Source organism: Sphingomonas taxi, assembly GCF_000764535.1.
Classification (GTDB): domain Bacteria; phylum Pseudomonadota; class Alphaproteobacteria; order Sphingomonadales; family Sphingomonadaceae; genus Sphingomonas; species Sphingomonas taxi.
Genome location: NZ_CP009571.1, coordinates 3465409 through 3523079 on the forward strand (window position 1 = coordinate 3465409; position 57671 = coordinate 3523079).

General features: G+C 67.0%; 46 protein-coding genes and 1 riboswitch (1 of these 47 running past the window's edge). Of the genes, 21 read left to right on the forward strand and 25 right to left on the reverse strand.

The window, feature by feature from the left end:
• The 9 genes from MC45_RS18640 to MC45_RS15920 form a co-directional block, all read right to left on the reverse strand.
• Positions 1-768: the beginning of an AAA family ATPase gene (locus tag MC45_RS18640; protein WP_052075713.1), read on the reverse strand. It extends 1659 nt beyond the left edge of the window; only the first 768 of its 2427 coding nucleotides appear in the window; its start codon is at positions 766-768; the stop codon falls past the left edge of the window.
• Positions 765-1067: a hypothetical protein gene (locus MC45_RS19615; RefSeq protein WP_169742555.1), complete on the reverse strand. Its 303-nt coding sequence runs from the start codon at positions 1065-1067 to the stop codon at positions 765-767. The genes MC45_RS18640 and MC45_RS19615 overlap by 4 nt, the downstream gene beginning before the upstream one ends.
• 44 nt (positions 1068-1111) lie before the next feature.
• A complete protein-coding gene (locus MC45_RS19385) occupies positions 1112-1450 on the reverse strand; it encodes a hypothetical protein (RefSeq protein ID WP_156143856.1) in 339 nt (112 codons plus the stop codon).
• Between the two features lie 110 nt (positions 1451-1560).
• Positions 1561-1746: a helix-turn-helix transcriptional regulator gene (locus MC45_RS15900; protein ID WP_156143857.1), complete on the reverse strand. Its 186-nt coding sequence runs from the start codon at positions 1744-1746 to the stop codon at positions 1561-1563.
• 447 nt (positions 1747-2193) lie between these two features.
• Entirely contained in the window at positions 2194-2898 is a 705-nt protein-coding gene (locus MC45_RS19390) for a hypothetical protein (protein WP_156143858.1), read from the reverse strand.
• A 140-nt stretch (positions 2899-3038) separates the two neighbouring features.
• On the reverse strand, positions 3039-3647 hold the full coding sequence (locus MC45_RS18645; RefSeq protein ID WP_052075714.1) for a hypothetical protein: 609 nt from the start codon (positions 3645-3647) through the stop codon (positions 3039-3041).
• Positions 3648-3650: 3 nt separating this feature from the next.
• A riboswitch (SAM-I-IV-variant riboswitch) is annotated at positions 3651-3757 on the reverse strand.
• Between the two features lie 48 nt (positions 3758-3805).
• The gene (locus MC45_RS19395; RefSeq protein ID WP_156143859.1) at positions 3806-4828 is read right to left on the reverse strand and encodes a hypothetical protein; all 1023 of its coding nucleotides are present in this window, start codon (positions 4826-4828) and stop codon (positions 3806-3808) included.
• Positions 4829-4884: 56 nt separating this feature from the next.
• Positions 4885-6102: a tyrosine-type recombinase/integrase gene (locus MC45_RS15915; protein ID WP_038665246.1), complete on the reverse strand. Its 1218-nt coding sequence runs from the start codon at positions 6100-6102 to the stop codon at positions 4885-4887.
• A gap of 309 nt (positions 6103-6411) precedes the next feature.
• A complete protein-coding gene (locus MC45_RS15920) occupies positions 6412-8790 on the reverse strand; it encodes a TonB-dependent receptor (protein WP_038665247.1) in 2379 nt (792 codons plus the stop codon).
• 171 nt (positions 8791-8961) lie between these two features.
• Here MC45_RS15920 and MC45_RS15925 point away from each other — a divergent pair, with 171 nt between their 5' ends.
• Both MC45_RS15925 and MC45_RS15930 read left to right on the forward strand, forming a co-directional pair.
• Positions 8962-10749, forward strand: coding sequence for an arylsulfatase (locus tag MC45_RS15925; protein WP_038665248.1), 1788 nt, complete (start codon positions 8962-8964; stop codon positions 10747-10749).
• Positions 10746-11603, forward strand: coding sequence for an SUMF1/EgtB/PvdO family nonheme iron enzyme (locus MC45_RS15930; protein ID WP_038665250.1), 858 nt, complete (start codon positions 10746-10748; stop codon positions 11601-11603). Before MC45_RS15925 ends, MC45_RS15930 begins: the two co-directional genes overlap by 4 nt.
• 54 nt (positions 11604-11657) lie before the next feature.
• On the opposite strand, the gene MC45_RS15935 is transcribed toward MC45_RS15930, so the two are convergent.
• Positions 11658-14174: a hybrid sensor histidine kinase/response regulator gene (locus MC45_RS15935; RefSeq protein WP_052075715.1), complete on the reverse strand. Its 2517-nt coding sequence runs from the start codon at positions 14172-14174 to the stop codon at positions 11658-11660.
• Between the two features lie 143 nt (positions 14175-14317).
• On the opposite strand from MC45_RS15935, the gene MC45_RS15940 reads away from it, so the two are divergent.
• Together MC45_RS15940 and MC45_RS15945 are read left to right on the forward strand one after the other, a co-directional pair.
• Complete coding sequence (locus MC45_RS15940) at positions 14318-14686, forward strand: response regulator (RefSeq protein WP_038665254.1); 369 nt, start codon at positions 14318-14320, stop codon at positions 14684-14686.
• 196 nt (positions 14687-14882) lie between these two features.
• Positions 14883-18014: a PAS domain-containing protein gene (locus MC45_RS15945; RefSeq protein ID WP_081974475.1), complete on the forward strand. Its 3132-nt coding sequence runs from the start codon at positions 14883-14885 to the stop codon at positions 18012-18014.
• 109 nt (positions 18015-18123) lie between these two features.
• On the opposite strand, the gene MC45_RS19400 is transcribed toward MC45_RS15945, so the two are convergent.
• From MC45_RS19400 to MC45_RS15965, 5 genes are all read right to left on the reverse strand, one after another.
• Positions 18124-18402, reverse strand: coding sequence for a hypothetical protein (locus tag MC45_RS19400; RefSeq protein ID WP_156143860.1), 279 nt, complete (start codon positions 18400-18402; stop codon positions 18124-18126).
• Positions 18403-18592: 190 nt separating this feature from the next.
• Positions 18593-21826: an efflux RND transporter permease subunit gene (locus MC45_RS15950; protein ID WP_052075716.1), complete on the reverse strand. Its 3234-nt coding sequence runs from the start codon at positions 21824-21826 to the stop codon at positions 18593-18595.
• A gap of 3 nt (positions 21827-21829) precedes the next feature.
• The gene (locus MC45_RS15955; RefSeq protein WP_038665257.1) at positions 21830-22978 is read right to left on the reverse strand and encodes an efflux RND transporter periplasmic adaptor subunit; all 1149 of its coding nucleotides are present in this window, start codon (positions 22976-22978) and stop codon (positions 21830-21832) included.
• On the reverse strand, positions 22975-24237 hold the full coding sequence (locus MC45_RS15960) for a TolC family protein (RefSeq protein WP_038665260.1): 1263 nt from the start codon (positions 24235-24237) through the stop codon (positions 22975-22977). The genes MC45_RS15955 and MC45_RS15960 overlap by 4 nt, the downstream gene beginning before the upstream one ends.
• A gap of 57 nt (positions 24238-24294) precedes the next feature.
• On the reverse strand, positions 24295-24624 hold the full coding sequence (locus MC45_RS15965; protein ID WP_038665263.1) for a hypothetical protein: 330 nt from the start codon (positions 24622-24624) through the stop codon (positions 24295-24297).
• Between the two features lie 158 nt (positions 24625-24782).
• On the opposite strand from MC45_RS15965, the gene MC45_RS15970 reads away from it, so the two are divergent.
• Together MC45_RS15970 and MC45_RS15975 are read left to right on the forward strand one after the other, a co-directional pair.
• Positions 24783-25133, forward strand: a complete 351-nt coding sequence (locus tag MC45_RS15970; RefSeq protein ID WP_038665266.1) for a DUF3147 family protein — start codon at positions 24783-24785, stop codon at positions 25131-25133.
• Positions 25134-25138: 5 nt separating this feature from the next.
• Positions 25139-25561, forward strand: coding sequence for a MerR family transcriptional regulator (locus MC45_RS15975; protein WP_218916675.1), 423 nt, complete (start codon positions 25139-25141; stop codon positions 25559-25561).
• 50 nt (positions 25562-25611) lie between these two features.
• Here the strand turns inward: MC45_RS15975 and MC45_RS15980 are convergent, their stop codons facing one another.
• A complete protein-coding gene (locus MC45_RS15980; protein ID WP_038665272.1) occupies positions 25612-26634 on the reverse strand; it encodes a LacI family DNA-binding transcriptional regulator in 1023 nt (340 codons plus the stop codon).
• 231 nt (positions 26635-26865) lie between these two features.
• Here MC45_RS15980 and MC45_RS15985 point away from each other — a divergent pair, with 231 nt between their 5' ends.
• The 5 genes from MC45_RS15985 to MC45_RS16005 all read left to right on the forward strand — a co-directional run bounded on the left by MC45_RS15985 (position 26866) and on the right by MC45_RS16005 (position 34328).
• The gene (locus MC45_RS15985; protein WP_038665275.1) at positions 26866-27561 is read left to right on the forward strand and encodes a DUF6445 family protein; all 696 of its coding nucleotides are present in this window, start codon (positions 26866-26868) and stop codon (positions 27559-27561) included.
• Between the two features lie 182 nt (positions 27562-27743).
• On the forward strand, positions 27744-30956 hold the full coding sequence (locus tag MC45_RS15990; RefSeq protein WP_038665278.1) for a TonB-dependent receptor: 3213 nt from the start codon (positions 27744-27746) through the stop codon (positions 30954-30956).
• Positions 30957-31087: 131 nt separating this feature from the next.
• Positions 31088-31816, forward strand: a complete 729-nt coding sequence (locus tag MC45_RS15995; RefSeq protein WP_038665281.1) for a SapC family protein — start codon at positions 31088-31090, stop codon at positions 31814-31816.
• The gene (locus tag MC45_RS16000; RefSeq protein WP_156143861.1) at positions 31813-32841 is read left to right on the forward strand and encodes a cupin-like domain-containing protein; all 1029 of its coding nucleotides are present in this window, start codon (positions 31813-31815) and stop codon (positions 32839-32841) included. Before MC45_RS15995 ends, MC45_RS16000 begins: the two co-directional genes overlap by 4 nt.
• Positions 32838-34328, forward strand: a complete 1491-nt coding sequence (locus tag MC45_RS16005; RefSeq protein ID WP_038665284.1) for a tryptophan halogenase family protein — start codon at positions 32838-32840, stop codon at positions 34326-34328. Before MC45_RS16000 ends, MC45_RS16005 begins: the two co-directional genes overlap by 4 nt.
• A gap of 135 nt (positions 34329-34463) precedes the next feature.
• Here MC45_RS16005 and MC45_RS16010 read toward each other — a convergent pair whose 3' ends face one another.
• Complete coding sequence (locus MC45_RS16010; protein WP_038665288.1) at positions 34464-35639, reverse strand: zinc-dependent alcohol dehydrogenase; 1176 nt, start codon at positions 35637-35639, stop codon at positions 34464-34466.
• Between the two features lie 587 nt (positions 35640-36226).
• Here MC45_RS16010 and MC45_RS16015 point away from each other — a divergent pair.
• Positions 36227-37810: a Na+/H+ antiporter gene (locus tag MC45_RS16015; protein WP_038665290.1), complete on the forward strand. Its 1584-nt coding sequence runs from the start codon at positions 36227-36229 to the stop codon at positions 37808-37810.
• 49 nt (positions 37811-37859) lie between these two features.
• On the opposite strand, the gene MC45_RS19960 is transcribed toward MC45_RS16015, so the two are convergent.
• Entirely contained in the window at positions 37860-37985 is a 126-nt protein-coding gene (locus MC45_RS19960; RefSeq protein WP_257015405.1) for a hypothetical protein, read from the reverse strand.
• Between the two features lie 138 nt (positions 37986-38123).
• Between MC45_RS19960 and MC45_RS16020 the strand changes: the two genes are divergently transcribed.
• The 5 genes from MC45_RS16020 to MC45_RS16040 all read left to right on the forward strand — a co-directional run bounded on the left by MC45_RS16020 (position 38124) and on the right by MC45_RS16040 (position 42894).
• Positions 38124-38345: a hypothetical protein gene (locus MC45_RS16020; RefSeq protein WP_038665293.1), complete on the forward strand. Its 222-nt coding sequence runs from the start codon at positions 38124-38126 to the stop codon at positions 38343-38345.
• Between the two features lie 47 nt (positions 38346-38392).
• The gene (locus MC45_RS16025) at positions 38393-38641 is read left to right on the forward strand and encodes a hypothetical protein (RefSeq protein ID WP_038665296.1); all 249 of its coding nucleotides are present in this window, start codon (positions 38393-38395) and stop codon (positions 38639-38641) included.
• Between the two features lie 1204 nt (positions 38642-39845).
• Positions 39846-40169, forward strand: coding sequence for a hypothetical protein (locus tag MC45_RS16030; protein WP_179944548.1), 324 nt, complete (start codon positions 39846-39848; stop codon positions 40167-40169).
• A gap of 31 nt (positions 40170-40200) precedes the next feature.
• Positions 40201-40413: a hypothetical protein gene (locus MC45_RS16035; protein WP_038665299.1), complete on the forward strand. Its 213-nt coding sequence runs from the start codon at positions 40201-40203 to the stop codon at positions 40411-40413.
• Positions 40414-40692: 279 nt separating this feature from the next.
• Entirely contained in the window at positions 40693-42894 is a 2202-nt protein-coding gene (locus MC45_RS16040) for a glycoside hydrolase family 3 N-terminal domain-containing protein (protein WP_245640749.1), read from the forward strand.
• A 44-nt stretch (positions 42895-42938) separates the two neighbouring features.
• Here the strand turns inward: MC45_RS16040 and MC45_RS16045 are convergent, their stop codons facing one another.
• From MC45_RS16045 to MC45_RS16065, 5 genes are all read right to left on the reverse strand, one after another.
• Entirely contained in the window at positions 42939-43997 is a 1059-nt protein-coding gene (locus tag MC45_RS16045; RefSeq protein WP_179944549.1) for a LacI family DNA-binding transcriptional regulator, read from the reverse strand.
• Complete coding sequence (locus tag MC45_RS16050; protein WP_038665308.1) at positions 43997-45484, reverse strand: tryptophan halogenase family protein; 1488 nt, start codon at positions 45482-45484, stop codon at positions 43997-43999. The genes MC45_RS16045 and MC45_RS16050 overlap by 1 nt, the downstream gene beginning before the upstream one ends.
• Positions 45481-46491 carry a cupin-like domain-containing protein gene (locus tag MC45_RS16055; protein ID WP_038665311.1) on the reverse strand — a complete coding sequence of 337 codons (1011 nt, stop codon included), beginning with the start codon at positions 46489-46491 and terminating at the stop codon, positions 45481-45483. The genes MC45_RS16050 and MC45_RS16055 overlap by 4 nt, the downstream gene beginning before the upstream one ends.
• Positions 46484-47185 carry a SapC family protein gene (locus MC45_RS16060; protein WP_038665314.1) on the reverse strand — a complete coding sequence of 234 codons (702 nt, stop codon included), beginning with the start codon at positions 47183-47185 and terminating at the stop codon, positions 46484-46486. The genes MC45_RS16055 and MC45_RS16060 overlap by 8 nt, the downstream gene beginning before the upstream one ends.
• A 136-nt stretch (positions 47186-47321) precedes the next feature.
• Positions 47322-50342: a TonB-dependent receptor gene (locus tag MC45_RS16065; protein ID WP_038665317.1), complete on the reverse strand. Its 3021-nt coding sequence runs from the start codon at positions 50340-50342 to the stop codon at positions 47322-47324.
• Positions 50343-50542: 200 nt separating this feature from the next.
• Here MC45_RS16065 and MC45_RS16070 point away from each other — a divergent pair, with 200 nt between their 5' ends.
• From MC45_RS16070 to MC45_RS16085, 4 genes are all read left to right on the forward strand, one after another.
• A complete protein-coding gene (locus MC45_RS16070; RefSeq protein WP_425423983.1) occupies positions 50543-52849 on the forward strand; it encodes a beta-glucosidase in 2307 nt (768 codons plus the stop codon).
• A 66-nt stretch (positions 52850-52915) separates the two neighbouring features.
• Entirely contained in the window at positions 52916-54109 is a 1194-nt protein-coding gene (locus MC45_RS16075) for an MFS transporter (protein WP_052075717.1), read from the forward strand.
• An 86-nt stretch (positions 54110-54195) separates the two neighbouring features.
• Positions 54196-54564, forward strand: a complete 369-nt coding sequence (locus MC45_RS16080; protein WP_156143862.1) for a hypothetical protein — start codon at positions 54196-54198, stop codon at positions 54562-54564.
• A 102-nt stretch (positions 54565-54666) separates the two neighbouring features.
• Positions 54667-55386 carry a hypothetical protein gene (locus MC45_RS16085; protein WP_156143863.1) on the forward strand — a complete coding sequence of 240 codons (720 nt, stop codon included), beginning with the start codon at positions 54667-54669 and terminating at the stop codon, positions 55384-55386.
• 12 nt (positions 55387-55398) lie between these two features.
• Here MC45_RS16085 and MC45_RS16090 read toward each other — a convergent pair whose 3' ends face one another.
• Positions 55399-55797 carry a hypothetical protein gene (locus MC45_RS16090; protein ID WP_038665324.1) on the reverse strand — a complete coding sequence of 133 codons (399 nt, stop codon included), beginning with the start codon at positions 55795-55797 and terminating at the stop codon, positions 55399-55401.
• A 44-nt stretch (positions 55798-55841) separates the two neighbouring features.
• Entirely contained in the window at positions 55842-57611 is a 1770-nt protein-coding gene (locus tag MC45_RS16095; protein WP_245640750.1) for a hypothetical protein, read from the reverse strand.
• Positions 57612-57671: the final 60 nt, after the last annotated feature.

A 57671-nucleotide genomic window follows, 5' to 3' on the forward strand; every position in this document is an offset into this window, starting at 1 on the left:
GTCGGCCGAACGGTCGTCGCCCGCCGGATTGGCAAGCAACTGCCGGAGTGGATCGGCCGCGCCGATGCCCAGGGCGTCGAACGAGGCCAGACCGCCGGCCAGGGCCGCCGGAGCCGGCCTATCAGCGTGTTCGGGCGGCGGGGTGGCTCCATAGGCCGCCGTCAGCTCCGCAGGAGTCGTACGGCCGTCGCTGACGCCCAGCACGGTGGCGGCGGCGGCAACGCGGCCGGAGCTGCGCTTTTTCGCATTGGGCAGATTGATCGTTCCGGCGACACGCAGGATGCGGTCGACGTTCCAGCACGCCGGGTCGCCGCCGAACTGGGCGATGAGCGACCGATTGATGGCCTCCACCGCCGGGGCGTCGAGGCCATCCACCCGCCACAGCGCCTGCACGCCGCCGCCGCTGTCGACGATGACGTGAGGCGGCAACTCCGCGTCGCGCAGCCTCGACACCGCCGCCGCCTTGTCGAAGTTGGCTTCACCCTTGGGGGGATCGATGTCGACCTGGGCATAGTGGATCGCGGTCACGTCCTCCTTGCTCGCCTTCTTGTTGAGGCCCGGACGGACTGCGTTGACGGAATAGTAGACGTTGGCACCGGCGACGTTGCGCTCGGCGGCCCAGACGGCTGCGCCGGCGGCGTCATCGCCAAACCAGCGCGTCTGAGAAGGGCCACCGGCTGCCGGGAACGTGACAAGTTGGATAGCCTCTCCGCCGACTTGGGCGAGGAACTGCTGGATCGCGGCGCGATCGGGTGTGAGGGCACTCATGCTGCCGCTCCTTTGCTTTTGGATTTCGCCCGCACGACTTCGCGCACGACGGCGCGGCGCAGGCATTGGTCGATTTCGGCGGCGGTAAGGTCGGCCCAGCCGGCGCGCGCGATGCATACCGCGGCACGAGCGCGTTGGTCATTGTCGAGCTGGGCCGCGGCATCCTGACCAGCGAAGCGGATCAGGCGGGTCGCCAACCGGAGGCTCGATCCAGCGATCGGCCGGACCCGGTCCCACAGCTCGAACCCCACACGCTCGTCTGCGTCGGGATTGGCGAGCGCGGCCGTGAGGTCACGCATGATCTGCGTCCGTGCGTCGCTCGGGGCGGGCGCTAGGAGCGCGGTCATGCTTGGCGTCCCTGGGCGTTCAGAAAGGCGTCGGGAGCCAAGCCTTCCGGAGCTGAAGGCATAAGCAGCAGTGCCTCTTCAAGAACGAGGGGCGGAACATCGAAGCCTAGTTCTTCAAAGCGAAGCCGCAGCCTTGCGCGCTCCCGATCGGTGACACGGCTGGCGCCCTCGGCGTTCCACCGGATGTGAGTGCCGTTGTGATGACCGTCTTCCCATAGTTCAGAGCATAGCCAAGCGCCCAAGCGGGTGAAGTCGGACAAGATAAGGACGGTTTGCGTCAGGGTGGCAGCGCACAAGCTTGCTTGCTGAACCGTCATATTTGGTGTATTAGTCATGGTGCTTTCTTTCGGAGAAGAGCAATCTACGGCCTCGCTGGGTGCCAGCCCTGCGGGGCCGTTTTGCGTTCAGGGCAATCGCGGAGACCTTGGCGGGCGGGCATCGCAGATCACGCCGCCACCGCACGACCGGCGATAGCGTGGATGCTCGATGCGCGAATGAGCCGGCGCTTGCCGAGCTTCACGCTTTCAAGATCGCCAGCGGATAGCATGGCATAGATGGTCGTCTTCCCGACGCCGCCTAGCATGGCGCGGGCGGTCTCGACTGAGACCAGGACAGGGTCGAACGCAGGCATAGTAACTTCCTTCGCCGGGGCGGAATTGCCCCAAGACCTGAAACTTAGCTGCGCCATTGGTCCTTATGGATACCGTGGAGGAACGCAGGCGAGTTCGCCGGGCCGATGGCGGTCGTACCGCCGCCCAACGGGCTCAAGGACGCCGCTCCTCCGCCGCGCGATCGGCAAGGCTCGGACCGCCCGTCGGTGGCGGCAGGATCAGAGGAGCGGCGGCGTTGCGACATGCGCTGGTCACGCCGTGCACAGGCCCAAGCCGCTTGGCCCTGCCGCTTGCGCCGCCGCCCTGCGCTAGTTTTCCGCTCCAGCGTTGCTGCCGGGCTATCATTGGCAGGCGTGAATGCTGACGCTAGCGCACACTTGCTGGCGATACTTGGTCAAGATCGATGTGCGGCGGCCCTTCGCCTTAGGCTGGGCATTGGTGAGCACTCAGACCCGCAACCGTGCTGCCTAAAGCTCCAGCCATCCAAAAGCGCGATCTCGCACGGGCCGGCTGCTTTTCACCGAGGAGGTCGGAACGACGTAAGTATCTGTGCGACCGGCAAGGATGGTGACTTCCTTTGACTGGGCCACCATCACCCCCGTCATCTGACCGATGGATAAGCGATAGTGGTAGCAATTACTTATGCACTGGGAGGAGAGAGCGGTATCAATTCGATAGGTTGCCCATTCTGCCGTGGAGCCACCGGCTATAATGCCAGCGGACAGCAGCACGCCTGTAAATTGTGCGAGATTTAACGAGCTGAGGGGGTGCCGCATTCTTATTCGAATGCTCCACGTCAGCTCCTCGCTCCGGTATTTTCCAGCAATGCGAGCAATTTCCTGCACCAGCCAAAGCCCGATCAATGCTCCTAGGAACGCCAGTACGAGAAAAGCAAACGGTAGATAGCCGAACGCAATATTATCCTGAACCGAGCTGTCAATTAAACCAGGGCGAAAGCCGAAATTGTGCAGTAAGACATACTTGTAAGAGTAGCCCGAGAGGTAACAAGTCGCAGAGACCATCACGGCGGCAGGGGCCGCGAGCTTTGTAAGCGCCTCCCAAATCGGGTTGTTATCCCTTGCTCGCTCTCTCACCACCGCAAGGGCGGTAGCATTTGGCTTTCGGGGACTGACGTTGATTTTCGGCCTGATAGGTTTCGTTCGCCGTGTCATTCAGTCGGCATGGGCGAGCTATTTCCGCAAAGCAATCAGACAGTTACGCCAATCGTGTCGATTTGGGAGGCGTCGCTGAAGTATGAGTGCAGCACATCGATAAGGGGTGGCTCGCTTAGGCTCGGGAGGGGACGGGTCGCCTATCCATGGGTGAGTGGTAGTCGTGTGGCAGCGTCGCGATATGCGGCGACCGCGGCTTGCCAGAGTTTCAAACCGCATGATCCTGCCGCCGCCTGTGGCGACTTGCCGACGCGCAAAGCTGCGGCCAGCTCGCGATCGGCGGCGGCCTTCACTGCCCAGGCAAGCCCGGCGGCGGCGTGGCGGGCGGCGTGCTGGGCTTGGCCGAAGCGCAGGGCCTCCGCGGCATCGGCGAGCGCACCACGAGCGCGCAGCTCGGCCTCTCCGCCGCCGCCGCCTGCCTCACGCTCAACGACGTTTACACACCACGCCAGCAGCGCGGCGGCGCGCTTCCGCTCCAGCCCAGTGGAGGTGATGCCGCAGCTATCCGATTGCGTATCGCGCGTCCCAACGAGCACTGGCACCAGGGGCAGTAGTAGGTCGGTGCGCCATCGGTCGGGCATGACATCGTTGAGGACCCGGCCGAACTCGATCAGCACTGGGCAGACGCAGGCAGGCCAGTCGCCGTGCCGCTCGCCGGCGAACAGCGCCACCGCCTCCATCAGGCAAAGGCCGTCACCTGGGCCGCTATGCTGGCCAGCGGTCAGCCGGATGTTGTGCCACTCGTGCATGTGTGTGCCTCGCTTCGTTGCCGGCTGCCCGGCCGCATCGCCTACGTGGCTCGCCACCTTGCCCGAGGGGGCAGGTTGGCCTGGGCAGTGGCCCAATCTGAATGCATGTCATATGCTTGCGGCGGGCAGGCGACAGGGTCAAGGGGCGGCCGTGAAAGCTACTGGGGGAGCTCGCCTACCTGATCTTCTAAGTATCGCCGCACGATCTGCCGAGAGAGAGTCGGAGCCTCAGAGCCCAAGCTGATGATCTCGCTCTGCGAGAGGCGACGAACTCCGTGGAACAGCGCGCTACGCAGTTTATATATGCGATCCCAATCGTCGTCACGGTCCGCCATACCCAAACGGGCCAGCATCTTTTTAACGCGATCCGAAATTCCCGTGTTGAACATGCCTGCGACAGCTTTTCTTAGGACAACTTTGTCAGCCTCATTTATAGAGTTGTCGGCTTCAAGGCTGTCACGAATTTTCTTGATCCATTCCTTTTGTTCCGGACTTCGTTTCTCGTTCACGGCCAGCAACTCTACGGCCGCTAATGAAAGAGTGGCAGCTGCCACGGGGTGGTTGCTCATAGTAGAAGCGTTTAATAGCTCACAAGACAGAGAACTTGCCTCGCTCAGTCTACTAATTTGTTTAGTAGATTGATTGATTGCGTCAACATATGGCTCTATCATGAATTTCGCTATCAGTGTTGCGCCCAAGGACACCGTTTGCGAAGTGACAAACGCCGGGTATACGTCCAGGCCGTGAACATCATCTCTTAACCAGACGCCTGTTTTCCGAAACATATCCTCCTTAATCTCATCAGACCACATGCCGGTCGGCTTATTGTCCCCGCCGACATCCACAGGCAGGCCACGAAGTGCACAGATGACGGACAGAGAACGTTGTAGGTCGTGCCCAAACTTCGCGGCTGCCTCAAGGCTGGGGAACCTGGTCGCCGAAAAGATTACCCATTCGTCGGACCCCAGTGTCAGCCCTTGCTGTCGTGGGCGCAGCAAGACTCGCCGGCCCTTGTATTTGAGCTTGATTACTGGGGCTTCAGTGTTGAGCTTGTTGCCGAAGCGGACGCGAAGTCGCATCTTATAGAAGGTGTTTTTGCTCGAAGCCGATGGCTCCGGCATCATCCGGTCAGCTATCCGCCGACGGGCTTCGATCAGTTTAGCGAGTTCGTTTTCTGCCATATCCCGCGCCCCTCGTCGCTGTGAGGAGCTTAGGGGTGCCGGATCGGCTCGCAATCTTAAATTCTGGTGAGATAGCATGCCCAGGCATCCATGAGGCCGCGCCGCTTCTCGAGATAGTTCGTGCGGCGGTAAGCGGCCTCGACCTTGTTGCCGATCGTATGGGCCAGAGCGGCCTCCACCACTTCGCCGGGGAATGCGGTCTGCTCGGCGGCCCAGTCGCGAAAGCTGGACCTCATGCCGTGCACCGTCGCGTCGTCTGCACCGGCCGTGCGCAGCACCTTCGTCAGCGTCATGTCGCTCATCGGGCGCTTGCCGGCGTCACGCGTCAGCGCCCCCGGCCGACCTTTGCCCAGGGTGTCGGCGTCGGTCGCGCGGCCGGTGATGCCGGGGAAGACCAGCTCATCCGACGCCACCTCGGCCATGCGCTTCAGAATGGCGAGGGCGGGCGCGGACAGCGGCACTAGGTGCTGCTTGCCCGCCTTCATGCGATCGGCCGGCACGGTCCACACCGCCGCCGCCATGTCGATCTCGCTCCAGCGCGCGCCGCGCACCTCGCCCGATCGCGCCGCCGTGAGGATCAGGAACTGGAGCGCGAGGCGGCCGATGCTCTCGGTCTCGCCGAGCGTGTGCATCAGCCCAGGCAGCTTGTCGTAGGGCAGCGCGGCGAAGTGGCCATCCTTCTTCGGCTGACGCGGCAGGCCCTTCGACAGAGAGCGCATCGGTGCTTCGTTGGCCCGATGCTCGTGAACATGAGCCCAGTCGAGCACCGCGCCGATGCGCTGGCGGACGCGTCGCGCTGTCTCCGGCTTGGTGAGCCAGATGGGCAGCAACACGCCGAGGATCATCTTGCTGTCGATTTGGTCGACCGTCACGTCGCCCATGCTGGGGAATGCGTAAGCCTCCAGTGACGACAGCCACTGCGCGCGGTGCTTCGGGTTGCGCCAACCGGCTTGCTGCTCGCCGTGCGCCAGCCGGGCCGCCTCACGGAAGGTGGGCACGGCCGCGATGATCTGCCGCGCGGCTCGCTTGGCCGCCACCGGGTCTTCGCCGGCCTTGAGCTGCTTGCGCGTGGCTGCGGCTTTCTCTCGCGCCTCCGACAGCCCCACGGCGGGGTAGGTGCCCAGGCCGATGTCGCGACGCTTGCCATCAGCCTGCCCGCGCCACAGCCACGACTTCGCCCCGCTCTCCCGCACAACGAGCAGCAGGCCGCCGCCGTCGGAGTACCGGCCAGGCTCCTTCGCCGCCTTCACCTGCAACACCGTCAGATTACCCATCAGCTTCCTAGCCCCACATCGCGCCCCACACTTTGTTGTGGTTCTAGCGGAACGTCAATGGTCGCCGGTGAACGCTAGATGTAAGGAAAACTGTACGTTATCAGCTGATCTGCGGTCTCAGATGGCCCTGGGCGGACCAGGGTTGTGCAGACTCCGTCTCCGCCAGCCGGTCTGCTCTGACAGCGATCGTATCGCCCTCCGGGCCGAGGCGTCTGATTTGCGGGCTATCTTCGGCAGCAGCGATAGCGTGATGCAGCGGATGCTTGCCCGACGCTGTTGTGGAGCGTGTGGGCTTTCAGCACGCCGGACCTACCATTTCGTCCGCAGCGTCAGCCCATAGGTGCGCGGGTCGCCCAGCGTGCCGGTGATCGCGCCGGTATTCGCCGCCGACCGCGACAGGAAATAGGCCGCGTCGGTGATGTTGCGGCCCCAGAGCTGGATGTCGAACCGGCCGTCGAGCGCGCGGATGCCGAAGCGGACGTTGACGAGACCATAGCTCGGGATGGCCGAATAGCGGCTGAGGCTCGCGCTGGTGTTGGTGCTGCTGCGATAGCTGTAATCCGATCCCAGATAGAGTTCGGTGTCATGGCCTTCGGTCGGTGCGATCGGCACCTTCACCTCGCCGCCCGTCGACGCCGCCCATTTCGAGACGCCGGGCAGGCGGCGGCCGCTGAGATCGCAGATCGTCTGGCCGGTGATCTCGATCGGGCAGGGCGCGTTGGCATAAGAGACATAGCGCGCATCGTCATAGGTGCCCGAAGCATAGGCCGACAGCCAGCGGGCAGGCGCGATGCGCACGTCGCCCTCGAAACCGCGGGTGCGGACCTTGGCGGCGTTGGTGAAGAAGCTGACGCCGTTGCGCTCGATGTCGACGATGGTCGTCTGATAATCCTTCACGTCGGTCCAGAAAGCGGCGGCATTGGCGGTGACGCGACCGCCCGCCCAACTCGTCTTCAGCCCGGCCTCGTAGCTGTCGATCGTCTCGGGGCGGATCACCGGATTGGCGGCGAACCGGCCGGTGGTGGTGATGTTCGCCAGATTGAGGCCGCCGAATTTGTTGCCGCGCGCATAGGTGACATAAGCGAGCACCGGGCTGGCGACCTTCCACGACAGCGTCGCCTGACCCGACAGACGCCCTGCCTCGGTCGATGCCGCATAGGCATTGGCGACGCCGTAGCGTGCGCGGATCGTCTGTGCCGCCGCCTGTTGCGCCGGCGTCAGCGCGGCCAGCGAGGCGCCGGTCGCGCGCTGGTCGAAATAACCCGACTTCGTCTCATAGGTGTAGCGCAGTCCGGTGGTCAGATCGACCGCGCCCGTGACGTGCCAGGTCGTCTGCGCGAACGCCGCATAGCTGTCGGTGACCGGTCGCGAGTGGCTGACGACGTCATAGCCGTTGAGCGCGGCGGCGCCGACCGCGGCATTGGTGGTCGGCGCGAGGAACCAGTCCGCCGCGCGGCTGCCGTACAGATTGACCGCCTCCGCTGCGATCGACTGATAGAGATAATAGAGACCCGCGACGTAATCGATCCGGCGGTCGCCGTTCGAGGCGATGCGTAATTCCTCGCTGACCTGCTTCTGGTTGTTGCTCTGATGGAAATCGGCGCCGGCGTCGAGCGACGTGCTGTCGCCGTCATTGTGCGGATACCAGTTCCAGGCGCGATATGCGGTGACCGAGGTCAGCGTCGCGTCGCCGAGATCGAAATCGGCGGTGACGTTGATGCCGTGCTGGTTCATCTTGTAACGCGGATCGGCATTGGCGTCGGTGGTGCGCGCCGCAATGTCGGTCGACACCGGCGAATAGCCGAGCCGGGCGGCGCGGTCGTAGTAATTGTTCGCAAAGACCGTGCCATTGTCATAGGTGCGGATCGCACCGAGCAGGATGCTGCCGGCGGTGAACGAGGATTGCCGTCCCCAATCGGCGATCAGGCGCAGCTTGACGCGGTCGGTCGGCTGGAACAGCAATTGACCGCGCAGATTGAGGTCGTGGAAGTCCTGGCCGTAGCGGCCGTCGAAGCGGTTGAAGGTGAACCCGTCGCGATCGGTCTTCGACAGGAACAGCCGCCCCGCCAGCGTATCGGTCAGAGGCCCTGCGATATAGGCGTGGACCTGGCGAAAGTCGTAATTGCCCAGCGATGCGTCGCCGCCGGCCTCGAGATCGAAGGTCGGCGCTTTGGTGGCGACGACGATCGCACCGGCCGACGTGTTCTTGCCGAACAACGTGCCCTGCGGGCCGCGCAACACCTCGATCCGATCGAGATCGGCAAGATCGAAGACGGTCTGCCCGGGCCGCGCGAGATAGACGCCGTCCAGATAGACGCCCACCGCCGGTTCGAGCCCGTCGTTATAGACCGCGACATTGTTGCCCAGCCCGCGGATGTTGATGCTGGTGTTGCGCGGATTGGTGTTGGTGACGACCAGACTGGGGGTGAGCTGCTGGAGGTCGCGCAAGTTGTAGGTGCGGGTCGCCTCGATCTGCGCGGCGCCGAACGCGTTGATGGCGATCGGCACGTCCTGGCTGCGTTCCGGTCGCCGGCGCGCGGTGACGAGGATGTCGCCGGTCGCACCGCTGTCCGCTTCGTCGTCCTGTCGTTCGGTGTCCGGTGTGGCGGCTTGCTGCTGCGCGAAGACGGGAGCGGCGGTCAGGACGGCACTGGCGAGAAGGAAGGACCGGACGAAGGGCGTGGACATGGGGCGGCTGTGCTTTCGTGGCGCTGGCGCGGCGGCTGCCGCATCCCCTTTGGGTAGAAAGATCACCGGCTGTAACGAAAAGCATGAATCCCCATCGGCTTGGTAGGAAATCTTTATTGAGGCTTCGGGGGCGGTGGCTATGCGTGCGTGGACCATCGCAAGGGAGCAAGCATGACCGTCAGACAGATCCTCGCAGCGACGTCGGCGTTGGTCGCAGTGGCGGGCGCCGCGCCCGGCGTTGCGGCCGGGCAGGCCACGTCCGCTGCCGTGTCGCCGGCCCCGGCGGCGCAGCGCCAGCCCAACTTCCTCGTCATCGTCGCGGATGATCTCGGCTGGTCGGATCTCGGCGCGTTCGGCGGCGAGATCCAGACGCCCAATCTCGATACATTGGCGCTGTCGGGCGTGCGCTTCACCGGCTTCCATACCGCACCGACCTGTTCGCCGACGCGATCGATGCTGATGAGCGGCGTCGACAATCACGAGGCGGGGCTCGGCACGATGGCGGAGTTGCTCGGCGATGCGACGCGCGGGCGGCCGGGATATGAAGGCTATCTCAACGACCGCGTCGCCTCGATCGCCGAATTGTTGCACGCCGGCGGCTATGCGACGGTGATGGCGGGGAAATGGCATCTCGGGCTGACCCCCGAGCGCGAACCCGCCGCGCGCGGATTCGAACATAGCTTCGCCCTGCTCCAGGGGCTGTCGAACCATTTCGGCGAGGATCAGAACGCCGCCTGGGCCGCCGCCGGCTATGCGCCGAGTTACCGCGACGACGGCAAGCCGGCGGCGCTGCCGAAGGGCAGCTATTCGGCGGATTATTTTGCGGATCGGTTGATCGGCTATCTCGACGGTGCGGCGCGGGCCGGCGATGCGCGCCCGTTCTTCGCCTATCTGCCGTTCACGACGCCGCACTGGCCGCTGCAGGCGCCGGCGGAGACGATCGCCAAATACAAGGGACGGTACGACGCGGGCTATGAGGCGTTGCGTGATGCGCGGCTCGCACGCCAGAAGCAGCTCGGCCTCGTGCCCGCCGATGCCGTCGCGCATGCGACGGAAAAGGTGCCCGCCTGGTCGTCGCTCAGCGCCGAGGGGAAGGCGATCGAGGCGCGGAAGATGGAAGTCTATGCGGCGATGGTCGACCGGATGGATCAGAACGTCGGCCGGGTGATCGCTGCGCTCAAGCGGCTCGGCCGCTATGACGATACGATCATCCTGTTCTTCGCCGACAATGGTCCCGAGGGCAATGTCATCGAGGCGCCGAGCCCGCGGTTCAAACCGGCGACGCCCGGCGCGGCTGCGGCCGACGCTCCGAAGCAGCCCGCGCCTGCATTGGGCATCGACAACAGTCTCGCCAATATCGGCAGGGGCAGCAGCTACGTCGGCTACGGACCGGGCTGGGCGCAGGCCAATTCGACGCCGTCGTGGCTGGTCAAGGGCTATCCGACCGAGGGCGGCATCCGGGTCAGCGCGTTCGCGACGGGACGCGGCGTCAAGGGCGGCGGCCGCATCGCCAACGCCAATCTCGACGTTCGCGACGTCGCGCCGACGCTGCTCGATTATGCGGGGCTACGCCAGCCGCAGCAGTTCGCCGGCCATCCGATTCTGCCGCACGAGGGGCACAGCCTGCGCCCGGTGCTCGCCGCGGAGGCGGCCGGCGTGCGTACCGCGCAGGAGCCCGTCGGCTACGAATTGTTCTTCCGGCGCGCGCTGCGCAAGGGCGACTGGAAGGCGGTCTACCTGTCGGCGGGGACCAATCGATATACGCGGCAGGGGGTGAGTACGGGACGCTGGCAGCTCTTCAACGTCGCCGCCGATCCCGGCGAGACCAGGGATCTCGCGGTGGCGGAGCCGGGCAGATTGACCGAGCTGGTCGCCGCTTATGATGCCTATGCCAAGGCGAAGGGGGTGGTGCCGTTGCCCGCGGCGGAAACCGCCGCCGCTCCGGCGGCGCGGCCGTGACGCGCGGGGGTGCGCTGCTGCTGGCGCTGGTCGCGCTGGCCGGGATCGGCGCGCGTGCCCCGGCGGTGACGGCGCGCTGCCTGACCGGGGACGCCCGCGTCTTCATCCCGGCGGGTGCGGTCCTGCTCGGCGAGGATGGCGACGGGCGGCCGGGGCAGGCGACCCCGGTCGCCGCCTTCTGGATCGATGCGCATGAGGTGACCAACCGCCAGTTCGCCGCCTTCGTCGCGGCGACCGGCTATCGCACCCGCGCCGAGCGCGACGGCGCGTCCGCGCTGTTCGTGTCACCGGCGCAGCCGGTGTCGCTCGACGACGCATCGCGCTGGTGGCGGTTCGTCAAGGGCGCCGACTGGCGGCATCCGCAGGGGCCGGGCAGCGACCTGTCGGGCAAGGCGGACGAGCCGGTCGTCCATGTCGACCGCGACGATGCGGTCGCTTATGCCGGTTGGGCCGGCGGCGCGCTGCCGACCACCGAGCAATGGGAACGCGCCGCGCGGGGCCGTCAATATGCCGGTCGCGCGCCGATGGACTGGGCGTTCCCCGGCGGCAAGCCGCGCGCGAACGTGTGGGAAGGCGTCTTTCCGATCCGCGATACCGCGGACGACGGCTATGCCGGCCTCGCCCCGGTCGGATGTTTCGACGCCAACGACTTCGGCGTGTACGACATGGTCGGCAACGTATGGGAATGGGTCGCCGGGCAGGATGCGGTCGGACTGGTGAAAGGCGGCAGTTTCCTGTGCGCGGTCAATTACTGCGCGAACTTCCGCCCGGCGGCCTATCAGGCGCAGGAGCATGATCTACCGACATCGCATATCGGCTTTCGCATCGCGTATCGCGGCGAGCGAAAATTCTGAACATCGACTTGGAGTGGCGATATATTCCGAGCCGAAAGCCGGCGGCTCGATCGCCTAAGCCGCGTCGCGCAGCGTCTGCAGCACGGTATGGATCACCGCCTTCTCACTACCCGCTGCCGCCGCCTCCAACTGCTCCTCGAGTTCTGCCGCACGTACGCCGAGGTCCTTTTGCCCGAACATCGCAGCGGAGCCCGCCAGCTTGTGGAGCAGTCCGGCAAGCTGCTTGACCCCCTCGTCATCCACCCGATCGTCGTCGTCGAGCCGCTTGGCGAAGGCGAGCAGTTCCGCCTTGCGCGCGTCGAAGCGCGCTTGCAGCGCCGGACTGATCTTGAACGTCGGCGTGACGAGGACCTTGGCGGGCACGGAGCGCGTCCATTTCTGGACGGCGCGAGTGAGGATCGCCAGATCGAGCGGCTTGGCGAGATGGTCTTGCATCCCGGCGTCGAGGCATGTGGCGACGTCGTCGGCATAGGCATTTGCGGTCAGCGCCACGATCGGCAGGCGATCGGCGGTGATCCCCGCGGACCGTATCGCCCTGGCGGCGTCCAGCCCGTCCATGACGGGCATCTGCACATCCATCAGCAGCAGGTCGAAGCGCGCATCGGTCGCGGTCGCCGCCTGCACGGCGCGCAGACCGTTATCGACGATGACGCAGTCGTGGCCGAGCCGCGACAGCATCGCCTTCATCAGGACCTGATTGACGTCGTGATCTTCGGCGAGAAGGATGCGGAGCGGGCGCTGCTCGGTCGTCCGGGCGGCGATCGGCACCGCTTCCCGCTCGTCGGATTGCGCGGGCAGCAGCGGCAGGCGAAGCGTGAACGTCGTGCCGATCCCCTCGTCGCTGGTCAGTTCCAGGCTGCCGCTCATCAACGCTGCGAGCTGCTTGCTGATCGCGAGGCCGAGACCGGTCCCGCCGAACCGCTTCGCTGTGGAATGTTCGGCCTGGGTGAACTGGTCGAATACCGCAGCCTGACGATGCGCGGGAATGCCAATGCCGGTATCCTCCACGGCGACCTCGAACATCGGCCGCCCCTGTCCCTCGACTCCGTATGCGCGCAGGCACACGCTGCCTGCCGGCGTGAATTTCACCGCGTTCGCCAGCAGGTTCAGCGTCACCTGGCGCAACCGCAGGCCATCGAGCAGCACGCAGACCGGCAGCGCCTCGTCGATCTCGACATCGAGTTGAAGACCCTTCTGGGAGGCGGCGGGCTGCACGAGCTTGATGCAGTTGCGCAGGGCATGGCGCAGATCGATGGGCTCGGGTGAGATCTGCATCTGTCCTGCCTCGATCTTGGAGAGATCGAGAATGTCGTTGAGCAGCCGCATCATCGCCTTGGCGGAGTCGACGATCAACTGCGCCTGATGGCGTTGCTCCATCGATATCTCGCTGTTGAGCAACAGGTCGGCGAAGCCGAGAACACCGTTCATCGGCGTTCGTATCTCGTGACTCATATTGGCGAGGAAGCTCGACTTGGCGCGGACGGCGGCTTCCGCATGCTCGCGCGCCGCCTCCAGCTCGACTTCGAGGCGCTTGCGTTCGGTGACGTCGCGCAACGACGTGATGATCTCGCGCGGTTCGCCGGTTGCGGGATCGCGGACGAGGCCGGAATGCGCCTCGATCCATAGCTCGTATGCGGGCGTATCGATCCGCTTCGCACGGTAGGCGCGCACGCCGCGATCGACGGTGCCGGTGACGAGCGCGCTATGGAACGACTGCATTTCCGCGCGATCGTCGGGATGAACCGAGGCGCCGAGCCGCTGCCCGACCAGCAGGCTGGCCTTGATCCCGAACAGCTGCTCGACCGATGGCGACGCGTAGATGCAGCGGCCCTTGAGGTCGACGCGCAGCACGGCATCGGTGGCGTTCTGCGCGAGAAGCGACAATTCCGACTCGGCCATCTGGCGACGCAGGATGTCTGCCTCGAGCCGCTCGTTCACGATGCGCAAGGCGTTAAGTCGCCTCCAGCGGTCGTGGTAGACGAGCACGGCGAGCAGCACGATGAGCAAGCCGCTGACGATGAGCCCCGCCTGGATCGGCGCGCGGAAATTCTCGGCATGCTTCAGCCGGATGGCGAGCAGGCGTCGCTCTTCGGCGCTGATGCGCTTGATCAGGTCGATCAGGGCGGCGGTCGCCACATGGCTCTCGGGGCTCGCCATGATCCTGGCCGCGTCGCTTGCCTTGCCCTGCCGGGTCAAGGCGATGGTCTCGCCGATGTCCTTCAGCCTGGTGTTGGCGATCTTGGCGAACGCCTCGACCCGCGCATGCTGATCGGGATTGTCGTTCGTCGATCGGCGAAGCGTCGCCAATTGCCGCGGTACCTTGCGCGAGATTTCGGCGAGCGTGTCGCCGGCCTGCGCGTCGCCGAGGACGAGGGCACGTCGGTACACCTCCGCCCGCAGCAGGTCGACGCGGACATCGGACAGATGCTCCTTGACGACATAGGTGTGACGAACCCAGGCGTCGGCCTTCTGCTTCTCGTGGACCAGCCAGAGCCCGGAACCCGCGCAGCAGATCAGCAGGACGAGCGCGACGACGAGCGCGACCTGCGACCTTACCCTCTCCGTGTACATTTCCGCGCCTCCCGTGAGACGTCGTCTCTATGGCGGGATTGGTTAAGGCCTTGTTGAACCATTGCTTCTTAATGATGGACGCGCGGGTTCAGGGTGGCGCGTCGCTTTGAACCCCAAATGTCGAAACCTGGAGCGAGACACGAATGGCCCGGATCATCATCGCCGACGACGACGAGATCGTCGGTGAAATCGCCCGCGATGCGCTCATCTCGGCCGGCCACGGCGCCGGGCTCGTCCTCGATGGTGGCGAAGCGCTCAAGATCATCAAAGCAAGAAAGCCCGATCTGGTGATCCTCGATTGCAACATGCCGGGGCTGGCGGGCGTCTTGCTGGTGCAGGAGTTGCGCAAGAGCGCTGCCTTCGCCGATCTGCCCGTCATGATGCTCACCGGGCGTCAGGGCCAGCGCGACGAGGAGCTCGCGCGCTTCGCAGGCGCCAACGATTATATGAAGAAGCCGTTTGACCCCGACGAACTGGTGTTCCGGGTCGAGCAGCTTCTTGCCAAGGCGTAGGACCCGGGCTCGGATTCTCCATGTCGGAAATGACGAACGTGTCGCCACGCGGGCACGACGGGTCTCATCGCGGTTCGCCACGTCACGACGTGTCTTTCATGCCCGCTAAGCTTCGGGACCATATGGCGTTTGCCGTGATGCGAACGGTTTCGTGCCATCCATTGACACAAATCGCGCACATGCGCAGGGCCGGATCATGACTTCGCGCCTCTCCTGCAACGTATCGCTGACGCCCGAGCTGAAGAGCTTCATTTCGAGCAGTTTGGCCACGGGCGATTATGCCAACGTCAGCGAAGTCGTCAGGGCGGGGCTTCGCGCCCTGCGCGATGGCCAGGGGCCGATCGCTCGACCTGCGATACAGGGTTGGCCGGTGGCCGGAGGTGAGTGCGGCACGCTGATCCGCAATCGCGATTGGAGCCGTACCACGCTTGGCGCGCCCGAAGGTTGGCCACACGAGATGCGCGCGACCATCTCCAACCTCGTCAATTCGCCGATCGCAAAGGTGCTGATGTGGGGACCAGACCACATCATGTTCTACAACGATGCCTATCGGGAGATCGCCGGTGATCGGCACCCGCTCGCGCTCGGTACGCCGGTGGCGGAGGCCTTCCCCGAGGTTTGGGACTGGAATGGCCCGGTGCTGGCCGCCGTCCTCAAGGGCGAAACGCAGTCCTATCTCGACCAGCCGATCGTCTTCGAGCGTCCCGGTGGCCCCCAGACACTGATGCTAGGCCTGTTCTACACCCCCGTGTACGATGCCGATGGCACGCCCGGCGGGGTGCTCTGCACGATCATCGACAACAGTGCGCGCGTCGCCACCGAGCGCAAGCTGGCGGCGAGCGAGGCCGAACTGCGCCGCATCGCGGACGCGGTGCCGATGCTGGTATCCTACGTCGATCGCGAGCACGTCTACCGCTTCGCCAATGCCGACTATGAGGCCTGGTTCGGCATCGCTCCCGAAGCGATGATCGGCAAGCATGTCCGGGAGGTGATCGGCGAGGAGGCGTATCGCTCGCGCGCGGCAGACCTCGATCGGTCTCTGGCGGGCCATGCGGTGATCGCCGAAACGGTGCTTCATCACCGTGACCTGGGGCCGCGCCAGACCGAGATCCGCTACGTGCCCCACGTTGGCGACAACGATACGACGGTCGGCGTCTACATCCTCGGTATCGACGTCAGTGACCGCGCCGAGCGCGAGCTGGAGATCAAGGCCAGCAACAGCCGGTTCCGCACTGCCATGGAAGCGGTTCACGGCGTGCTCTGGACGAACAGCGCCGACGGTCGCATGATCGGCGAACAGCCCGGCTGGAGCGCGCTGACCGGGCAGAGTCCGGATCAATACCAGGGCTTCGGCTGGGCATCGGCCGTCCACCCGGATGACTCGGCAGCGACGGTCATCGCCTGGAACCAGGCGGTGACGACCCGCAGCATGTTTGTGCACGAGCATCGGGTGTGCCGCTACGATGGCGAATGGCGGACCTTCGCCATTCGGGCATTGCCCATTCTCGATGGTGCCGGCGAGATCAGGGAGTGGGTGGGAGTCCACACCGACATCTCGCACCAGCGCGCAGCGGAGGCGAGCCTGCGGGAGCATGCGGAGAGTCTGGCACGCCAGGTCCGGCATCGCGAGCGCGCCGAGGATCAGCTCCGGCAACTCAACGAAACGCTCGAAAGCCGCGTCATCGATGAAATCGCGGAACGCCGCCAGGCAGAGGTGAAGCTCGCCCAGGCGCAGAAGATGGAGACCGTCGGCAAGCTGACGGGCGGCGTCGCGCACGACTTCAACAATCTGCTCCAGGTCGTCGGCGGCAATCTCCAGCTGCTCATGCGGGATGTGGCGGGCAACGAGCGTGCCGAAAAGCGCGTCGCAAACGCGATGGCCGGCGTTGCGCGCGGCGCGAAGCTCGCGGCCCAACTGCTCGCCTTCGGCCGCCGTCAGGCATTGGAGCCCAAGGTCGTCAACGTCACCCGCTTCGTGCAGGGGATGGACGACATGCTGCGTCGCGCGATCGGTGAGGCGATCGAAGTGGAGACCGTCTTCTCCGGCGGGCTGTGGAATACCTTCATCGATCCCGCGCAGATCGAGAATGCGCTGCTCAATCTGGCGATCAACGCACGCGATGCGATGGAAGGCCGCGGCAAGCTGACCATCGAATTGGCCAATGCTCATCTCGACGACGCCTATGCGCGCTCCCACGACGAAGTGACGCCGGGCCAATATGTCATGCTGGCGGTCAGCGATACGGGTTCGGGCATGTCGCCCGAGATCATCGCCAAGGTGTTCGAGCCGTTTTTCTCGACGAAGGCCGAGGGCAAGGGGTCGGGCCTCGGCCTTTCCATGGTCTATGGCTTCGTCAAGCAGTCGGGCGGCCACGTGAAGATCTACTCGGAAGTCGGCGAGGGCACCACGATCCGGCTCTACCTGCCGCGGGCGACCGAGGTCGAAGACGTCGAGGTCGTCAGCGATGCAGGACCGATCACGGGCGGCACGGAAACGGTGTTGGTGGTGGAGGACGACGAAGAGGTTCGCGCCACCGTCGTCGAGATGCTGACCGATCTCGGCTACCGGGTCCTCAAGGCACCGGAAGCGACGAGCGCGCTCGCGGTCATCGAGAGCGGGGTTCCGATCGACATGCTCTTCACCGACGTGGTCATGCCAGGGCCGCTGAAGAGCCCGGAACTCGCCCGCAAGGCGCGCCAGCGCCTGCCCGACCTCGCCGTGCTGTTCACCAGTGGATATACTGAAAATTCGATCGTGCACGGCGGCAAGCTCGACAAGGGTGTCGAACTGCTGTCCAAGCCATATACCCGCGATGCGTTGGCTCGGAAGTTCCGCCATGTCCTGGCCAATCAGCGCCAGCGGGGGCAGGCATCGATCCCGACGGCTGCCGTTCCCGAGCTCGTCACCGCCTGCTCGGCACCGATCGCCTCGACGCCGACGCTACGTCGGACGGCGCTGCTGGTCGAAGACGACGACCTCATCCGCGGGAACACCGGCGAGATGCTGGAGCAGGCCGGCTTCGTCGTGGTAGAAGCCGCCAGCGCCGAGGAGGCGTTGATGGCGCTGCAGACCGCCCCCGTCGACGTGCTCGTGACCGACCTCAATCTCCCGGGAGCGTCCGGGCGTGAGCTCGCCGAAAAGGCCCGCGCATTGCGCCCCGACGCTACCGTCGTGTTCGCAACCGGCGATCCCGGAGCGGTTGCCAACGAGATCGACTGTGTCGTTCTGGCCAAGCCCTACAACGCCGAAGCGTTGATCGCGGCCATCGCCACCCGCCCCGACGCCGAGCCTGCCGCAAGCGCCCTCACGGACATGGCCGCTCGCTGATGTGCCTGATGCCCGGGTGTTCCCCGACTTTGAACGCTCGTCCATCTTCGCAAGCGATCGGCTGGTCCCCCATGTCATTGGCACCAGCCGCCTTTCCCGAAGGCCTCTTCTAAGACGGTTTGAGCCGGTTGGCGCGGCTCACCTGAATCCCTTCTTTCGCCCATCCCGCCCGTGATTTGCATATGTCCTTCGATGGGCCGGGTTGAGGCATTGCCGCGGGCAGATCAGCGAAGAATTTGATACAATAGACGTCCCGGCGCTGATCATACTGCGCCTTATAGTCGTCCGTTATGGTCGTGATCCGGCGTGGCATAGCCGCGGCGCCGGTCGATAGCGATGCGATCAGCGTGACCGCCGCCAAAGCCTTGCTCGTGTTGGTCGGTATCATATCCGGCTCCCCGTAAACGCCCGCCACCAGTCCGCGGCGGCTCTGTCCAGAGGTGCAAAATGTGTGCCATACGAGTAACACACCTCGTCTCTCGGGGGGATGGGACCGTGCCTCGTCGCTAGCCACTATTATATGACGAAAAACGCCAAGCTTTGGCGTGCATGCCATCTACTGCAAAGGTGGATCGACGTCAGGAGCCGCTACAATGACGATGTGCTCCCGAGCTACCATCATGCGTCGCCTTCCCTCCGCCGAGGCGGGCGTAGAGGGTCGGCAGCACGAACAAGGTCAGCAGCGTCGCCGAAACGAGGCCGCCGATCACGACGGTGGCCAGCGGCTTCTGTACCTCCGCACCCGCACCATGGCCCAGCGCCATCGGCACGAAGCCGAGGGACGCCACCAGCGCCGTCATCGCGACCGGGCGAAGCCGGGCGAGCGCACCGTCATGCGCGGCCTGAACCCGGTCCATGCCCCGGGCCATCAGGTCGTGGATCGACGACACCATCACGAGGCCATTGAGGACGGCGATCCCCGACAGCGCGATGAAGCCGACCGCCGCGGATACCGAGAACGGCATGCCCCTCAAGGTTAGGGCCAGCACGCCGCCGACCAGCGCCAGCGGCACGCCGGTGAAGACGATCGCTGCGTCGCGCACCGAGCCGAGCGCGCCGTAGAGCAGCAGCATGATGGCGGCGAAACAGACGGGTATGACGAGCAGCAGCCGGTCGCGCGCCGAGGCCAGATTCTCGAAATGCCCGCCCCATGCGACGTAGGTGCCCGGCGGCATCTTCACCTGCTCGTCGATCGCCGCCCGCGCCTCCGCGACGACGCCGGCGACGTCGCGGTCGCGGACGTTCGCCTGGACGACGACGCGGCGCTTGCCGTTCTCGCGGCTGATCTGGTTCGGGCCGTCGACGACCGCGATGTCGGCCACCGTCGACAGCGGCACGAAGCCGCCGGCCGACGTCGGCACCGGCACCTGCGCCACCTCGGTCAGGTCCGACCGGGATGCGTCCGACAGGCGGATCACGACCGGGAAGCGCCGGTCGCCCTCGAAGATCACGCCCGCCTCGCGACCGCCGATCGCGGCGCTGACGGTATCCTGCACGTCGCCGGCGGTGACGCCGATCCGCGCCATCGCCATGCGGTTGGGGCGGATGTCGAGCATCGGCAGCCCTTCGGTTTGTTCGACCCGCACGTCGACGGCGCCGCGCGTCTTGCGCAGGATGTCGGCGATGCGGCCGGCGGCGTCGGTCATGCCGCCGAAGTCGTCGCCGAAGACCTTCACCGCGATGTCGCCCCGCACGCCTGCGATCAGTTCGTTGAAGCGCATCTGGATCGGCTGGGTGATCTCATAGGCGTTGCCGGGCAGCGTCGAGAGCTGCTGCGCCATGCGCTCCACCAGCTTTTCCTTGCCGAGACCGGGGTCGGGCCACTCGGCACGCGGCTTCAGGATGACGAAAGTGTCGGTCGCGTTCGGCGGCATCGGGTCCGAGGCGATCTCCGACGTCCCCGTCCGCGAGAAAGCGAATCGCACCTCGGGCTGGCGGGCGAGCATCTTCTCGATCCGAAACTGCATCGCCTGGCTCTGGTCGACCGAGGTGCCGGGGATGCGCACCGCCTGAACGAGGATGTTGCCCTCGTCGAGCTGCGGCAGGAATTCCCGTCCCAGCGTGGTGAAGGCGACGCCGGCGAGCGCGAGCGTACCGATGGCGACGCCGAGCGTGACGCCCGGTCGCCCCATCGCCTTGCCGAGGCCCGGCTCGTAGCGGCGACGCAGCCAGCCGATCATCCGGCTCTCCTTCTCGTCGACCGGTCGGCCGAGCAGACAAGCGATCGCCGCCGGCACGAAGGTCATCGACAGGATGAACGCGAAGACGAGCGCGATCATGACGGTGAGGGCCATCGGTTCGAACATCTTGCCCTCGACGCCGGTGAAGGTGAGCAGCGGCGCGTAGACGAGGATGATAATCGCCTGACCGTAGACGGACGGGCGGATCATCTCGCGCGCCGATGCCGCGACCAGGTCGAGCCGCTGCCGGAGCGGCAACGGTGCGGGGCGGCCGTGCTGGGCATCGCCGAGCCGTCGCAGCGCATTCTCGACGATGATGACGGCGCCGTCGACGATCAGGCCGAAGTCGAGCGCGCCGAGGCTCATCAAATTGGCCGAAACGCCGGCGCGCAGCATGCCGACGCTGGTCAGCAGCATGGTGATCGGGATCACCAGCGCCGCGATCAGCGCCGCGCGGACATTGCCGAGCAGCGCGAACAGCACGACGATGACGAGCAGCGCGCCCTCCGCCAGGTTGCGGGCGACGGTGGCGATGGTCGAATTGACCAGCTCGGTGCGGTCGAGCACCGGCTTGACGACGACATCGACGGGCAGTGCCCGGCCGATCTGCTTCAGCCGTTCGCCGACCCCGGTGGAGACGGTGCGGCTGTTCTCGCCGATCCGCATCACCGCGGTGCCGACGACGACCTCGTGGCCGTTTTCGGATGCGGACCCCATGCGCTGCGCCTGGCCGGTACGAACGGTGGCGATCTGGCTGAGCAGGATCGGCACGCTTTCGCGCGTGGCGATCACCGTGCGCGCCAGTTCGTCGGCGTTGCGGACGCGCCCGTCCACACGCACGGCAAGCCCTTCGCCGTTGCGGTTCACGACGCCAGCACCGGCGCTGCTGTTGTTGCGCTCCAGCGCGGTGGCGAGATCCTGCAGCGTGATCCGCATCGCCGCCATCCGCTGGATGTCGGGGACGACGAGATATTGTTTGGTGTAGCCGCCGAGGCTGTCGACCCCGGCGAGGCCGGCGCTGCTCTTCAACTGCGGCGTGACGATCCACTCCTGGACGGTGCGCAGATAGGTCGCCTTGTCGGCGGCCGTGACGAGGTGGTCGCCCTCGGGCGTGATATAGCTGCCGTCCTTCTGGAGCCCGGGTTCGCCGTTGCGGTGATTGACCTCGTCGAGCTCGCGATACTCGACCGTCCACATGACGATGTCGCCGAGTCCGGTGGCGATCGGTCCCATCTCCGGGTTCACCCCGTCGGGCAAGGTCTCCGCGGCGGTGCGCAGCCGCTCGGCGACCTGCGCCCTCGCGAAATAGATGTCGGTGCCCTCGTCGAAGACGGCGGTGACCTGTGCGAAACCGTTGCGGCTGAGCGACCGGGTGTATGCGAGGCCAGGAATGCCGGCGAGCGCGGTTTCGACGGTGAAGGCGACCTGCTTCTCAATCTGATCGGGCGAGAGGGCCGGCGCGACGACGTTGATCTGCACCTGATTGTTGGTGATGTCGGGGACGGCGTCGATCGGCAGGCGCTGGATCGCGAACACCCCGGCGAGTGCCGCGGCGACGGTCAGCAGCAGGACGAGCCAGCGCTTTTCGACGGCGAAGGTGACGATGCCGGCGAGGACGGGGCGGGCGACCATGGCCTAGTCCTCGTCCTTCGCTTGCGCCTTGCCGAGTTCGGCCTTGAGCGTGAACGAGTTGGTCGAGGCGATGCGCTCCTCCCCGGTCAGCCCGGCGGTGATGCTGACCGAGCCGCCGTTGGTGCGGCCGAGCGTCACCGGCATCGCCCTGAACCCGGACGGGGTCCGCACGAAGACGTGCGACCTGTCGCCGATCATCTGCACCGCGGCGGACGGCACGGCGACGCTGCGATCGCTTTTGGCTGGCAGCAGCACGGAGACGCTGACGGTCTCGCCGACGCGCCAGATGCCACCGGCGTTGTCGATGGTGGCGATCACCGGCACGAGACGGGTGGTCTCGTCGAGGATCGGCGAGACGAAGGTCACGCGGCCGTCCTGACGCCGTCCGGCAGACGTGACCTCGACGCGGGTGCCCGGCGCGACGTGACCGGCATCGGCCGGTACCAGCGACATGGTCACCGACACTCTGGCCAGGTCCGCAACCCGGAAGATCTCGGCGTCGGCGGCGATCTGCTGGCCGAGCGTCGCGGAGCGGGCGATCACCCGGCCGGCGATCGGCGAGCGCACCGTGATGCGGTTGAGAGCGCCGCCGCCCCCGCCCGTGGCCGACAGCTGCTGATTGGCGAGACGCAGCGCGATGTCCGCCTCGGTCGCGGCGGTGCGGGCGGCGACGAGGTCCTGTTCGGGCGACACGCGTTCGGCGAACAGCCGCTGCTCGCGGCGCAGATTCGATCGTGCGAGGGCGGAGCGAGCCCGCGCGGCTGCCACTTCGGCGTTGAGGCTTGCTGCCTCCCGGCTCTCGATGACGGCCAACGTCTCGCCGCGGCGGACCGGCTGGCCAAGGTTGCGGGTCAGCGCGACCAGGCGGCCGCCGATCGCGGCCGACACGACCTGCACGCCTTGCGGGTCGCCCTCGATGGTCGCGGGAAGCTCGATCGCCCCGGCGACGCCGCCGACGGTCGGCCGGGTGACCTCGATGCCGGCGTCGGCGATCTGCTGCGCCGAGAGCGTGGCGGTCGTCGGATCGCCGCTGGCCGCTCCCTTCGTCTCGCCTGCCTCACTGGCGTTCTCGACGGGCTCGGCCGAGCGGCCGCAGCCGGTGACGGCGAGGGTCAGGACCGCCGGCATCGCGGTCTTCAGGATGCGGTTCATCGGTGATCGTCCTTGGAAAGCGGCGCGGCGGCGGTCAGCCGTTCCAGCCGTGCCTGCGCATCGTGATGGGCGGCGAGCGCGTCGATCGCGGCCGTGCGGGTTTCGAGCAGCGTGCGCTCGGCATCGAGCAGGTCGAGCTGTCCGAACTTGCCCTCGCGGTAGCCGATGCGGGCGATCCGGGCGGCCTCGGTCGCGGCGGCGAGCGCGGGTCCGGCGGCGTTGCGTGCCGTCGTCGCGGCGTTCTCCGCCTCGGCCTGCGCCGTGGCCACGTCCTGCTCGGCGTCGAGCAGCGCGACGCGCCGCCGTGCGTCCGACTGCTCGCGCTGCGCCTCGGCGAGGGCGATGCTCGCTCGCCCGTTGTTGAAGACGTTCAGCGGGATGGAGATGCCGAACACGGCCGCGACGTCGTTGGTCTGTTCCAGCCGGCGGGCACTGGCACTGACCGTCAGATCGGGCACGCGCTGGCTGCGCGCGAGACGGACCTGCGCCGTGGCCGTGTCGAGGTCGGCACGCGCCGCGGCGACGGTCAGCGATGTCGACGTCATCATGGGCCGCGACGGGCCGGCCGAATGGACCGCGTCGAACCAGTCGCTGTTGAGCCGGCCCACCGGCATGCCGAGCAGCCGGGCGAGATTGTCGGAGGCCACCGCCGCCGACCGGCGTGCCCGTTCGAGCGTCCCCGCGGCGGCGATGCGCGCCACGTTGGCGCGCTGCTCCTCGAGCGGTGATGCGCGACCGGCCTGCACCCGGACGCGGGCGGCACGCAGGACCTCGGCGGCGATGCCGACCTGATCCTCCGCAATGGAAACCCGACGCTGGGCGGCGGCGGCGGCGGTGTAGGTCTGCGTCACCCGCAACCGCAGGTCGGCGCGCGCGATCTCCGCCTGCAGGCCGGCACGTCCGATCTGCGCGTCGGCGACGGCGATGCGGGCGCCACGCTTGCCGCCGCGCTCCACCGGCAGCGCGAGGCCGAGCGTCGTCTCCGACGAGCGCAGTCCCCGATAGAGGCCGGTGCCCGCGACGTTCTCCGCCTCACCGACGATCGACGGATTGGGTCGGAGGCCGGCGAGGCGGCGCTGCGCTTCGGCGGCACGGATACCCGCCGCGGCCACGTCCCGGAACGGCGACGACGCGCCCGACCGGTCGATCGCTTCGGCCAGCGTGAGGACGGGCATTGCGGCGGCGGTCTGTCCGGTCTGGGCCTGCGACGACGATGCGCAGGCGCCGGCGGCCAGAACGGCCGCGATGATGCGATGCATGAATTGCTCCCGACGGTAGCGACCCGGACGCGCATGCGCGCGCGCCCGATCGACGCGTCAGGCCTGCGGCGGTCGGAGGCTGGCTTCCGTGTCGTGTCCGCTCAGCGCACGGCTGCGCACTGCGGGCGGCATCGTCGATGCGACGAGCGTCCGGCCGATCATCGTCCCGACGACCGGCGTGTCCACGTGGTGCTCGTGGCAGCTGGCGTGATGGTGGGGGTAGGCCTTGTTCGCGTCGGCAGGCACCTCGTCGCCATCGCCCGGTGCATGGGCGGCCGTTTCGGTCCTGCTCATCTCGACGCCGCCTGCTTCCGCGGCATGCGCCATCCCGGCCCAGGCCGTCAGGACCAGCATCAGGCACGCCAGGAGGGGCACGAGCTTGCGCATGGCTGTGCCTAGCATTCTGCCGGCACCGTGTAACCCCGTCCGGCAGCCACCCTCTCGTCCGAGGTTCTGCCGCAACCGCCGCAAGCCATGGCCGTCGTCCCTCGCGAAGTGCGTCCGACAGGTTATATGCACCCTATAGCTACTACAGGGTCAAGCGAATGATGTGGTTCGTCGTGAAGTCGCTGCTCTCGGGTGTGATCGTTGCCGTCGTCTCCGAGGTGGCGCGTCGCAGCCCGGGGTTCGGCGCTCTCGTCGCTTCGTTGCCGCTCGTCTCGATCCTCGGCATGATGTGGCTGTGGCACGACACGGGTGATCCCGATCGCCTGGCAGCCCATGCGAGCGCGACCTTCTGGTATGTGCTGCCGTCGCTGCCGATGTTCCTCGTCATCCCGCTCCTGATCCGCAGCGGCGTGCCTGTCTGGTGGGCTCTGGCCGCCGGGTGCGCGGTGACGGTGCTGCTCTACACGGCGATGACGGTGTCCGCCTCGAGGCTGGGGATCGCGCTGTGACCCATTTGACGATCGGCAAGCTCGCCAGGGAGACCGGTACGACGGTCGAGACGATCCGTTATTACGAGCAGGTCGGGCTGATCGCCGCCCCGGCGCGGACCAACGGAAACTATCGGGCCTTCCGTCCCGCTGATCTGGAGCGGCTCCGCTTCATCCGGCGGACACGGGACCTCGGCTTCTCGCTCGATGAAGTCCGCGCATTGCTGGACATGGCGATAGAGCGGGATCGGGATTGTGGCGAAGTCGACGAACTGGCCAAACGGCATCTGAACGCGATCGACCAAAAGATCGCGGACCTCGTCGCGTTGCGACGCGACCTCGCCAGCGTCATCGCGCGCTGCGCCGGGGGCACGGTGGCGGATTGCCAGATCCTCCAGACCTTCTTGCCACGGCTTCCCGGCAAGAGCGGGCCGGGCACGGCGAGTTGACCGTCGACTGTCCTGACATCTGTCGGAATATCGCCCGATCTCGAAACACCCTAACGCTTCGCCACGCCGGTCGATTGCCGGATGATGAGCTCGTGGCGATGGCTCCGGCATAGGATCGGGGGCGTGTCCTTGAGCTGGGCGACGACCATATCGGCGGCGGCGACCGCCATGTCGAACACCGGCTGGCGGACGGTCGTGATCGCCGGCCAGGCGATGCGCGCGACTTCCGAGTCATCGAAGCCGGTGATCGACACGTCGCCCGGCACCGTCAGCCCGGCCTCCAGCGCCGCGATCAACGCGCCGACTGCCATGTCGTCGTTCTGCGCCAGGATCGCGGTCGGCCGATCGGCGCGGGCGAGCAGCGTCGTCGCGGCGGCATGGCCGCTTTCATAGGTGTAGAAGCCCGTCGCGATCCGCTCCGGGGCGATGGTGATGCCGGCCGCGGCGAATGCCTCGGCGAAGCCCTGCATGCGCGCGTCGGCGGAGGCATGGGTGGGGTCACCGGTGATGATCGCGATGTCGCGATGGCCGAGGCCGATGACATGGGCGGCGATCTCGCGCGCGGCGGTGACGTCGTCGATCAGGTTGCTCGGTCCCGCCTCGATCAGGCGGGTGGGCGCGATCCGCGCGAAGCGGATGCTCGCCGCGGTCAGATCGGCCATGATCCGTTCGCTGTCGGAGGCCGGCGGCGCCAGCACGACGCCATCGAGCGCCGCCGAGCGGAGCAGCCCGACCACGTCCGCTTCGTGCGCCGAGATCGATGCGATCGGAATGACGACGAGCCGGTAATGTTCGTCACGCAACCGCTCGAGGACGCCCTTCTGCAGATCGACGACGTAACTGGGCGAGGGGTTTTCGTAGACCAGGCCTATCAGGTGCGAGCGGCGCTGGACCAGCGCGCGCGCGAGCATGTTGGGATGGTAATTGACCGCCGCCGCGGCTTCCTTGACCCGGCGGATGATGTCTTCGGTCACGTGCGGCTGGCCGTTGAGCACGCGCGATACCGTCTTGATCGACACGCCGGCGTGGCGGGCGACGTCGACGATCGTCGTGCGGTGATGTCCCTTGACCATGAGGCGGTGTACGTAGCGTCGTCGCTTTGGTCCACTCTGGATGGCGCCGCTTGGAGAGCGGCATGCTGTTGACAACGTCGGACAAATTGTATCGAATTGTCTCTGCCGCCAACGAGCGGGACAAGGGAGAGAGACCATCCACTACGTCGACTTGCAGACGTTGCAGCGGACGCCCGGCGCGACCTGGTATGACGAAGTCGTCCGCCGCAACCCGATCGTATGAGGCGTGGCATGGCATTCGCCATCGCGGACGATGCGCGGCTGACCGCCTCGACGATCGGCGCAGAGCGCGAACCGCTGCTTGATGCCGCAGGGCTGCTCGCCGATCCCGCCGCGCTGGTCGATGTCGCGGCGGCGAGCCGCTTCACGCCGGCTTATGGCCCGACCGGCGGCTATCCCGGCCTGCGGGCGGCATTGCCGGACGCCTATATCCGGTCGGTCGTCGACGTGCTGGTCGGCCCGATCGCCGAGGCGTTCGGGCTGGGCGCGGTCCGTCCGAGCCGCGCACAGGGGGCGTTCTCGCTGGTGACGCTGGCGCCGACGGCCCTGGCACCACCGCAGCGGTCGCCGCACGTCGACTCGGTCGACCCGGCGCAATTCGCGATCCTCCACTATCTGTGTGACGCCGGTGCCGGTGGCACCGCCTTTTATCGCCATAAGGCGACGGGGTTCGAGCGGCTCGATGACTGCCGGCTTGCCTCCTATCGGGCGGCACGCGCGACCGAGGCCGCCCCGGACGGCTATGTCAACGACGGCGCGCCCTGGTTCGAACGCACGATGCAGGTCGGCACCGCGTTCAACCGGGTGATCGTCTATCGCAGCTGCATCCTGCATTCGGGAACGGTGCCGACGCCGGATCGGTTGACCGCCGATCCACGCACCGGGAGGCTCACCGCCAACATCTTTTTGACTCTGGCTTCGGGCTGATCCGTCCGCGGCCGATGACGCCCAATGTTGTTTTGTCGCACATAACAAAAGCGCAACAAAACGTCGCGATTTGGTATACTTTTATTGCTATTGACAACGTAGGACACGACAGTAGGTCTTGGCCCCGAGGCAAGCCAGGGTCGCCGACGACAGGCGGCTGCTTGACCATAAGGGGAGGAAGCATGAGGGGATTTTCGCCATTGAGGGCGCTCGTCTGCACGACATCGGTCGGCGCGATCGCATTGTGTCTCACCACGCCCGCATCGGCCCAGGTCGTCGGCGGCGGTGACGACAGCAATGCGCCCGCCACCAATGCGCAGCCGGGGTCAGAAGACGCGCCACGCGCCGCGCAGGACGGTGCCACTACCGCCACCGCGGAAGGGTCGGGCGAGGACATCGTCGTCACCGGTATCCGCGCGTCGCTCAATCGCGCGATCGACATCAAGCGCAACTCGAACGGCATCGTCGACGCGATCTCGGCCGAAGATATCGGCAAGTTCCCGGACACCAATCTCGCCGAATCCCTGCAGCGGGTCAGCGGCGTGTCGATCAACCGGGTCAACGGCGAGGGCGCCGAGGTGACCGCCCGCGGCTTCGGCGGTGGCTTCAACCTCGTGACGCTCAACGGCCGGCAGTTGCCCGCGACCAACCTGCAGGGGGTCGGCGGCGACCAGAGCGTCGACTTCGCCACCGCGACCGGCCGATCGTTCGACTTCGGCAATCTCGCGTCGGAAGGCGTCAGCACGCTCGAAGTCTACAAGACCGGGCGCGCCGCCATCCCGACCGGCGGCATCGGCGCGACGATCAACGTCATCACCCGCAAGCCGCTCGATTCGCGGCAGTCGGGCCTGTCGGGATCGATCGGCGCCAAGGCGTCGTACGATACCAGCATCTCCAAGGACGAAGACGGCCTGGCGAAAGTCACGCCGGAAGTGTCCGGTCTTTTGAACTGGAAAAATGATAGCGATACCTTCGGTGTCGCGTTGTTCGGCAGCTACCAGAAGCGCAACTCCGCCGCCGCCAGCTCGACGTCGAACGCCTGGAACATTCGGACGATCGACAATCCCGGCGACATCTTCGGCGCCAATACGGTGATCAACAACCGCCCGCCCGCAGGCAGCCTGATCGCCTTCCCGAACGATGCGCGCTACCATTTCTCCGAATCGACCCGCGAGCGCATCAACGCTTCGGGCGTCATGCAATTCCGCCCGGTGGAAAGCCTGTTGCTGACCGCGGACGTGCTGTGGGCGCAGAACCGCCAGAACGAGGCGCGGCAGGATCAGACGAACTGGCTCAACCGGCCGTTCGGCACCGTCACCTTCGACAACAGCCCGGTGCCGACCGCGACGGTCATCTCGCAGGCGGTGCCCGATCCCAAGGACACCGGCTACGAGCAGCAGTTCCGCGCCACCAAGGACAAGCTGGAGGAATATGGCCTCAACGCGGCGTGGGACGTCAGCGACAAGTTCAAGCTGGTCGCCGACATCCAGCATTCCAAGTCGCAGGCGCTGCCCGACGCGTCGAACGGCGCGAGCTCGACCCTGTTCTCGATGGGTGCGAACGTCGTCAATGGGCAGACGATCGACTGGTCGCGCGGCTTCCCGCAGGTCAGCGAGACGATAAACGACTGTAACGCACTGTCCTCCAACGCCGGACCGGGCCGCGTGATCGGCAATTGCAACGGCCAGCTCGACGCCGGCGATCTCGGCACCCAGGTCGCCCGCACCAACTCCGCGCGGCAGATCCAGACGATCAATCAGGCGCAGCTCGGCCTCGGCTGGGATCTCGGCGGCGGCAGCAAGGCCGAATTCGGTGGCAGCTACATCGATTCGAAGCTTCGTTCGACGCGGACCCAGACCACGCAGACGCTGGGCGACTGGAGCATCAGCAATCCCGGCGAGGTCGAGGCGCAGGCCGCAGGACTGATCAAGACCTTCTGCCTCGTCTGCAAGTTCGATCACTTCAAGCCCGGCGTCACCGGCCCCGGCCTCAATGCCTTCCGCGGCAATGCGGTGGCGCTGAATAACATCTTCTCGCCGCTCTACGCCGCGCGCGGCAATCCCGTCACCGCCGGCTCGGCGAATGACGACAGGATCGAGGAGAAGATCGCCTCGGCCTACGGCCAGCTGACCTGGAAGGGCCAGATCGCCGGTGCGGATGCGACCATGGTCGTCGGCGCACGCTACGAAGTCACCAAGGTGAGGGCGTTCTCGCTGGTCAACGGACCGTCGGCGATCATCTGGACGTCGGACAACGACTTCAACGTGCCGGGCTCGTCGGCGGCGACGCCGCTGTCCGGCCGCGGCAGCTACGACAATCTGCTGCCCGCGATCGATTTCCAGATCTCGCCGTTCGAGAACGTCATCACCCGCGTCTCGTTCAGCAAGACGATCGCACGCCCGTCCTACGGCGACCAGTTCGTCAGCTCGACCGCCGCTGCCGGCAGCCGCGCGACGCTGTTCGGCGGCCAGCCGAATGGCACGACGGGCAACCCGAACCTGCGCCCGCTCGTGTCGGACAATTTCGACATATCCGCGGAATGGTACTTCAAGTCGTCGAGCTACCTGTCGGCGGGCTTCTTCGACAAACGGGTGCGCAACTTCGTCGGAACGGGCTTGTCGAACGGCAATCTGTTCGGCCTGCGCGACGCCACCACCGGAGCGGCAGGCTCGCGATCCGGCACGGCGGCCGAGGCGCTCGGCCGGCTCGGTCTCGACCGGACCGACATCAACCTGTTCAGCTATACGGCCCGGCTGGTCCAGAACGGCGGCAACGTCGCGCAAACCGACGCCGATATCCGCGCCAACAGTTCGGGCACCTCGGTCAACGGCGGCTATTTCGACCAGCTGTCGCGCTCGGTCGACATCACGCCCGACGCCAACGATCCGCTGGCGATCTTCTCGATCGCCTCGCCGATCAACAACCGCGACGCGGAAATCTACGGTGCCGAGTTCGCCGGCCAGTATTTCTTCGGCCGGACCGGTATCGGCGTCGCGGCGTCCTACACGTTGGTGCGCGGCAATGTCGGCATCGACGTGCTGGCGGCGCCGACCGCGGATCAATTCGCCTTGCTCGGCCTGTCCGACACGGCGAACGCCTCGCTGATCTACGACAAGAACGGTCTGTCGGCGCGCCTGACGTACAATTGGCGTGCCAAATACCTGTCGGAAATCGGCCGTGGCGGCACCACCGACCGCAATCCCGTCTTCTTCGCGCCGTATAGCAGCGTCGATGTCAACGTCAGCTGGGACATCAATCAACAGATCGCCGTCTCGCTCGAAGGTATCAACCTGACCAGCGAATCGGTGCGCAGCTACGGACGCTCGGAAAACCAGACCTTCTTCGCGCAGGAAAACAAGCCGAGACTATTGCTCGGCGCGCGCTATCGATTCTGAACTTATCATCGATTACGTCTCCCCTTGGGGTCGCTCTTCGGAGCGGCCCATTTTTTTGGAAGACGCTTGCTGACCCGGACGATGCACGGTACGCCATCGGCAGGGACAGGATCACGATTTTACCAAGAGAGATGCTGACGGCGATGAACCGCGTGCTGCTCAACAATATCGATCATGCCGATCTGCGCGTCGCGATCCGCGCTGGCGCGGCGTTCGGCGATGGCGTCAACCAACTGCCGATCTTCCCGTCCGAATTCGAGGAGGCGCAGCGCGTCTTCCCGATCATCTTCCGCGAGGAGAACGGGGCTCTCCAGCCCTATGCGCTGCTGGGTCTCGACCGTGACGAGAATCTGTTCCTCGCCGGCGATCGCTGGACGAGCGACTATGTCCCCGTCTTCCAACGCCGCGGGCCTTTCTCGATCGCCGTCGGCAAGACGGCCACAAGCGGCGACGACGAACCGATGGTGCATGTCGATCTGGACGATCCGCGGGTCGGCGCGCCCGACGGCCTGCCCCTGTTCAAGGAGCATGGCGGCAACGCGCCGCTGCTCGACCATATGACCGACGTGCTGCGGACGATCTTCCAGGGTATGGAAACGACTGCGGCGATCTGCGCGGCGTGGCGCGACGCGGGACTGTTGCGCGCGATCACGCTGCAAATCTCGCTCGACGACGATCGGACCTATGAGGTGCCCGATATCCTCACCGTCGACCGTCAGGCGCTCGCCGGTCTGTCCGGTGAAGCGCTGGAGCGTCTGCACGGTCACGGCCTGCTCGAAGGCGCGATATTCGCCGCCGCATCGCTCGGCAATGTCCAGCGGCTGATCGCGCTGAAGGCCGCGCGGCAGGCGGGCCGGTGAGCGCCGGCGCCATCACCGACCGGCGCGTGGCGGAGGTGGCGGCCACCGACGCCGCCCTCGATCCGGACGCCCTCGTCCGGCGCGGCGAGCCGGTGATCGTTCGCGGCCTGGTGCGCGACTGGCCGCTCGTCGCCGCCGGCCGCCAAGGCAATGCGGCGGCGGCGGACTATCTGCTGTCCTTCTACAGCGGTCGACCGGGTGTCGGCTACACCGCGCCGGCGGAAGCGGGCGGCCGCTATTTCTACGACGAGAGCCTGACGCGCCTCGATTTCGCCGCGGAGCGCGTCGACCTCGCCGCCTATCTCCGCCGCATGCTTGCCGGCACGGAGGCGGGCGCCGCATTCTACGTCGGCTCGACCGACCTCGGCCAGTTCTTTCCCGGCCTCGCAGCGGCCGGCAACGACCTGGCGCTGGACGAGGCGGCGTTCGGGCAGGCGTTGCGCAGCATCTGGATCGGCACGCGCACGATCGCCTCGGCGCATTACGACATGTCGAACAACATCGCCTGCGTCGCCGTCGGCAGGCGGCGGTTCACGCTCTTCCCTCCCGACCAGATCGCGAACCTCTATCCCGGTCCGCTCGAGCCCACGCCGGGCGGGCAGGTTGTCTCGCTGGTCGACTTTCGCGCGCCCGATCTCGATCGCTTTCCGGCCTTTGCCGAAGCGCGGCGGCATGCCCGCGTCGCCGAGCTGGAGCCGGGTGACGCGGTCGTCTACCCCGCTTTGTGGTGGCATCACGTCGAGGCGCTGTCCGACTTCAACGTCATGATCAATTATTGGTGGAATACGGCGCCGGCTTTCATGGACTCGCCGATGACGACGATCCTGCACGCCCTGCTCAGCCTGCGCGACCGCCCTGCGCCCGAAAAGGCGGCCTGGGCGGCGATGTTCGACTATTACGTCTTTGGCGAATCCGGTCGTGCCGCCGCACATCTGCCCGCGCCGGCGCAGGGCGCGCTCGCCCCGCTCGACGCGCGTGCGGCGCGCCTGCTGCGCGCCCAATTGCTGCAACGGATCAACCGATGAACGGGCCGGCGACGCCCCGCCGCATCGTCATCGCGGGCGGCGGCACCGCGGGCTGGCTGGCGGCCGCCATCCTGACCCGCCAGCTCGGTCCGTTCGCCGACGTCACGCTGGTCGAATCGGACGAGATCGGCACCGTCGGGGTCGGTGAATCGACCATCCCGACCGTCCGCGCCTTCCACGCGCTGATCGGCGTCGACGAACGCGAATTTATGCAGGCGACCGGCGCCAGCTTCAAACTGGGGATCTCGTTCGAGAATTGGGCGCGCGAGGGGGACCGCTACATCCATTCGTTCGGCGATGTCGGCCAATCGACATGGATGAGCGATTTCCACCATTTCTGGCTGGAGGCGCAGGCGCGCGGTGTCGCCGAACCGTTCGGGTCCTATTGCTACGAGCATGAGGCCGCCGCGGCCGACCGCTTCGCCATCGGCGGGACGCCGGCGCTCAACTATGCCTATCATTTCGATGCCGGCCGCTATGCGCGGTTCCTCCGCGGCAAGGCGGAGGCAAACGGCCTGCGCCGGCTGGAAGGCAAGATCGACCGGGTCGTCCGCGATACCGAAAGCGGCGATATCACCACGCTGATCCTCGACGACGGCACGGCCGTCGCCGGCGATCTGTTCTTCGATTGCACCGGCTTTCGCGCGCTGCTGATCGGCGAGGCGCTCGGCGTCGGGTTCGAGGATTGGGGCGACTGGCTGCCGACGAACCGCGCGCTGGCGATGCAGACCGAGGCGACCGGCCCGGCGCGCCCCTATACGCGGGCGATCGCGCACGATGCCGGCTGGCGGTGGAAAATCCCGCTGCACCATCGCGTCGGCAACGGGCTGGTCTATTGCGCCGACTATCTCAGCGACGATGCTGCGCACGCACGCCTGTTGGCGACGGTCGAGGGCGCGGCGCTGATCGAGCCGCGGCTGATCCGCTTCCGCACCGGGCGGCGCAAGGCGGCGTGGCAGCACAATTGCGTCGCGCTCAGCCTGGCGAGCGGGTTCGTCGAACCGCTCGAATCGACGAGCATCCACCTCATCATGATCGCGCTGACCCGCTTCCTGCAATTGCTGCCGAGCGAGCGGCCAAGCGCCGCGGCCATCGCCCGCTTCAACGTTCAGGCCGCGCAGGAGATCGAGGGCGTGCGCGACTTCATCATCCTCCACTATCATCTCACCGGCCGCGACGAGCCTTTCTGGCGCGACCGGCGAGCGATGACGATCCCTGACAGTCTGTCCGACCGCATCGCGCTCTTCCGCGACAGCGCCAACGCCTATCAGGCTGATCACGACCTCTTCCGCGTCGCGTCGTGGCTGCAGGTCATGCTCGGCCAGCGCCTTGCCGCCGCGAGCCATCACCCGCTGGTTCGATTGATGCCGTCCGATCAACTGCGATCCGCCTTGCGGGATATGCGCACGACGATCGCGCGGTCCGTCGACGGTTTGCCATCGCATCAGGTTTTTCTGGATGGCTACGTTCGAACAGCAGCCAATTGATGTGAGAAACACCTAATCGGCTCGATGCAACTCGAGCCAATTAGATGCGCTGGGTGGTGAGTGTCCGATCGGGATCGTCTTAGCATCCGACACCTCCGTGGGGTCGGATGCCTATCAACACTCGGGGCGCAGCGATTAACCGTGCGGGCGCATCACCACTTTGATGACGCCATCTTCCTTGTCGCGGAACTTGGCGTACATTTCGGGTGCGTCCTCCAGACTGGCCGGATGGGTCACGACGAAGCTCGGGTCGATCTCGCCGGCCACGATCTTCTCCAGCAGCGGCTTGGTGTAGCGCTGCACGTGGGTCTGGCCGAGCTTGATGGTCAGGCCCTTGTTCATCGCCGCACCGATCGGCAGCTTGTCGCCCATGCCGACATAGACGCCGGGCACCGAGACGGTGCCACCCTTGCGGCAGCTCATGATCGCCTGGCGCAGGACGTGAACGCGATCGGTGGCGAGCATCATGCTGGCCTTGACCTTGTCCATGACGGCATCGGCTGCGCCATGTCCCGCCGCCTCGCAGCCGACCGCATCGATGCAGCTGTCGGGGCCGCGTCCCTTGGTCCGTGCCTGCAGTTCGTCGTAAACGTCGGTCTCGGCGAAGTTGATCGTCTCGGCGCCGCCAGCTTCCGCCATGGCGAGCCGTTCGGGCAGCTCGTCGATCGCGATCACGCGGCCCGCACCCATCATCAGGGCAGAGCGAATGGCGAACTGACCGACCGGGCCGCAGCCCCAGATGGCGACGGTGTCGCCCGGTTCGATCTGCGCATTCTCGGCGGCCATGTAGCCGGTCGGGAAGATGTCCGAGAGGAACAGCGCCTGATCGTCGGTGACGGTGTCGGGGATCTTGATCGGGCCGATGTCCGCCATGGGTACCCGGAGGTATTCGGCCTGACCACCGCAATAACCGCCCAGCATGTGGCTGAAGCCGAACAGGCCGGCGGGCGAATGGCCCATCGCCTTGGCGGCCATCTCGGCATTGGGGTTGGTCCGGTCGCAGGCGGCGAACAGACCCTTGCGACAGAACCAGCAGTCACCGCAGCTGATCGTGAACGGCACCACGACGCGGTCGCCGATCCTGAGATTGGTGACTTCCGAGCCCAATGCGACGACCTCGCCCATATTCTCGTGGCCGAGGATGTCGCCGGCTTCCATCGTGGGTTGATAGCCGTCGAGCAGATGGAGGTCCGACCCGCAGATCGCACAGGCCGTGACCTTGATGATCGCATCGCGCGGATGTTTGATCTCGGGGTCCGCGACGGTGTCGACGCGGACATCGCCCTTACCGTGCCAGCATAATGCGCGCATGATTCTTCTCCGTATGACCAGGAGCTCCGCCCGGATCGGAAAAGCGACTGTGCAACCCCAACGCGTTGGTTCGCGGAATGGACCCGGCGGTAATGTCCGTAAGAAGAAACGTCCGCTGTTCCGGTCGAGGCCGACGTCGCCGCGCGCGCTGAACGCCGTCAAAGAGCATCCGGGCCGGACTTAAAACGCCGTCTCTCTGATCCGAAAGGTCAAAGCCAGTTCGCCGCGTGCTGTCAGGATTTTAAACAGCCTTGCCGGCAGCACAAGGTGGCCGTTCTGCCGCCGCAACCGGGGCAAGCCGCGCATGCGCTGCCGTCCAGAACCCGACTGGGGTCAGCATGGCGGACCGCAGCAAGGCCCGGCGCGTGTTGAGAAAGTGCAGGTCAGCCCCCTGTCGCGGATTCATATCGTCCTTAAAAGGCGGGGCATTCCATGTCGATTGATCCGCCCCGCCCATTCCACGCTTGTCGCTACACGTCGGGAAACAGTGAGATGGGGGTGCGGCCCCGAAATGCGCTGGGGGTCACGTTGACCGCGTTGGGGGCAGATTGCACAGCATGACCTGACGAATAGGAAAGGGCGGCCCCATGCATCCAGCGGCGAACTTCGAGCTGATCATCGGCATGTTCCTGGTGGTAGTCGGGCTTCACTATCTGGCTCGTCGCGTGTCGCTGCCGCCGGCAGCCGCACTGATCGTCGGCGGATGCGCGGTGGCCTTCGTTCCGGGCGTGCAGGGGATCGCGATCGACCCGGAACTGGTCCTCGTCCTGTTTCTTCCACCCCTGCTGATGGACGGTGCGTGGTTCACCGCCATCGCGCCGTTCCGAAGGCACATGGCCGGCATCCTGTCGCTCGCGGTCGGTGCGGTCTTCTTCACGACCGCGGTCGTGGCCATCGTGACCAAGGTGCTGATGCCTCAATTGCCATGGGCCGCCTGCGTCGCTTTGGGTGCGATCCTGTCGCCTCCCGACGCGGTATCGGCACGCGCCGTGTTGCAGCGGGTCAGGCTGCCGCGGCGGCTGACCACGCTGCTCGAAGGCGAAAGCCTGTTGAACGATGCCGCCGGGCTGGTCCTGTTCCGGTTCGCAGTGGCGGCGGTGCTGACCGGCGGCTTCCATCTCGGGGCGGCGACCGGGACCTTCTTCCTGCTGGTGGCGGGTGGCATCGCGGTGGGGGCGGCGATCGGCGGGTTGTGGGTGGCCCTGCTTCGCCGGCTCGGCGACGATACGCTGATGATCGCGGCGACCGTGCTGGTCTGCTGGAGCGCCTATATCGCGGCCGAACGGCTGCACGTCTCCGGTGTCATCGCGGTCGTCACCGCGGGCCTGACCTGCGGCTGGTTCCAGCACGTCGTCTTCGACGCGCGCGTGCGCATCCGGGCGCTGGCGTTCTGGCAGGTGCTCGTGTTTCTTCTCGAAGCTGCCGTCTTTCTGCTTATCGGCCTGTCGTTCCGGGGCTTGCTCGACCGCGTGGGCGGGCTCGGCATGGTGGTGGATACGATGGCACGGCCCGTGCTGCTCATCGTCGCGGCGGTGATCGTCGCGCGCTTCCTGTGGATCTTCGGTGTCGACGCCGGCCTCACGATCCTTCGTCGCATCGGGTGGACGCGCCGGCAACCGCTCGGGCCACGCGCGGCGGTGGTGATGAGCTGGGCGGGAATGCGCGGCGTGGTGACGCTGGCGGTCGCGCTGTCGCTGCCGGAGGCGATGCCGGCGCGGGACCTGATGCTCGTCACCGCCTTTGCCGTGATCCTGGTCACCGTGCTGGTGCAGGGCACCTCGCTCGGCTGGATCATCCGGAGGATGAAGCCGGCGGAAGACGGCAGCACGCGACCGCCGCTCGATCTTCACGCCGCCGAGACGATGCTGTTCCGGGCGCAGCTGGCCGTCGTGGAACGCGAGGCGGTGGCAGCCGATGGCACGGTCATCCACCCGCAGCTGTTGCGGCGCTACCGGACCCGCGCGACGGTAGCGGATGCGTTCGACGGCACGGCCGAGGAGCGCGACGTGGCGATCGCGAGCCATTTCGACGTCATCATCGCCGCCGTCACCGCCGGCCGCGCCGAACTGGTCCGGCTGCACCGCGCCGGACGTATCGACGACGAAACGCTCCACGACCTCGAACATGACCTCGATCTCGAGGAACTCGCCGCCGCCGCCGCGAAAGGCTGATCGAACGACGGACGCTGCGCGGCGATCCTCGCGGCAGACGGGGTCCCGTTTACTTGCGGATCGTGACCATGGCGACCGGGTTATCCTTGGTGGACGCGTTGGCGGCGATCGTCTTGACCTTCACGGCCTTGGGCTTGCGGGCTTCCTTGTTCGACTTGTGCTGGCTTTTGGCCATTGTCATCATCCTTCGGGCGAGGCGCCCGGTCCTGCGGTACACCCTTCCACCTGGATCGTTGCACGCCATTTCGGTCCGCCCTCGGGATCGCTGCCGAATCCATGCCTTGGACGTTGGAGAGCGGAACAGGAGAGCCTTATGCCCGACGACAAGCAGACGATTGGAAGCGCGAAGGCGGACGACCGCGGCGAGGCTATCGACAAGGCCGCACCTCGTTCGGAACACCGCACGAGCGCCGGCAAGGCGGATGATGGCAGGGGGCAGAGTGATACCGGCCGCGCCGACCAGACGGACGACAAGGCCGAAGCAAGCGACGAGGCGGCTCGGAAGGCCTTCGATCCGGACGCGGAACAGGCGTAGGCACGTCATCATCTTGCAGGGGCCGGCAGAATGGGTAGGTTCCGCCGATGGCTGATTTCGACGACACGTTCGATCCGGAACTGGGTGCGGCATGCAACCGCCTGGCCGCCTTCGTCGAACCTCTGCCCGAGGGTGCGGTGATCGATCCCGTATCGCACCTCACCGAGCGCGACCTCGCTCTGATCCTCCGCCGTCTGTACGCCACGCGTCATGGCGAGGCGGTCGACGCCGGTGCGACGCATGCCAGGCCGCGGCGGGAAGGCCGCGTATCCGTGCCCATCACCGCCAAGACTTGACCCGATACGGATGCGTGGGCTGCCCGGTTTTATGGGTCGGTAGAGAAGCATCGCATCGATGCGATCTTGGGTCTATTTGACGGATTCGGGCGGTATCGATCATCAAAGTGGCTATTTAACCACTGGATAATCTCGATCATCAACGATGCATGCGTCACCGGGAGAGACGTGTGCCAAGCGAAGAATCGAGAGCCCTTCGGATCTATCACGAAACGCGGTGCGCACAGGAGAAGGCGCATATGCGTCGCGCGCGTTGCGCCAGGTCCGCGATCGCCCACGCGCATCTTTTCAGCCTGCACCGGATGCGAAGCATCGATCTGACGTATCGTGATCCAGACCGTCGCGACGATGGATGACAACGGGCATGCCGCCCATAGCGGACGCAAGTTGTTTCTCGTGACTCCGCCGCGCGTGATCCGGTGATCGTTGCAATCGCCGCGTTCAATGTGGCTGGCGATAGAGATTACGGCGGTCCGGCATCCTCTTCTGGACTTCTTGAGGCTGCGGCGGCGGGCGAACTAGGTATATCCGCTGACACCTATAGTGCTTCTGGATCATTGATGGCGGTCGTGGCAGCGATCATCATCGCGTCGGCTGCGCGATTCCCCCTAATGAGCCGTAGCCCGCGTCCTGTTGCTCTTTTGACCCAGCGTGGCAGGACGCGTCCTATCGATTGCCATCACCCGAACGGCCCGCGCTCGAGGCGAAGCTGAACCGCGTCCGTCCGGCGCGTTCACGACCGATGCAATCGTCAGCGGTCATGAAGTGGCATGGCTCGCCGACCAACCAGCAACCGCGCGCGGCGCAACACCGAACAGAAGCCTATACCCAAGCACGAACGCCCCAAGTGGAGGCAACGGCTCAGACGCTGGTGGCGGATCATCAGCGGTGGCTTCTGACGGGCTAAGATTGGTCGCATTGAACATTGCTTCTTCGCGTAATCTTAATCCGACGATGCGATGAGAGCGATCCGGAGCGCAGACTCCCTGTTGCGTACTGGAGAGTGTGCCGGCGCTTCGTCCGTTTCCCCACCTGACAGGCGGACGGAGCGCCACGCGCCGGCTTGGATGCCTCCTGCCCGGGCAAGCCGCCACCACCGACGGTCAGGACAGATTGCGAGATCCTTGTCGCCGGCCGGCCATAAGATGTTGCGGGGCCTCGATCGTAGCTGGCGCATGCAGCGCAAGGCGGATAGGCGCGAGCAATGGGTGAGATCGAGAGGCTGGTCCCGTCAGGGGTCATCGAGCAATGGGTGTTTCACCTGCGGCGGCAACGTTCGCGGGCGCAGGATGCCTTATGGTTGCTCGACCAGGGCTTCACGATCCACGACGGCCGCGACGGTGTCCCGACGGCGGACGTGAGCGAGCGCTGGCGACGTGAGCAGGCGACGGTGATCGACGAGGTCAATCACCTGCTTGAACTGTACGACCGCATCAACCTGCGATCGTCGGAGTTCGTCGCGGCCGAGCGCAAAGCGGGCCGCAGGTCGACCGATGCGCCAAGCTTGCAGACCGAGCCAACCATTTGACCGACCTATCAGGGATAAGCGACCAGAGCCTATGAACAGGGACAATGAGATCGGCACCATCGAGCGCGCCTTCCAGCTAGCCCGGTCCGGGGCCTGCCATTCGGTCGCCGACATCCGCGCGCAGTTGAGCGCAGAAGGACGGGATGGCGTCCACGGCCACCTCAACGGGGCAAGTATCCAGCGACAGCTGCGAGAGGCGCTGGCTGCGCGCGGCATCGACGCCAAATCGGACGATGAAGACTAAACGACTGCGGTACGAGCTGAGAGGCTCTGAGCGTCTGGTCGTGGGGCAGCGTATCCCGCCCGAGTCATAATGCAGGTAAGCGGCGATACCGGCGCCGAAATCGTCGATCTGGCTAGATGAACGACGGCTCGACATTGGCAGGATTGTCGGTAGCCTCTCCGGCTGGGTGCATGCGCGACGCGATCGCCGTGCTCGTAAGGGAGCCGGTCTCGGACATTCGTCCCACTGGTCCCGCATGCGGAGAGAGCCATGGTTTCCCGCCGATCTGTTCTATTGGGCATGTCGATGTTGCCGGCCTGGCCTGCGCTCGCCCGGGAGGCGCAGGATCGGATCGACGACCTCATCGGGCGCATGACGATCGAGGAGAAGGCGGGGCAGTTGTCCTGCTTCTCCGATACGATCCGGCCACTCGGACGCCCGACGAATCCGGGTGAGGCTGCGCGCGACGCCGCTGCGATGTTGATGGCGATCCGCGCGGGGCAGATCGGCATGCTGTTCAACGGCCATGGCGTCGCGGGCGCCCGCAAGGCGCAACGGGCGGCGTTGCAGAGCCGGCTCGGCATTCCGCTGGTCTTCGCAGCCGACGTCATCCACGGCTATGAGACGATCTTCCCGATCCCGCTGGGGGAGGCGGCGGCGTTTGATGCTGCCTTGTCGGAACGGATCGCACGGGCGGTGGCATCCGAAGCGACCGCGGGCGGCCTCCACTGGACGTTCGCACCGATGGTCGACGTTGCCCGCGATCAGCGCTGGGGCCGGGTCGCCGAAGGCGCCGGCGAAGACGTCCATCTCGGCTGCGTGCTGGCCGCGGCGCGCGTACGAGGGTTCCAGGGCAACGATCTGTCGGCGGACGATGCGCTTTGCGCCACCCCCAAGCATTTCGCGGGTTATGGCGCCGTCGGTGGAGGCATGGAATATGGCGCGGTGGACGTGTCGCCCGCGACGCTGCGAGCCGTCCATGTCCCGCCGTTCGCCGCGGCGTTTGCAGCCGGTGCCGGCGCGGTGATGGCGAGCTTTACCGACGTGAACGGCATACCCGCTACCGCCAACCGCCCGCTGCTGACCGGTTTGCTGCGCGACGAGCTGGCGTTCCGCGGGCCGTGCGTCTCGGACTATCAAGCGGATCTCGAGCTGATCGCGCATGGCGCCGCTAGCGACGAAGCCGACGCGGCGCGGCGGGCCATTCTGGCGGGTACGGACGTCAGCATGCAAAGCGGCCTCTACAATGCGCATCTGCCGGCATTGGTGGCGGCGGGGCGGGTGCCGATGGCGCGGGTCGATGAGGCGGTGCGACGCGTGCTGGGGCTGAAGATGCGGTTGGGGCTGTTCGATCGACCATTTCGCTCGCTCGACCGTGCCGCGGAACGGACGCGGATCGGCACGTTGGCAACGCGCGCGCTGGCACGGGAAGCCGCCACGCGCGCGGTCGTTCTGCTCCGCAACGACGGCGACCTGCTGCCGCTGTCGTCCGCAACCAAGCGTATCGCATTGATCGGACCGTTCGGTGACGACCCGGCGCAACTCGACGGCCCGTGGAGCTTCGCCGGCTACCGGCGCACGGGCATCGATCTGGCCACCACGCTGCGCGGCAGGATCACCGCCCCGACACGTTTGATCGTCGAGCCGGGCAGCGGGATCGAGGCGCCGATCCCCGGCGGGATCGAGCGCGCCGTCGCGGCTGCGCGGGGCGCCGATATCGTGTTGCTCGCGATCGGCGAAGGCGGTGACATGTCGGGAGAGGCGAACAGCCGCACATCCATCACCATACCGGTCGCCCAACAGGCGCTGGCCGATGCCGTCGCCGCGACGGACAGACCCATCGTCGTGCTGCTGCGCCACGGCCGGGCGCTCGCGCTGCAGGGGGCGGTGGCGGCAGCGCCTGCGATTCTGGCGACCTGGTTTCTCGGCTGCGAGACGGGGCCGGCGCTGGCCGACATCCTGTTCGGCGACGTCGAGCCTACCGGCCGGCTGCCGGTGAGTTTCCCGTTCGCAACCGGTCAGGAGCCCTGGTCCTACGATCGGCTCCCCACGGGGCGGCCGCCACCAGCCGAACCGCAGCCACAGGGTGGTACGGGCAGGTGGCGCGATGCACCGGATGCCGCGTGTTATGCGTTCGGCCATGGCCTCGGTTACACGCGCTTCGCCCTCGAGACCGTCACCGCCCCGCCCGTGCTGGCGGATGCGAGCGACGTGGTCGTCACCGTCCGCAACATCGGCGCACGGCGAGGGACGCATCTCGTGCAGCTGTACGTGCGTCAGCGCGTCGCCAGCCTCGCCCGGCCGGTGCGGCAGTTGAAGCGCTTCGCCCATGTGACTCTCGACGCAGGCGAAAGCCGGGCCGTCGCCTTGCCCCTCGGCCCGGCGGATCTGGCGATAGTGGATGGCAGGGGCACGCGACGGATCGAGCCCGGTGATGTCGACATCTGGATCGCGTCCAGCTCCGCCGATCCGGGCTTGCACGCGGTGACACGGCTGGTGTGACAGACGACCGTGCCATATCGCGCGTGGGTCATCGTACGGCGTCGTCAGCCGGCCGCCTTCGGTGGTGCCGTCGAGCCGCGGACGGCCAGCCCGACCGGGACGATGGTCGGGCCGTCCGGCAGCGTGCGGCCGGCCTGTTCGGCGATGATCAGTTCCACCGCGCGCGCCGTCACGTCGGCGATCGGCTGGACGACCGCGGTCAGCGCCGGATGCGTGAAGCGGACGATCGGCGTGTCGTCGAAGCTGACGATCGACACGTCGGAGGGCACGTCGAGGCGACGCTCGCGCAGCAGCTCCAGCGTCGCGAGCGACATCTGATCGTTGCTCGCGATGATCGCGGTGGGAGGCAGCGGCGCGTCCAGCAAGGCAGCGGCCGCGCGGCGGCCCGAGGCGAAGCTGAAATCGCCCTCGGCGAGCAGGTCGCCGATCGGCAGACCGGCGGCGGCCATCGCGCTGCGCCAACCGGTGACCCGCCAGCCGCTGAGTTCGTATTCGGCCGGGCCGGCGATGAAGCCGATCCGCGCGTGGCCGAGCGCGACCAGATGTTCGGTGGCGAGGCGCGCCGCGCCCTCGTCATCCATGGTCAAGGCGAAGCCGCCGCCCGGCCTGAGCGAGCCGATGCGGGCGAAGCTGATGCCATGGTCCTCGAGCAGGCGGGTGATCAGCAGGTTTTCCGAATGCGGCGGCGTCAGGATGACGCCATCGGGTTGCAGCGCGGCGATCGCCGCGAGCAATTCGCGCTCGATATGGTCGCTGTGGGTGTCGACCAGTTCGACGATCATGCGATAGCCGTGTTTGGCGCAGGTCAGCATGCCGCCCAATAGCATCTGATCGACCCAATCCGCGCCCTCGCGGCTGCGCCAGTCGGCGATCGTCCGTTCGCGGTCGTTGAGCGCCAAAATCAGATGCGAGCGCGATCCCGCCATGCGCTGCGCGGCGATCGAGGGGACGTAGCCGAGCTTGGCGATCGACGCCTGCACGCGCTGCGTCATCTCGGGCCGGACGTTCGGCTCCTTGTTGATGACGCGGCTGACGGTCTGCAACGAGACGCCAGCGTCGGCCGCGACGTGGCGGATCGTGACGGCCTGGCGACGGCGGACCATCAGGCGGCGTCGGGCGCCACGCCGCAATATTGCGCGACGTAGGCGGCATGGGGCGGCAGACCGCGGACCGTGGTCGCGACGTTCCGGCGCAATGTCGATAGCAAGCGCGCCATATCGTCGTCGCCGAGCTTGGCGGCGATCGGGTGGTGGCTGCGCGGCACGATGCCCTGGCCCAGCATCACCTGCACCCAGCTGTTCTCGGCGAACAATTCCTCGTTCTTGCGGAAGACGCGGCCGGTCTCGCGGAACAGCTCGATCTTCTGCGCGAGACTGTCCGGAATCTCCATCGTCGCGCACTGCCGCCAGAACGGGCTGTCCCGACGCTCGGTCACCTTATAGTGGAGGATCAGGAAGTCGCGGATCTGCAGCATGTCGGTATGCTGCTGGTCGTTGAATTCGGCGACGTCGCGGGGGCTGACGTCGCCTGCCGGCATCATCCGGATCAGCCGCAGGATCGCCCGCTGGATCAGGTGGATGCTGGTCGATTCCAGCGGCTCCATGAACCCGCCTGACAGGCCCAGCGCGATACAATTGCGATGCCATTGCTTGCGTCGCGCGCCGGTGACGAAGCGGATGCGGTTGGGCTGGGTCAGCACGCGCCCCTCGACATTGCCGAGCAGGCGGTCGAGCGCGGCGTCGTGATCGAGATAGCGGCTGCAATAGACGATGCCGTTGCCGACGCGATGCTGGAGCGGGATGCGCCATTGCCAGCCGGCGTCATGCGCCATCGCGCGGGTGAACGGCACCGCCGGGGCGACGCTTTCGGTCTGCACCGCGATCGCGGCGTCGCAGGGCAGGTAATGCGTCCAGTCGTCGAAGCCGGTGTGCAAAGCCTGTTCGATCAGCAGCGCGCGAAAGCCGGTGCAGTCGAGGAACAGGTCGCCCTCGATCCGCGTGCCCGACTCGAGCCGCAACGCCGCGATGTCGCCGCTGGCCCCGTCGAGCTCGACCTGCGCGATCTTGCCCTCGATGCGGTGGGCGCCGTCGGCTTCGGCCATCCGGCGCAGGAAGCGGCCGTACAGCGCCGAATCGAGCTGATAGGCGTAGTTCATGCGGTCGTCGGGCAGATGCGCGAACTTGCCCTCGCGTGCGGCGATCAGTTCGAGGCAGTAATCGTCATAGGGCTGGCCGTGGCCGCGGGTCTGGCCGTCGAGCCAATAATGCTGGAAGCCCGCGGCCCAATGGTCGGTGCCGGTCAGACCGAAGGAATGGAAATAGCTGTCGCCGGCCTGCTTCCATCCGTCGAAGGCGATGCCGAGTTTGAACGTCGCCTGCGTCGCGCGCATGAACTCGGCTTCGTTGATGCCGAGCAGGCGGTTGAAGGTGATGAGCGGCGGGATCGTCGATTCGCCGACGCCGACGGTGCCGATCGTGTCGGATTCGACCAGAGTGACCTCGGCGGCGCGGCCCATGACGCGGGCGATCGCGGCGGCGGCCATCCAGCCCGCGGTGCCGCCGCCGGCGATGACGATGCGGCGCGCCTTCATCGGCCCAGCGCCCGCAGCAGGAAGGCGCGCAGCCGTCCGGCGGTGTCGGGGGTCAACGGCGCGAGGATGCTGCGCGCGCCTTCCGGGATATGCGCCGAGACGGCCGCGTCATCCTCGAAAACATAATGGTCGAACATGTCGCGCCAATGCCTCTTCTGGTCTTCGGGAAGGTCGCGGATGGCGAGGATCGCATGGTTGAGCGCATCCTGCGGCTGGCCGAGCCAGCGCGGGCTCGACCGCCACCAGTAATTGACCAGCACGTTGAACGACGCCAGCCCCTCGACGTGGTGCCACCACATCGCCGGCACGTAGAGCGCGTCGCCGGCGTCGAGGTCGGCGACCATCGCATGGTCGAGCGCGTCGCGGAACCGCGGATGCGCAGCGAAATCGGGCGCATGGAAATCGACCATGCTGACCGCGCGGCCCGCGGGCGTATTGTCGATCGGACCGAGATACAGATTGCGGAACTGCTCGCGCGGGAAGAGCGTGAAGCGGCGCCGGCCGACCGCGACGCAGGCGAGATTGTCGGGCACGTCGTTGTGCGCCGCGATGCGCGTCCGCGTTCCCATCCAGATGCTGACGAGCGGGTCGCGGGTGCCGAGGTCGACGTGGTTCGCCTCGTGCAGGCCGTGAAAGAAGTTGAGCAGGTCGATCGACGCGAGATAGATGGTGCGGGCGTCGTCGTTGGCGTCGATATGCGCGAAGATCTCGTCGAGCTTCGACTGGAAGGTCGCGAAGTTCATCCCCATCGCATCGTCGTAGAACAGCCGGCCGTCGCTGCCCGGTGCGCCGACCGACACGGTGAACGGCACGTCGCGGCGGTGCGCGAGGATATAGCGGCGCGCATCCTGCGCGGAGCGGCGACCAGCCTGGACCAACGGCCAGTCGCCAACCAGATTGCGGACCACGAACGGCCGGTCGGCGGCGCGCAGCCTCGCGTCGAGGTCGGCGGCATCGACCACCGCCACCTCGGGGACGCGGGGCAGCGCCGCGAAGATGTCAGCCATGCGCCAGCGTCGCGTTCTTGCGGGCGATCAGCGCCGGCAGATTGCCCTGCGACGCCAACGCCATGAAGATCGGCAGCAGATGCCCGTCGCGATGCAGATCGTCGAGCGCCGACCCCGACAGGCCGCGCAGCCGATCCTCGTCGATGACGTGGAAGCCGACCAGCCGATTGATCGATCCGTCGTCGAGCGGGACTTCGAGGGTCAGCGGCTCGAGCAGTTCGTGGCGATCGAGCGCGGCGAAGAAGCCGGCGCTCTCGCGATAGCCGGCGTCGAGCGCGCCCAGCTGCTCGATCATCGCGGCGAGGCGGGGGGAGGGCTGGCCATCGGCGTCGAACAGCAGGTCGCCATCGCCGATCCGCGGGCTGGCCATGTCGATATGGACCTGCGGCCCCTGCGCGCTCGCGCCGATCAGCAGCGGCTGGATCGCCATCGCCAGGGGCACGTAGCGCGCATCCCAGCGGCCATCGGCGAGGTAGAGGTTCTCGTCATTCTCGAACCCGAACATGGCGAGCGCGAGCGTGCTGCCGTCGGCGAGGTTGCGGCGGAAGAGGATGAGATAGTCGTGCTGCACGCGACGGAATTCGTCGGGGACGATCAGGCAGCTCATCTGCGCATCGCCCAGCGCGGCGCTGCGTTCGCGGCGGATGCGGGTGCCGGCATGCGTGGCGGCGGTAAGGATGGCATGGTCGGGCATAATCGATCCAATCCCGTGAAACAGGTGCCTTGGCGGCGCGGGCGCGCACGCTTCGTCCTATCTGTCGACGCGGCGCCGACAAGACGAAAAGAGCCACCTCTTCACAGAGATGGCTCTTTCCTTCAGCACCGGTCGATCAGAAGTTGAACCGGACGCCGCCCGAGTAGCGCGCGTCCTGCTTCGCCACGAAGGTGACGTTGCGGTCCGAGCGGCGATGCCCGCGGCGATCGGCGCCGGTCAGGTTGATCGCCTCGGCGAACACGGTCAGGCCGGGCACGAACTGCCAGCTGATTGTTCCGTCGAGCTGGCCGTAGCCTTCCGTATAATAAGGGTTGATGCCGCCGCCCGACAGGAATTCCGCCCGCCAGTTGTACGACGCGCGCGCCTGGAAGCCGTTCTTGTCGTAATAGAGCGTCGCATTGGCGCTGTCGGACAGGCCGTTGATCGCGAATTGCGACGTGCTCGCCGGCAGCAGGTTGTTGTAGTCGCGATTGCCGTTGACGATCGTATAGTTGAGCTGCGTGCCGAAGCCGGTCTGCCAGAAGCTGTGCTGGATCGCGAATTCGAAGCCGTTGATCGTCGCGGTCTCGTCGCTGTTGAACGGCGTCGAGATGACGAAATTGACCGGTGCATCCGCGGCGGTGCCGAGGATCGTGCCGTTGACCACGCTGCCCGGGTAGTTGGTGCCGATATAGTTGCGGATGTCGGCGAAGGTCGCATTGGCGCCGAGCGCGGCGATCGCGGCCTGATAGCGCGGGCCGTTGGCCGGGTTGGTCAGGTTGAACGCCGGGCCGTTGAGCTGGGTGACGCCGATATAGTTCGAAACCTGTTTGCGGAAATAGCCGACCGACATGTAGCTTTCGGGCGTGTAATACCATTCCGCCGACAGATCGATGTTCTTCGACTTGTAGGGCACGAGGTTGGGATTGCCCTGCGCACCGGTGCCGCCGCCGACGCGGAACAACTGGTCGAGCGTCAGGCCGCCCTGCAGCGAGCCGTAGTCGGCACGCGTGATCGTGTGGCTGTAAGAGGCGCGCAGCTTGACGTTGCGGATCGGCTGGACGTCGAAGTCGACCGACGGCAACCATTCGTCATAGCCGCCCGAGAAGGTGGTGAAGGCGCTGTCGCCCGAATAGACGATGTTGAATTCGTTCTGCGAATTCTGCCGCGTCCCGGTCGGGATCGGCACCAGCGCCGAGGATTTCACCGTCGTGTTCTCGTAGCGCAGGCCGGCGATCAGATGCGCCGGGTTCGAGAACAGATCGAACTTGTTGTTGATCTGCAAATAGGGCGCGACGGTCTTTTCACGGATGCGGCGATCGGTGGTGTAGGGGGTGAGGCAATTGCCGTCGCCGCCGCAGATGCCATAGGTCGAATCGAGCAGGCCGACGACCTGTTCGAAATTGTAGCCGTAGAATTGCTTGGCGATGTCCGAGCTGCCGACGCCGCCGATGCCCTTGAACTTGCTGGGGATGTCGATCAGCTTGAAGATGTCGTCGGGCAGCAGCGCCGCCGCCGCCGCGCGCTGCGCCGCGCTGTCGCCGCCGGTGCCGCCCCAGGTGTCGTTCTGCAACACGCCATAGGCCGAGCGCACCTTGTTGTCGGTGAAGGTGAAGCCGAAATCGATCGAATCGAGGAAGCTGCCCTCGTGGTCGTAATGCCCCTTCAGCTGCGCCTGGTTGATCCGGTCGCGGAAGTAGGAATTGCGGAAGGCGTTGCCGGTCGGCACGATCAGCGACGCGTTCAGCGGGTTGATGCCGGGCTGCATCTGGTAGGAGATCACCGGCAGATCGTTGTCGAAGTTGATCGTCTGGTTGGCGACGCCGAAGATCGCGGTGCCCAGCGAATTGCTGTTGCCGTATTTGTTGGTCGGCTTCGATTCGGCGGTCGAATGATGCGCGTCGAGGCCGACGGTGACGCCGCCGGGGGCTTCCCAGGTGAGGTTGGCGCCGAGCGACTTGTTCTCGGTCCGGTACGCGGTCAGCGCGCTGGAATAGGACAGGTCCTTGGCTTCCGCCGCGGTGAAGCGCTCGGTGTAGAAGCGCGGGCCGGCGACCGGGCCGTCGGTCCATGCCGACGAGGTGTCGTTGTGGTTGAACCAGATGCCGACGTTGGCGTTGCGCGTCTTCACCTCGTTGCGCGAATAGGTGTAGTCGATCGTCGCGACCAACGTATCGGTCGGCTTCGCCTGCAGCACCAACTGGCCGTTGATGCGCTCGCGGCTGATGTCGTTGACGTCGTAGGAGGCGTTCTGCGGCACTTCGTAGACGCTGGTGGCGCTCGGGCGGTTGGTGATGTTCGCCGCACGCGGATCGCCGGGCTGCGCGAGCGAGCCCCAATTGTTCTCCGAGCCGAGATAGCCGTCGCGCCAGCCGACGTTGGCCTGGTTCACCGACGCGCGGCGCTTCTGGTAGACGCCGTTCGCCAGGATGCCGATCCGGTCGTCGGCGAAGGTGGTCGAGAAGATGCCCGACACTTCGGGCGTGATGTCATTCTTGCCGTTCTGCGAGGTGTCGATGACGCCGCGTGCGGCGACCGAGCCGCGCGTGCCGACCTTGTCGAACGGACGCGGCGTGCGGATGTTGATCGTCGCACCGATGCCGCCCGACGGCACGCTGGCGCGGCCCGACTTGTAGACCTCAAGCGCGGCGATGCCTTCGGAGGCGAGGTTGGCGAAGTCGAACGCGCGCGAGCCCGGCGCGCTGTTGCCGTCGCCGATCACCGCGGTCGGCAGCTGACGGCCGTTGAGGACGACGAGATTGTATTCGGGGCCGAGGCCGCGGACGGTGACGAACGAGCCTTCGCCGTTCGACCGGTCGATCGACACGCCGGTGATGCGCTGGAGCGATTCGGCGAGGTTGGTATCGGGGAATTTGCCGATATCCTCCGCCGAGATCGCGTCGACGATACCCTGGCCGTCGCGCTTGATGTCCGCGGAGGCGCGCAGCGAGGCGCGGATGCCGGTCACGACGATATCGCCGGTGGTATCCGGTGCGTCCGACGGCGTCGCGGCCTGCGGTTCGATCTGCGCGGGGCCGGTGTTGCCGAGCGTGGCGGCGGCGTCCTGCGCGGCGGCGGCACCCGGCAGGGCGACGAGAGCGGCGGTCGAAACCCCGATGGCGAATTGCGAAAGCAGGCGAGCCCTGACGCGGCGCATGGTAATCCTCCCCGATGACAGGCGCGGCGATCCCGCGCTCTTGAGAACGTTCACTTCACGGATAAGCCGTTGTCTGTCAAGCGCATCCTGTCGAACGACCGTCACCGTTGTGAACGTTCTCTTAATATGCTTTGAAGAGCGTCATGCCTGCAAAGGGCGACAGGCCGGCGCGGCGAATGCGTCGGCGACGGGAGGATTGCATGAAGCGGTTTTGGAAGACGTGTGCCTCGGCGATGGTGTTGGCGACGGTCGCGCTGACGGCCGGCGCACCCGCCGCGGGCGGTCGCATGGATGGGGCGGCACCGGCACCGGCACCGGCACCGGCATCGGCGCAGGCGACGGCGGCGCGCGCGCGTGCCGATGCGATCGTCGCGCGGATGACGATCGACGAGAAGATCGCGCTGCTCCACGGGCTGTTCCCGCCGATGGCGGCGGGCAAGTCGGCCAACGAGCTGATCCCGTCGGCCGGCCATATCGACGGCATCGCGCGGCTCGGCGTACCGCTGGTGCGCGAGAGCGACGCCTCGCTCGGCGTCGCCAACCAGGTCGAGCAGCGCAAGGGCGACGTCGCCACCGCGCTGCCGTCCGGCCTCGCCACCGCGGCGAGCTTCGATCCCGCCATCGCCCGGGCCGGCGGCACGATGATCGGTGCCGAGGCGCGCGCGAAGCGGTTCAACGTGCTGCTCGCCGGTGGCGTCAACCTGACGCGCGACCCGTGGAACGGGCGCAATTTCGAATATCTCGGCGAGGACCCGCTGCTCGCGGGGACGCTGGCCGGCGAGCATATCGCGGGGGTGCAGAGCAACCGCATCGTCTCCACCGTCAAGCATTTCGCGCTCAACGCGCAGGAGACCGGGCGCACCGTCGTCGATGCGCGGATCGGCGAGGCGGCGTTCCGGATGAGCGACCTGCTCGCCTTCGAGATCGCGATCGAGAAGGGGCAGCCGGGATCGGTGATGTGCGCCTACAACAAGGTCGGCGGCGACTGGGCGTGCGAGAACGGCCATCTGCTCAACGACGTGCTGAAGCGCGACTGGGGCTATCACGGCTGGGTGATGAGCGACTGGGGGGCGGTGCATTCGACGGTGAAGGCGGCGAACGGCGGGCTCGACCAGCAATCCGGGCAGGAGCTGGACAAGGCGATCTATTTCGGCGCGCCGCTCAAGGCGGCGGTGGCGGCGGGGCAGGTGTCGGGCAAGCGGCTCGACGACATGGTCGCACGCTATCTGACCGGGCTGATCGCGACCGGCGCCTATGACACGCCGGTCCCCGCCACCGCGCAGACCCCGCCCTATGCCGCACACGCCGAGGTCGCGCAGCGTGCCGCCGAGGCGGGCATCGTACTGCTCAAGAACGAGGGCGACGTGCTGCCGATCGCGCGCAGTGCGAAGCGGATCGTGGTGATCGGCGGCAATGCCGACGTCGGCGTGCTGTCGGGCGGCGGCTCGTCGCAGGTGCGCTCGGTCGGCGGCGCGCCGGTCGAGATCCCGCTCGCCACCGGCGGATCGGCGTCGTTCGCGCGGATCACCTATCACGCCTCTTCGCCGCTCGCCGCCTTGCGCAAGGCGCTGCCGGGGGCGCAGGTGACGTGGGTGGACGGCCGCAACTTCAACGCGACGATCGACGCGGCGAAGGGCGCCGATCTGGCGATCGTCTTCGCCACGCAATGGACGACCGAGGCGGAGGACGTGCCCGACCTGCGCCTGCCCAACCAGCAGGACGCGCTGATCGCCGCGATCGCCGCCGCGCAGCCGCATACCGTCGCGGTGATGGAGACCGGCGGCCCCGTACTGATGCCGTGGATCAAGGCGGTACCCGCGGTGGTACAGGCCTGGTATCCCGGCCAACGCGGCGGCGAGGCGCTGGCGGCGATCCTGACCGGCGCGGTCAACCCGTCGGGGCGGTTGCCGATCACCTTCCCCGCCGACGCCTCGCAGCCGCCGCGCCCGCGGCCCGTCGGGCTCGACCGCCTGACCGGGCTGGAGGCGGAGGCCGCGGCCAATCCGGCGGTGGCATCGCAGAAGACGCTGGAAAGCTTTCCGGCGGACTATGTCGAGGGCGCCGACGTCGGCTATCGCTGGTATGAGAAGAAGGGGCTGACGCCGCTGTTCCGCTTCGGCCATGGGCTGAGCTACACCAGCTTCGCCTATCGCAACCCGGTGGTCACCGGCGGTGCGCGACTGAGCGTGACGTTCGACGTCGTCAATACCGGCCAGCGGGCGGGTGCCGACGTGCCGCAGATGTACGTGGCGCGCGAGGGCGGAGGGGCGCGCGAGGACGGGGGCACGCCGATGCGGCTCGCGGCGTTCACCCGCGTGACGCTGAAGCCGGGCGAGACGCGCCGCGTGACGCTGACCGCCGAGCCGCGCATCGTCGCCGACTATGACACGAAGTTGCCGGGCTGGCGGATCGCGGCGGGGCGCTATCGCGTGGCGCTGGCCCGCGACGCGGGCGACCGCACGATCGTGTCGAGCGCGACGCTGCAGGCGACGACGATGAAGCCGTAGGGAAACAACGAGGCAAAGCATAAGGTTGTCGCCGGGAGGCATCGCGGGCAGGATCGCCGCGCCACGATGCCCGACGCCACCGCCACCTTGCCCCGCCGCCTGTTCCTGATCGTCTTCGCGCTGGCGAACGTCGGCGGGGTGATCGCCTATCTGCCGCTGCTGACGCTGCTGCTGCCGCTCAAGGTGGAAGCGCTGAGCGGTGCGGAACGGATCGGGGTGTTCACCGCCTGCATCACCGCGGGCGCATTGTCGGCGAGCGGCGCCAACGTGCTGTTCGGCTGGCTGAGCGATCGCTCGCTGCGCCGCGGCGGCGGCCGGCGGCGGTGGATGGTCGGCGGCATCGTCGCCACCGCGGCGAGCTATGCCGCGGTGGCGTTCGCCCAGACGCCGGTCGCGCTCGTCGCCGCGATCGTCGTCTTCCAGTTCGCCGTCAACGCACTGCTCGCCCCGATGATGGCGATCATGGCGGAGGAGGTGCCCGACGCGCAGAAGGGCATCGCCGGCGGGATGCTGTCGCTCGGCAGCCCGGTGGCGTCGGCCTTCTCGGCGATGCTGGTCGGCAGCGCGGTCCTGCCGGAGGCGGCGCGGCTTGCGCTGGTGCCGGCGGTCGTCGCCGCCTGCGTGCTGCCGCTGCTGCTCGTGCGCGGCGCGCCCTCGGCGGCGGTCGTGGTGCGGACGCCGGTGCCGTCGTCGCGGCGCGACCTGGTGATCGCCGGCCTGTCGCGCTTGCTGGTGCAGGTCGCCGCAGTCGTGACGCAGGCCTATCTGCTCTATTATTTCGAGAGCATCGTCGACGGTGCGGCGCGCGGCGATCTGCCGGCGCGGATCGGCGGCCTGCTGGTCCTCGTCTTCGTGATCCCGTTGCCGATCGCCGTGCTGCTCGGCCGCCTCTCGGACCTGACGGCGCGGCGCAAGCCGTTCCTGCTGATCGCCGCCGCCGTCGCGGTCGCGGGGCTGCTCGGCATGGCAGCGGCGCGGGACTGGACCGGCGGTGCGATCGCCTTCGGCGTCTACGTCACCGGTTCGTCGGTGTTCGTCGCGCTCCACGCCGCCTTCGCGATGCAGCTGCTGCCCAACCCGGCGCACCGCGGACGCGACCTCGGCCTCTTCAACCTCGCCAATACGCTGCCGTCGCTGCTCGGCCCGCCGCTGACCTGGATGCTCGCGGCACCGCACGATTTCACCGCCGTCCTGCTGCTGCTCGCCTTCCTCGCCGGCTGCGGCGGGCTCGGGATGCTGCGCGTGCGGGCGTGGCAGTGACCGTCGTCGCACGTCATCCGCGCGTGCCGAAGCCCGGTTGGCGATGCGCTGGACGGCGTGATATGTCGCCGATACGCAGCGATCGCATGTCCCGCTTCTCCTTCCTCGTCGTGGTGGCGACGCTCGCCGGTTGCTCGCCGACCGCAGCGGTCGAGGGGCCGGTCGCGCTCGGCCAGACCGCGCTGGTCGGCGGGCCGCGGGTGCGGCCCGATCATGTCGTCGAGGACAGCCGCTGCCCGGTCGGCACCCGCTGCGTCTGGGCGGGCCGGGTGGTGGTGCGCGCCACCGTGTCGGGCGGCGCCTGGTCGAGGAGCGTCGACCTGATCTTGGGCGTGCCGGTCGATGTCGCCGATGGCAAGCTGACGCTCACCGCGGTGACGCCGGCGCGCAGGGCGGGCCAATCGGCGAAGACGACGCCGTCGCGCTTCACCTTCGCCTTCCAGGGCGGGCTGTAGCGGGTATCGCCCGTTAACTAGGTCATTTTACCGGATAATCAGTTCCCTACGCCTATCCTTCGCGCGACGGACATGCCGTCGAGGGGGATCTTCATGCGGTGCTTGCACATCTTGGCGCTCGGCTGCGCCTTGCCGACGATCGCGGCGGCGCAGACTGCGCCCGCCGACGTGGTGATGGTGCCGGCGCATACCCAGATCGCCTTCCGCCTCGACGAGGAGATCAGCTCGCAGCGCGCCCGCGTCGGGCAGCTCGTGCCGGTGTCGGTCGCGCGCGACGTGATCGTCGACGGTGCGGTGCTGATCCCGCACGGCGCGGCGGGCACCGGCCTGGTCACCGCACGCACCGGCAAGGGCGCGTTCGGCAAGTCGGGCAAGGTCGATATCGCGCTGCGCTCGGTGGAGATCGCCGGGCGGCAGGTCGCGGTCACCGGCCGCTTCCACGCCGCGGGCGAGGGCCGCGCCGGCGAGACGGTCGGCTCGATCCTCATCGGCGGCGTCGTCGCGGGCGCGTTCGTCACCGGACGGCACGCGGTGTTCGAAGCGGGTCGCGAGTTCGTCGCCTACACCACCGATGCCGCCAGCATCCCCAAAGCCGCGGTCCGGCCGGTGCGGCCGGCGCCCGTCCTCGTCTATGCGAGCGCCCTGCCCGCGCGCGCGGGGGCGTATCGGACGCCGATGCCGGTGCAACTGGTCGACATGCCCGGCGACGCCGCCACCGGTTCGTCGCGCTTCGACACGATGCAGCAGCTCGATCGCCGTATCGCCCAGGCGCAGCCGATCCGCGGCCGCGACGCGCGGCAGGGCTGGACGATCAGCGACTGAGCCGGCGCGGCGTCACAGCCCGAGGCGCAGACCCAATGCGAAATAATGCGGCCCCGCGTTGCCCTTCAGGCTGATCGCCGGCAGCAGCGGCAGCGCCACCGTACCATAAGGGCGCAGGTCGTCGCCGGCGCGAATGCCGGCGCCGACCGTCGCGACGAGGGGAATCGCATAGGTCGCCTCGATCCGGCCATAAGGTTTGACCGCATCGTCGTCGCCGCGATCGACGAGCGCGCCGACCATCGGCGTCAGGCGGAAGCCCGCCGCCCCGAAGCCGTAGCCGGCGCCCAATTCGCCGCCCCAGCGGCCATCCGCGCGCGCACCATTGGCTTCCAGCACGATCTGCGCCGACGCCGGCGCGGCGCTGGCGAGGGCGGCGGCGATGGCGGCGCCGATCAATGGGATTCGGGTCATACGCTCTCCGTACGGATCGCCGGACCGGCGACGTGGCGGGCGCTCTACGAACCGGCGGCGGCCGGCACAAGCCGCGACCATGGCCGCGCCCGCCGCATGTCGAGCCGGCAGAGGCCGTGCAGGCGATGGCGCCGCGCGTAAGCGGCGACGCGCGCGTCATAGTCCGCCGCCAAGGGGCTGGCGAAATCCCAGTCGGGCGGGTTGAACGTGGAGATGCCGTTGATCGTCGGCACCCGCCACAGTTCGGCGAGCAGCATCGCATCGGCGTTGTGCGGATAGAGGCCTTGCTTGAAGGCGCTGAGGTACAGCGGCTCGTCGCGCCGGGTGACCACGGCGTAGAAGCTGGCACAGGCGTTGGGCGGCGGCGGGATGGCCGACACGGCGGCCTGCTGTTCGTCGTGGTGCAGCTGGGCCGGCGTTTCGGCGCTCAGATTCTCGGCGACGAGCAGCACGGCGAAGATCGCGGCGAGCCACGGCCGCGACCGGGCCAGCCGCATCGCCCGCTGCCGCCAGGCGGCGACGACGAGCAGCAGGAAGGGCAGCACCAGCCAGAGCTGGTAGCGCGACACCACGCGCAGCCCCTTGCCGCCGGGTACCAGCGCGTACACCAGGCCCCAGGGCGAAACTGACCAGAATTGCAGCGTGAGCAGCCAGCCGATGATCGTCGCGAGCGCGAAGGCGCGCAAGTCGCGCGATACCGGCAGGCCGTCGATCCGGCGGCGGACGATGATCTGCCATGCGGCGGTGACGACCAGCACGAACAGGATCGGCGGGATGCCCGTTTCATGCTCGCCGCCGAGGACGCGCCGGGGCAGCATCGGGTCGGCGGGCATTTCGGCGTGGATCAGCGCGAACAACGGCCGGAACAGCCAGCCCCACAGGTAATTGTCCGGCCCGACGTTGATCATGTCGATCAGCGGCGTGACGAGATAGCCCAGCATCTCCTCATAGGGGTGACCGCCGGTTTCGCCTGCCTTGGGAAGGTAGATGGCGAGGAACGGCAGGACGAGGATCGCGAACGCGCCCACGCCGCAGAGCAACGTCGCGGCATGGCGGCGGGCCAAAGCGAGGGCGGCGGCGGGACGCCAACGGTCGCTCAGCACGCACCAGCAGGCGACGAACAGGGCGGCGGAAAAAATTGTGAACCAGGCCATGTAATAGGCCGTCAGCAGCCACGCCGCGATCAGCGCCGCCAGCGCGACGGCGAGCGTCCGCGCGCGACCGCGGCGCCCGTCCTGTTCGGCGCGCACGGCGGCGATCGCGAGCATCATCGCCACCGGCAGCAGGGCGACGCTTTGCAACTGCACGTGCACGGCCTGCAGCGAGATGCCGCTCGCCACCGTCCACAGCAGCGCGACCAGCGTCGCCGCAACGCGCCCCCAGCCGAGCGTCCGTGCGACCAGCAGATAGGCCGCGACGAAGCCGATCGTCTTGAAGGTCAGGACGTTGAGCGTGTCGGCATGGAAGGGATCGGCGAACAGCCGCCAGAAGGAGTAACTGAGCCCATACAGCAGATAGCCGTCGTTATAGCCGAGCGTGCCGCGATACGGATGGAAATAGCCGGTGGTGTCCCAGGCGGCGGCGCCGTCCAGCACGTTGCGCCAGTGTTCGAGGATGCTGATCTCGATCACCGCATCGCCGCGATCGCCGAAGCCGAGATCGAAGCCGCTGAGGATCGGGACGCGGAAGAACAGCAGCATCGCGACGACGAACGCGCCGGCGACCATCGCCCCATGCGCCAGCCGATCGCGGCCGGACGACCGGTCGCGCGCATCCGTCACGGCATTGGTGTCGGCGACGTCGGCACGGTCCATCGCCTCCGCCTAATTGTGGCGGTGGGTGCTGTCCAGACGCGCGCGCGCCGGCGCGCCCGG

What these genes read in the sequence shown, in the direction of transcription:
- MC45_RS16010 (WP_038665288.1), bottom strand. Translation starts at nt 35,639, where the DNA reads ATGCGCGCATTATGCTGGCACGGTAAGGGCGATGTCCGCGTCGACACC.
- MC45_RS16020 (WP_038665293.1), top strand. Translation starts at nt 38,124, where the DNA reads ATGCCCGACGACAAGCAGACGATTGGAAGCGCGAAGGCGGACGACCGC.
- MC45_RS16070 (WP_425423983.1), top strand. Translation starts at nt 50,543, where the DNA reads ATGAAGCGGTTTTGGAAGACGTGTGCCTCGGCGATGGTGTTGGCGACG.
- MC45_RS19400 (WP_156143860.1), bottom strand. Translation starts at nt 18,402, where the DNA reads ATGATACCGACCAACACGAGCAAGGCTTTGGCGGCGGTCACGCTGATC.
- MC45_RS15945 (WP_081974475.1), top strand. Translation starts at nt 14,883, where the DNA reads ATGACTTCGCGCCTCTCCTGCAACGTATCGCTGACGCCCGAGCTGAAG.
- MC45_RS15950 (WP_052075716.1), bottom strand. Translation starts at nt 21,826, where the DNA reads ATGGTCGCCCGCCCCGTCCTCGCCGGCATCGTCACCTTCGCCGTCGAA.
- MC45_RS19385 (WP_156143856.1), bottom strand. Translation starts at nt 1,450, where the DNA reads ATGACTAATACACCAAATATGACGGTTCAGCAAGCAAGCTTGTGCGCT.
- MC45_RS15935 (WP_052075715.1), bottom strand. Translation starts at nt 14,174, where the DNA reads ATGTACACGGAGAGGGTAAGGTCGCAGGTCGCGCTCGTCGTCGCGCTC.
- MC45_RS15920 (WP_038665247.1), bottom strand. Translation starts at nt 8,790, where the DNA reads ATGTCCACGCCCTTCGTCCGGTCCTTCCTTCTCGCCAGTGCCGTCCTG.
- MC45_RS16030 (WP_179944548.1), top strand. Translation starts at nt 39,846, where the DNA reads ATGGGTGAGATCGAGAGGCTGGTCCCGTCAGGGGTCATCGAGCAATGG.
- MC45_RS16040 (WP_245640749.1), top strand. Translation starts at nt 40,693, where the DNA reads ATGTCGATGTTGCCGGCCTGGCCTGCGCTCGCCCGGGAGGCGCAGGAT.
- MC45_RS16095 (WP_245640750.1), bottom strand. Translation starts at nt 57,611, where the DNA reads ATGGACCGTGCCGACGTCGCCGACACCAATGCCGTGACGGATGCGCGC.
- MC45_RS16005 (WP_038665284.1), top strand. Translation starts at nt 32,838, where the DNA reads ATGAACGGGCCGGCGACGCCCCGCCGCATCGTCATCGCGGGCGGCGGC.
- MC45_RS16015 (WP_038665290.1), top strand. Translation starts at nt 36,227, where the DNA reads ATGCATCCAGCGGCGAACTTCGAGCTGATCATCGGCATGTTCCTGGTG.
- MC45_RS16035 (WP_038665299.1), top strand. Translation starts at nt 40,201, where the DNA reads ATGAACAGGGACAATGAGATCGGCACCATCGAGCGCGCCTTCCAGCTA.
- MC45_RS15965 (WP_038665263.1), bottom strand. Translation starts at nt 24,624, where the DNA reads ATGCGCAAGCTCGTGCCCCTCCTGGCGTGCCTGATGCTGGTCCTGACG.
- MC45_RS15995 (WP_038665281.1), top strand. Translation starts at nt 31,088, where the DNA reads ATGCTGACGGCGATGAACCGCGTGCTGCTCAACAATATCGATCATGCC.
- MC45_RS19395 (WP_156143859.1), bottom strand. Translation starts at nt 4,828, where the DNA reads ATGGCAGAAAACGAACTCGCTAAACTGATCGAAGCCCGTCGGCGGATA.
- MC45_RS15990 (WP_038665278.1), top strand. Translation starts at nt 27,744, where the DNA reads ATGAGGGGATTTTCGCCATTGAGGGCGCTCGTCTGCACGACATCGGTC.
- MC45_RS15980 (WP_038665272.1), bottom strand. Translation starts at nt 26,634, where the DNA reads ATGGTCAAGGGACATCACCGCACGACGATCGTCGACGTCGCCCGCCAC.
- MC45_RS16060 (WP_038665314.1), bottom strand. Translation starts at nt 47,185, where the DNA reads ATGCCCGACCATGCCATCCTTACCGCCGCCACGCATGCCGGCACCCGC.
- MC45_RS15915 (WP_038665246.1), bottom strand. Translation starts at nt 6,102, where the DNA reads ATGGGTAATCTGACGGTGTTGCAGGTGAAGGCGGCGAAGGAGCCTGGC.
- MC45_RS19615 (WP_169742555.1), bottom strand. Translation starts at nt 1,067, where the DNA reads ATGCGTGACCTCACGGCCGCGCTCGCCAATCCCGACGCAGACGAGCGT.
- MC45_RS16055 (WP_038665311.1), bottom strand. Translation starts at nt 46,491, where the DNA reads ATGGCTGACATCTTCGCGGCGCTGCCCCGCGTCCCCGAGGTGGCGGTG.
- MC45_RS18645 (WP_052075714.1), bottom strand. Translation starts at nt 3,647, where the DNA reads ATGCACGAGTGGCACAACATCCGGCTGACCGCTGGCCAGCATAGCGGC.
- MC45_RS16025 (WP_038665296.1), top strand. Translation starts at nt 38,393, where the DNA reads ATGGCTGATTTCGACGACACGTTCGATCCGGAACTGGGTGCGGCATGC.
- MC45_RS15940 (WP_038665254.1), top strand. Translation starts at nt 14,318, where the DNA reads ATGGCCCGGATCATCATCGCCGACGACGACGAGATCGTCGGTGAAATC.
- MC45_RS16075 (WP_052075717.1), top strand. Translation starts at nt 52,916, where the DNA reads ATGCCCGACGCCACCGCCACCTTGCCCCGCCGCCTGTTCCTGATCGTC.
- MC45_RS15955 (WP_038665257.1), bottom strand. Translation starts at nt 22,978, where the DNA reads ATGAACCGCATCCTGAAGACCGCGATGCCGGCGGTCCTGACCCTCGCC.
- MC45_RS15970 (WP_038665266.1), top strand. Translation starts at nt 24,783, where the DNA reads ATGATGTGGTTCGTCGTGAAGTCGCTGCTCTCGGGTGTGATCGTTGCC.
- MC45_RS16050 (WP_038665308.1), bottom strand. Translation starts at nt 45,484, where the DNA reads ATGAAGGCGCGCCGCATCGTCATCGCCGGCGGCGGCACCGCGGGCTGG.
- MC45_RS16080 (WP_156143862.1), top strand. Translation starts at nt 54,196, where the DNA reads ATGTCCCGCTTCTCCTTCCTCGTCGTGGTGGCGACGCTCGCCGGTTGC.
- MC45_RS15925 (WP_038665248.1), top strand. Translation starts at nt 8,962, where the DNA reads ATGACCGTCAGACAGATCCTCGCAGCGACGTCGGCGTTGGTCGCAGTG.
- MC45_RS15900 (WP_156143857.1), bottom strand. Translation starts at nt 1,746, where the DNA reads ATGCCTGCGTTCGACCCTGTCCTGGTCTCAGTCGAGACCGCCCGCGCC.
- MC45_RS16090 (WP_038665324.1), bottom strand. Translation starts at nt 55,797, where the DNA reads ATGACCCGAATCCCATTGATCGGCGCCGCCATCGCCGCCGCCCTCGCC.
- MC45_RS15960 (WP_038665260.1), bottom strand. Translation starts at nt 24,237, where the DNA reads ATGCATCGCATCATCGCGGCCGTTCTGGCCGCCGGCGCCTGCGCATCG.
- MC45_RS19960 (WP_257015405.1), bottom strand. Translation starts at nt 37,985, where the DNA reads ATGGCCAAAAGCCAGCACAAGTCGAACAAGGAAGCCCGCAAGCCCAAG.
- MC45_RS19390 (WP_156143858.1), bottom strand. Translation starts at nt 2,898, where the DNA reads ATGACACGGCGAACGAAACCTATCAGGCCGAAAATCAACGTCAGTCCC.
- MC45_RS16045 (WP_179944549.1), bottom strand. Translation starts at nt 43,997, where the DNA reads ATGGTCCGCCGTCGCCAGGCCGTCACGATCCGCCACGTCGCGGCCGAC.
- MC45_RS16065 (WP_038665317.1), bottom strand. Translation starts at nt 50,342, where the DNA reads ATGCGCCGCGTCAGGGCTCGCCTGCTTTCGCAATTCGCCATCGGGGTT.
- MC45_RS15985 (WP_038665275.1), top strand. Translation starts at nt 26,866, where the DNA reads ATGGCATTCGCCATCGCGGACGATGCGCGGCTGACCGCCTCGACGATC.